47 protein-coding genes (2 of these 47 cut by a window edge) are annotated in these 57,671 nt (G+C 73.8%); 27 read left to right on the top strand and 20 right to left on the bottom strand.

The annotated features are described in order from the left end of the window. Nucleotides 1-1,134, bottom strand: partial view of a DUF697 domain-containing protein gene (locus HKK73_RS17190; protein WP_253705690.1) — the 5' portion only. 99 nt of this gene lie to the left of the window's left edge; 1,134 of the gene's 1,233 nt are visible here — the first part of the coding sequence; its start codon is at nt 1,132-1,134; its stop codon lies beyond the left edge, outside the window. Nucleotides 1,135-1,417: 283 nt separating this feature from the next. Continuing rightward, nucleotides 1,418-1,819 (bottom strand): hypothetical protein, encoded by a 402-nt coding sequence (locus tag HKK73_RS17185; RefSeq protein ID WP_171468481.1) that lies wholly within the window; start codon nt 1,817-1,819, stop codon nt 1,418-1,420. Nucleotides 1,820-1,997: 178 nt separating this feature from the next. Between HKK73_RS17185 and HKK73_RS17180 the strand changes: the two genes are divergently transcribed. After that, on the top strand, nt 1,998-8,468 hold the full coding sequence (locus tag HKK73_RS17180) for a DEAD/DEAH box helicase (protein WP_171468480.1): 6,471 nt from the start codon (nt 1,998-2,000) through the stop codon (nt 8,466-8,468). Then, nucleotides 8,468-10,738 carry a 3'-5' exonuclease gene (locus HKK73_RS17175; protein WP_171468479.1) on the top strand — a complete coding sequence of 757 codons (2,271 nt, stop codon included), beginning with the start codon at nt 8,468-8,470 and terminating at the stop codon, nt 10,736-10,738. The genes HKK73_RS17180 and HKK73_RS17175 overlap by 1 nt, the downstream gene beginning before the upstream one ends. A gap of 180 nt (nt 10,739-10,918) precedes the next feature. On the opposite strand, the gene HKK73_RS17170 is transcribed toward HKK73_RS17175, so the two are convergent. Further along, complete coding sequence (locus tag HKK73_RS17170) at nt 10,919-11,572, bottom strand: response regulator transcription factor (RefSeq protein ID WP_198526301.1); 654 nt, start codon at nt 11,570-11,572, stop codon at nt 10,919-10,921. A gap of 119 nt (nt 11,573-11,691) precedes the next feature. Next, on the bottom strand, nt 11,692-12,429 hold the full coding sequence (locus tag HKK73_RS17165; RefSeq protein ID WP_171468478.1) for a FadR/GntR family transcriptional regulator: 738 nt from the start codon (nt 12,427-12,429) through the stop codon (nt 11,692-11,694). A gap of 234 nt (nt 12,430-12,663) precedes the next feature. On the opposite strand from HKK73_RS17165, the gene HKK73_RS17160 reads away from it, so the two are divergent. The 8 genes from HKK73_RS17160 (at nt 12,664) to HKK73_RS17125 (ending at nt 21,551) form a co-directional block, all read left to right on the top strand. After that, a complete protein-coding gene (locus tag HKK73_RS17160; protein WP_171468477.1) occupies nt 12,664-13,662 on the top strand; it encodes a zinc-binding dehydrogenase in 999 nt (332 codons plus the stop codon). Beyond that, a complete protein-coding gene (locus HKK73_RS17155; RefSeq protein ID WP_074803496.1) occupies nt 13,659-14,243 on the top strand; it encodes a TRAP transporter small permease in 585 nt (194 codons plus the stop codon). Before HKK73_RS17160 ends, HKK73_RS17155 begins: the two co-directional genes overlap by 4 nt. Nucleotides 14,244-14,246: 3 nt before the next feature. Beyond that, nucleotides 14,247-15,503, top strand: coding sequence for a TRAP transporter large permease (locus HKK73_RS17150; protein WP_074803495.1), 1,257 nt, complete (start codon nt 14,247-14,249; stop codon nt 15,501-15,503). Nucleotides 15,504-15,598: 95 nt separating this feature from the next. Next, nucleotides 15,599-16,606, top strand: coding sequence for a TRAP transporter substrate-binding protein (locus tag HKK73_RS17145; RefSeq protein WP_021482372.1), 1,008 nt, complete (start codon nt 15,599-15,601; stop codon nt 16,604-16,606). An 86-nt stretch (nt 16,607-16,692) separates the two neighbouring features. Next, nucleotides 16,693-17,943: a 3-oxo-tetronate kinase gene (otnK, locus tag HKK73_RS17140; protein WP_171468476.1), complete on the top strand. Its 1,251-nt coding sequence runs from the start codon at nt 16,693-16,695 to the stop codon at nt 17,941-17,943. Then, complete coding sequence (locus HKK73_RS17135) at nt 17,940-18,593, top strand: class II aldolase/adducin family protein (protein ID WP_171468475.1); 654 nt, start codon at nt 17,940-17,942, stop codon at nt 18,591-18,593. The genes otnK and HKK73_RS17135 overlap by 4 nt, the downstream gene beginning before the upstream one ends. A 21-nt stretch (nt 18,594-18,614) precedes the next feature. After that, nucleotides 18,615-19,196, top strand: coding sequence for a G/U mismatch-specific DNA glycosylase (gene mug / locus HKK73_RS17130; protein WP_171468474.1), 582 nt, complete (start codon nt 18,615-18,617; stop codon nt 19,194-19,196). Between the two features lie 174 nt (nt 19,197-19,370). After that, nucleotides 19,371-21,551: a family 43 glycosylhydrolase gene (locus HKK73_RS17125; RefSeq protein WP_171468473.1), complete on the top strand. Its 2,181-nt coding sequence runs from the start codon at nt 19,371-19,373 to the stop codon at nt 21,549-21,551. Between the two features lie 131 nt (nt 21,552-21,682). On the opposite strand, the gene HKK73_RS17120 is transcribed toward HKK73_RS17125, so the two are convergent. Further along, nucleotides 21,683-23,155 (bottom strand): sensor histidine kinase, encoded by a 1,473-nt coding sequence (locus HKK73_RS17120; RefSeq protein WP_171468472.1) that lies wholly within the window; start codon nt 23,153-23,155, stop codon nt 21,683-21,685. A gap of 177 nt (nt 23,156-23,332) precedes the next feature. Between HKK73_RS17120 and HKK73_RS17115 the strand changes: the two genes are divergently transcribed. Then, nucleotides 23,333-24,205 carry a DUF4352 domain-containing protein gene (locus HKK73_RS17115; RefSeq protein ID WP_171468471.1) on the top strand — a complete coding sequence of 291 codons (873 nt, stop codon included), beginning with the start codon at nt 23,333-23,335 and terminating at the stop codon, nt 24,203-24,205. Nucleotides 24,206-24,333: 128 nt separating this feature from the next. Here the strand turns inward: HKK73_RS17115 and HKK73_RS17110 are convergent, their stop codons facing one another. Both HKK73_RS17110 and HKK73_RS17105 read right to left on the bottom strand, forming a co-directional pair. Then, complete coding sequence (locus tag HKK73_RS17110) at nt 24,334-24,900, bottom strand: hypothetical protein (protein WP_171468470.1); 567 nt, start codon at nt 24,898-24,900, stop codon at nt 24,334-24,336. Between the two features lie 332 nt (nt 24,901-25,232). After that, nucleotides 25,233-25,790 carry a DUF6318 family protein gene (locus HKK73_RS17105; RefSeq protein ID WP_256380377.1) on the bottom strand — a complete coding sequence of 186 codons (558 nt, stop codon included), beginning with the start codon at nt 25,788-25,790 and terminating at the stop codon, nt 25,233-25,235. Nucleotides 25,791-26,402: 612 nt separating this feature from the next. Between HKK73_RS17105 and HKK73_RS17100 the strand changes: the two genes are divergently transcribed. The 4 genes from HKK73_RS17100 to HKK73_RS17085 all read left to right on the top strand — a co-directional run bounded on the left by HKK73_RS17100 (nt 26,403) and on the right by HKK73_RS17085 (nt 30,476). Next, on the top strand, nt 26,403-27,302 hold the full coding sequence (locus HKK73_RS17100; RefSeq protein WP_171468821.1) for a carbohydrate ABC transporter permease: 900 nt from the start codon (nt 26,403-26,405) through the stop codon (nt 27,300-27,302). Next, entirely contained in the window at nt 27,299-28,207 is a 909-nt protein-coding gene (locus tag HKK73_RS17095) for a carbohydrate ABC transporter permease (RefSeq protein ID WP_171468468.1), read from the top strand. The genes HKK73_RS17100 and HKK73_RS17095 overlap by 4 nt, the downstream gene beginning before the upstream one ends. 98 nt (nt 28,208-28,305) lie before the next feature. Then, a complete protein-coding gene (locus HKK73_RS17090; RefSeq protein ID WP_171468467.1) occupies nt 28,306-29,694 on the top strand; it encodes an ABC transporter substrate-binding protein in 1,389 nt (462 codons plus the stop codon). Next, nucleotides 29,691-30,476 (top strand): glycerophosphodiester phosphodiesterase family protein, encoded by a 786-nt coding sequence (locus tag HKK73_RS17085; protein ID WP_253705689.1) that lies wholly within the window; start codon nt 29,691-29,693, stop codon nt 30,474-30,476. The genes HKK73_RS17090 and HKK73_RS17085 overlap by 4 nt, the downstream gene beginning before the upstream one ends. A 93-nt stretch (nt 30,477-30,569) precedes the next feature. On the opposite strand, the gene HKK73_RS17080 is transcribed toward HKK73_RS17085, so the two are convergent. Next, nucleotides 30,570-31,241, bottom strand: a complete 672-nt coding sequence (locus HKK73_RS17080) for a hypothetical protein (RefSeq protein WP_171468466.1) — start codon at nt 31,239-31,241, stop codon at nt 30,570-30,572. Between the two features lie 115 nt (nt 31,242-31,356). Between HKK73_RS17080 and HKK73_RS17075 the strand changes: the two genes are divergently transcribed. After that, entirely contained in the window at nt 31,357-31,782 is a 426-nt protein-coding gene (locus HKK73_RS17075) for a ChaB family protein (RefSeq protein WP_171468465.1), read from the top strand. Between the two features lie 176 nt (nt 31,783-31,958). Here HKK73_RS17075 and HKK73_RS17070 read toward each other — a convergent pair whose 3' ends face one another. Then, complete coding sequence (locus HKK73_RS17070; RefSeq protein ID WP_171468464.1) at nt 31,959-32,900, bottom strand: ribonuclease Z; 942 nt, start codon at nt 32,898-32,900, stop codon at nt 31,959-31,961. Nucleotides 32,901-32,979: 79 nt separating this feature from the next. Here HKK73_RS17070 and HKK73_RS17065 point away from each other — a divergent pair, with 79 nt between their 5' ends. The 7 genes from HKK73_RS17065 to HKK73_RS17030 all read left to right on the top strand — a co-directional run bounded on the left by HKK73_RS17065 (nt 32,980) and on the right by HKK73_RS17030 (nt 42,504). After that, the gene (locus HKK73_RS17065; RefSeq protein WP_171468463.1) at nt 32,980-33,669 is read left to right on the top strand and encodes a histidine phosphatase family protein; all 690 of its coding nucleotides are present in this window, start codon (nt 32,980-32,982) and stop codon (nt 33,667-33,669) included. Nucleotides 33,670-33,773: 104 nt separating this feature from the next. Next, nucleotides 33,774-34,643: a tryptophan 2,3-dioxygenase gene (locus tag HKK73_RS17060; protein WP_171468462.1), complete on the top strand. Its 870-nt coding sequence runs from the start codon at nt 33,774-33,776 to the stop codon at nt 34,641-34,643. Further along, nucleotides 34,640-35,713, top strand: coding sequence for an amidohydrolase (locus HKK73_RS18980; protein ID WP_216608008.1), 1,074 nt, complete (start codon nt 34,640-34,642; stop codon nt 35,711-35,713). The genes HKK73_RS17060 and HKK73_RS18980 overlap by 4 nt, the downstream gene beginning before the upstream one ends. Further along, on the top strand, nt 35,710-37,008 hold the full coding sequence (gene kynU / locus HKK73_RS17050) for a kynureninase (protein ID WP_171468461.1): 1,299 nt from the start codon (nt 35,710-35,712) through the stop codon (nt 37,006-37,008). Before HKK73_RS18980 ends, kynU begins: the two co-directional genes overlap by 4 nt. After that, nucleotides 37,005-38,201 carry a PaaX family transcriptional regulator C-terminal domain-containing protein gene (locus HKK73_RS17045; protein WP_085387196.1) on the top strand — a complete coding sequence of 399 codons (1,197 nt, stop codon included), beginning with the start codon at nt 37,005-37,007 and terminating at the stop codon, nt 38,199-38,201. The genes kynU and HKK73_RS17045 overlap by 4 nt, the downstream gene beginning before the upstream one ends. 245 nt (nt 38,202-38,446) lie before the next feature. Beyond that, nucleotides 38,447-40,117 (top strand): collagen-binding domain-containing protein, encoded by a 1,671-nt coding sequence (locus HKK73_RS17035; RefSeq protein WP_171468460.1) that lies wholly within the window; start codon nt 38,447-38,449, stop codon nt 40,115-40,117. A gap of 236 nt (nt 40,118-40,353) precedes the next feature. Then, nucleotides 40,354-42,504, top strand: a complete 2,151-nt coding sequence (locus tag HKK73_RS17030; protein ID WP_171468459.1) for a metallophosphoesterase family protein — start codon at nt 40,354-40,356, stop codon at nt 42,502-42,504. Between the two features lie 39 nt (nt 42,505-42,543). Here HKK73_RS17030 and HKK73_RS17025 read toward each other — a convergent pair whose 3' ends face one another. Beyond that, nucleotides 42,544-43,914, bottom strand: a complete 1,371-nt coding sequence (locus HKK73_RS17025) for an ADP-ribosylglycohydrolase family protein (RefSeq protein WP_253705688.1) — start codon at nt 43,912-43,914, stop codon at nt 42,544-42,546. Between the two features lie 25 nt (nt 43,915-43,939). On the opposite strand from HKK73_RS17025, the gene HKK73_RS17020 reads away from it, so the two are divergent. Then, nucleotides 43,940-44,437: a heme-degrading domain-containing protein gene (locus HKK73_RS17020; RefSeq protein WP_074803454.1), complete on the top strand. Its 498-nt coding sequence runs from the start codon at nt 43,940-43,942 to the stop codon at nt 44,435-44,437. Between the two features lie 4 nt (nt 44,438-44,441). Here HKK73_RS17020 and HKK73_RS17015 read toward each other — a convergent pair whose 3' ends face one another. From HKK73_RS17015 to HKK73_RS16995, 5 genes are all read right to left on the bottom strand, one after another. Next, on the bottom strand, nt 44,442-45,173 hold the full coding sequence (locus tag HKK73_RS17015) for an excalibur calcium-binding domain-containing protein (protein WP_253705687.1): 732 nt from the start codon (nt 45,171-45,173) through the stop codon (nt 44,442-44,444). A gap of 127 nt (nt 45,174-45,300) precedes the next feature. Then, complete coding sequence (locus HKK73_RS17010; protein ID WP_061267846.1) at nt 45,301-46,434, bottom strand: OmpA family protein; 1,134 nt, start codon at nt 46,432-46,434, stop codon at nt 45,301-45,303. Beyond that, complete coding sequence (locus HKK73_RS17005; RefSeq protein ID WP_171468457.1) at nt 46,431-47,015, bottom strand: hypothetical protein; 585 nt, start codon at nt 47,013-47,015, stop codon at nt 46,431-46,433. The genes HKK73_RS17010 and HKK73_RS17005 overlap by 4 nt, the downstream gene beginning before the upstream one ends. Nucleotides 47,016-47,199: 184 nt before the next feature. Next, the gene (locus HKK73_RS17000; RefSeq protein WP_137280845.1) at nt 47,200-47,727 is read right to left on the bottom strand and encodes an Hsp20/alpha crystallin family protein; all 528 of its coding nucleotides are present in this window, start codon (nt 47,725-47,727) and stop codon (nt 47,200-47,202) included. Nucleotides 47,728-47,829: 102 nt separating this feature from the next. After that, the gene (locus HKK73_RS16995; protein ID WP_170982142.1) at nt 47,830-48,795 is read right to left on the bottom strand and encodes a hypothetical protein; all 966 of its coding nucleotides are present in this window, start codon (nt 48,793-48,795) and stop codon (nt 47,830-47,832) included. Nucleotides 48,796-48,931: 136 nt separating this feature from the next. Here HKK73_RS16995 and HKK73_RS16990 point away from each other — a divergent pair, with 136 nt between their 5' ends. Then, on the top strand, nt 48,932-49,378 hold the full coding sequence (locus HKK73_RS16990) for a PASTA domain-containing protein (protein ID WP_137280844.1): 447 nt from the start codon (nt 48,932-48,934) through the stop codon (nt 49,376-49,378). Nucleotides 49,379-49,405: 27 nt separating this feature from the next. Here HKK73_RS16990 and HKK73_RS16985 read toward each other — a convergent pair whose 3' ends face one another. Continuing rightward, on the bottom strand, nt 49,406-50,725 hold the full coding sequence (locus HKK73_RS16985) for an exonuclease domain-containing protein (RefSeq protein WP_171468456.1): 1,320 nt from the start codon (nt 50,723-50,725) through the stop codon (nt 49,406-49,408). Nucleotides 50,726-50,947: 222 nt separating this feature from the next. On the opposite strand from HKK73_RS16985, the gene HKK73_RS16980 reads away from it, so the two are divergent. Then, a complete protein-coding gene (locus tag HKK73_RS16980; RefSeq protein ID WP_171468455.1) occupies nt 50,948-52,738 on the top strand; it encodes a M28 family peptidase in 1,791 nt (596 codons plus the stop codon). Between the two features lie 110 nt (nt 52,739-52,848). Continuing rightward, a complete protein-coding gene (locus tag HKK73_RS16975; protein ID WP_171468454.1) occupies nt 52,849-53,931 on the top strand; it encodes a hypothetical protein in 1,083 nt (360 codons plus the stop codon). A gap of 3 nt (nt 53,932-53,934) precedes the next feature. Here HKK73_RS16975 and HKK73_RS16970 read toward each other — a convergent pair whose 3' ends face one another. The 4 genes from HKK73_RS16970 to HKK73_RS16955 all read right to left on the bottom strand — a co-directional run. Continuing rightward, the gene (locus HKK73_RS16970; RefSeq protein WP_171468453.1) at nt 53,935-54,618 is read right to left on the bottom strand and encodes an SDR family oxidoreductase; all 684 of its coding nucleotides are present in this window, start codon (nt 54,616-54,618) and stop codon (nt 53,935-53,937) included. A 111-nt stretch (nt 54,619-54,729) separates the two neighbouring features. After that, a complete protein-coding gene (locus HKK73_RS16965) occupies nt 54,730-55,302 on the bottom strand; it encodes a PASTA domain-containing protein (protein ID WP_114553395.1) in 573 nt (190 codons plus the stop codon). 105 nt (nt 55,303-55,407) lie between these two features. After that, entirely contained in the window at nt 55,408-56,724 is a 1,317-nt protein-coding gene (locus tag HKK73_RS16960; protein WP_228485103.1) for an NAD(P)/FAD-dependent oxidoreductase, read from the bottom strand. A gap of 260 nt (nt 56,725-56,984) precedes the next feature. After that, a protein-coding gene (locus tag HKK73_RS16955) for an AMP-binding protein (RefSeq protein ID WP_171468452.1) crosses the window boundary here: on the bottom strand, nt 56,985-57,671 show its 3' portion. 1,161 nt of this gene lie beyond the right edge of the window; only the last 687 of its 1,848 coding nucleotides appear in the window; its start codon lies beyond the right edge, outside the window; the stop codon is at nt 56,985-56,987.

Raw genomic sequence — 57,671 nt, 5'->3', positions numbered from 1 at the left:
CTGGATGGCGCCCGTGTGGATCGCCTCGCACAGGCGCATCCAGGCCTCGCCGGACGCCGCGGTCAGCGCACCTGCGACCGAGGCGTTGATGACCGAGCCGATCCCCGGGATGACCTTGAGCGCACTTCTGACCAAAGCTCTTCCGGCGAACTGGGTCGCGAGCTGCGCGAGCGCTTGCGCGGAGAACACGACCTTGAGATCAATGCCGTACACCGTCGAGATCTTGCCCATCATGCCGAGCTGGATCGGTGCCAGGACGACGGCGTCGGCGAAAGGGATCGGCACCATCGCAGCCGTGACGGAGCTGGCCACTGCGGTCTTGATCGCCCGTCGCGCGAGCTCGCGCTTCATCGGGAGAGAGAGTTGTTGCGCCACTCTGAAAGCGTCCTGCGCGCTGTCCCGGGACAGGTCGAGCGTCGTGGTCAGAAGCTCAGCGAGCCCGTGCTGCGGTCCGCCGAACTTGCCCTGGTCGACGGCCGCCGTGAGGACGGTCGCCGCCACGGGAAGGTCGAGAGGCTCGCCTCGTCCGTCCGCTCCCTCCGGGTCGGCGAGGAACGCGAGCATCTTCGCCGCGTCGTCGGACACCATCCACTTGTTGGTCAGGTGGTTCTTGACGCGCGCCACCTTGGTCAGCACCACGATGACGTGCAGGCCGTCCGCGGCGAACGCCCGGATCATGTCGATGTCGGGCTGCGTGAGCCTGCTTGACGTCGACAGCACGCAGTACCAGACGACCGCGATCTGCTGCTCGGGCGGTCCAGCCGCGATGGTCTGCAGGTTCTGCCGGATGCGCTGCGCCGGGTCGACCTGCGAGCCGATCTCGAATCCCTCGAAGTCCCAGATGCCCAGGGCATGCGCTTCGTCGACGTGATAGGTGATCCCCTTGGTGACCGGCATGCCAACGCCCGTCTCCGCGCGGTCCTCGCCGAAGATCGCATTCAGCAGGGAGGACTTCCCGACGCCGGTCCCACCGACGATCGCGAGGTTGAAGCGGCCGATCCGCTCCCGTTCCGCCCTCGCCGCGTCGAGCAGGGGCGTGGGATCCATCGCGGGGTCCTCAGCCACCTCATTCTTCCGGCGACCCTTCGTGCCGGAATGCGTCGCTTCCTGGTCTTGGTCCTTGCCAGATCTCACACCGACTCCTTCGAAGTTGAGCGTGGCCACACTAGCCGCGGACTTCGAGGCCGATCGTCGAATGCGGGGCTGAGCACGACAAGGCAACAGGTATTTCACCCGGACTCGTCCCCCGTCGCTACGTCGACGGCGCGGGCTTTCGCCGCAGCAACGCACGGCCGCCACTGGGACTGCAGCTACTCGAGGGCACAGCGAGTACGCGAAAAGCGCCAAGATGCCTGCCGCGTGGGCTGTGATCATGAGGCCAGGCGAGTTGGCGGTCGGTGACTACCTTCGGACCTGATCAGCCCCCGTTGAGGTGTGCCTCGTACTCGAGTGCCGACTCCATGATCTCGTCCTCGGTCACGAAGTCGTCCCACTCCCGAAGGTAGGGGCGTACCGACTCGACACCGTTGCTGCACACGACGTCGTCGTGCCAGTCGTCGTTGTAGGTCACGGAGAAGCCGCAAGACCAGCGAGGATCCGGGTCGACGACGGCCTCGCCCCACGGGGCGTCGCCCTCGGTGTCGCCGTAGCAGTGCTCAGGGACGTTCTCGCCGGTGGCGCAGGGGTCCTCGGGACCCGTGTAGGGCTCGACGTGCTCGACCTCGGGGCGGGTGTTGTCGCCGATGTCGTAGCCGGTTGAGCAACTGCTCATCGCCGCCGCCAGCGCCGCCACGAGGACAACGGTGTTGAGCTTCCTCACGACGTACTACCACCTGTCTGATGCGATAGGCCTCCGCGTGAGCGCGATCGGCGCGGTCAGGGTACCGACAGAACTACTTGCGTGACGCCCGCCTGCGGGGTGAATCTCGCCCTACGGTCGAGGGAGCCTGGTGAGCCGACCCGCCGCGGCGAGTGCGTCGTCTGCCACGATGTCCCCTGTGAGCGAGCTCCTCCCCGTGTCTCAGGCCGCGTCGTTGCGGTCCAGCCTCGTCGAGTACCTCGGGACGACGTTCTCGCTCGCGGACCCGGACACGCGGGACGTCCTCGAGGAGTTCCTCACAGCGCCGAGCACGGGCATGTTCCGTGGCCCGTTCGTCCGGCTCCGCCTGCCGTTCCGCGCGGCCGACGACGGCTGGCGCGACAGTCTCGAGTGGCACGAGGGCTTCCCGCCCTACGGGCACCAGGCAGCGGCGTTCCGCCGCCTCAGCAGCCTCGACCTGGGCCCGGGCCACCGCGGCCCGGAACCGACGATCGTGACGACGGGCACCGGCTCCGGCAAGACGGAGGCGTTCCTCTACCCGATCCTCGACCACGTGCTGCGCGCGAAGCGCGCGGGCGTCGGTGGGACCAAGGCGATCATCCTCTACCCGATGAACGCCCTCGCCAACGACCAGGCGAAGCGCCTCGCAGGGCTCATCACTCGCTACCCGGCGCTCGGAGGTGTGACCGCGGCGCTCTTCACGGGGCAGGACGGACCCGAGCGCAGCATGGTGAACGACGAGGGCTTGATCACCTCCCGCGATGCCATCCGCGACACCGCGCCGGACGTCCTGCTCACCAACTACAAGATGCTCGACCAGATGCTCCTGCGGGAGAAGGACGCGAAGATCTGGCAGCAGAGTGCGCGCAGTCTCCAGTACCTCGTGCTCGACGAGTTCCACACCTACGACGGCGCGCAGGGAACCGACGTCGCGATGCTCCTGCGACGCCTCGGCCTTGCCCTCAAGAGCCACTGGTCCGACGACGAGCCCTTCACCGCGGAAGAACGTGAGCGTCCGCTCGGCCGTGTCACTCCCGTCGCGACGTCGGCCACGCTCGGTGACAAGGGCGACCCGGGAGCGATGCTCTCCTTCGCAGAGACGGTCTTCGGCGTCCCCTTCGGGCCCGACGCCGTGGTCACGGAATCCCGGCTCGCGCTCGACGAGTGGGTCGGGGAAGCTGCAGAGATCGTCCGCCTGCGTGACCTGCGTCCGATCGCCGTCGACCACGTGGTCGCGCGGCAGGTCGTCGAAGCGCTCGACGACGAGGCGGTTGGAGCCGTGGATCCTGACCACCTCACCAGGGAGGTCCTCAGGCGCCTGTACCGGGTGCCGCCAGCGGGGGCGTACGACACCGACGTCGTGCTGCCCGACTGGCACCTTCCCGACCTCGGCGAGGCCGACGGCGCGTTGCTCCTCGACCTCGCAAAGGCGCACCCGCTCGTCCAGCGCCTGGCCGACGCCGCTCGGGACGCCGTCCCACTCTCCGACCTCGCGCGCGAGGTGCTCGATCGTGGTGTCGGCGTGGAGGGAGACGACGACGGCGAGCCGTTCCTCTCCGCGGTCTTGTCCGCACTCAGCCACCTGCGGGTCGTGAACGGTCGACGCGCCCTGTCGTTAGACGTCCACCTGTGGGTCCGCGAGCTGACGCGGATCGACCGCACGGCATCGAACACGGCGAGCTTTCGCTGGGGCGACGACGGCGTCGTGCTCGACGCCGGCGCCGAGGGCGACGACGCCGCGACGCCGACGTTCCCCGCGATCTACTGCCGCCACTGCGGCCGGTCCGGCTGGGGCGTCGCTCTCGCGCCGACGGGCGCCGACCTCGACACCGAGGACAGCGGGATCCGCGAGCGGCACCTGCGCCGCGACGAGCGGTTCCGCCCGCTTGTGCACGCGCTCGAGGAGGACCAGCGCGCTGCGGACGGCGAGCAGGTCGACGACCTTGCGTGGCTCGTCGTCCAGGAGCGGCGGCTCGTGCACCAGCGTCCGGACGACGTCAGCATGGAGCAGGGCGGCGTCGTTCCCGTCCTCACGCACCGCGGCGAGGACGCCGGCAAAGCCTCCGCCGACGATGTCTGCCCGTCGTGCCAGCAGCCCGACGGCATCCGGTTCCTCGGGTCGGCCATCGCGACCCTTCTCTCCGTGACGCTCTCCGGCCTCTTCGGCACCGAAGGGCTGAGCCCGACCGAGAAGAAGGCGCTCGTCTTCACCGACAGCGTGCAGGACGCGGCGCACCGCGCAGGCTTCGTCCAGGCGCGATCCCACGCCCTGACGCTCCGCGCTGTGCTGCGCGAGGCGATCGGGCACGGACGCACCGACCTCGACAGCCTCGCGCGCACCGTCGTCGAGCTCGCCGGGGACGAGCAGGACAAGCGCTACCGCATCCTCGCGCCGGCGCTCGCCGATCGGGAGAAGTTCGCGCCGTTCTGGCAGAAGGCCACGCTTCCCCCGGCCAACTCCGCCGTGCGCAAGCGTGTCACCAAGCGGCTGCTGCTCGACATCGAGCTCGAGCTCGGTCTCCGCTCCGGCGTCGGGCGCACGCTCGAGCTCACCGGCAGCGTCGTCGCCGAGGTCGAGGTCGCCCCGGAGATCCTGCTCCAGGCGGCCAGGGACGTGCTTGCCGAGGGGAACGTGCAGGACGTGCTCGAGGCGTTCGCTCCCACGGACCGCGAGCTCGTCGCCTGGGCGCGCGGAGTGGTCGAGCGCATGCGGACGCGAGGCGCGATCGACCACGGATGGTTCACGAGGTTCCGGCAGGAGGACGGCAACCGCTGGTCGATCACCGGCGGGCGGTTGCGCGCCGAGGGCATGCCGGGCTTCGGCCGCGGCAGCAGCGCGCCCGGCTTCCCCCGGATCGGGGGCGGGCCGGCGGCCAAGGACTCGGACCTCGACCCGATCGGCGCGGCGCAGGGCTGGTACGCGCGGTGGGCCACCAAGTGCCTCGGGGTCGAGCGTGCCGACGCGCCGACGCTCGCGCGCCTGCTCTTCCAGAAGCTGGCGAGCCGTGACGTCGTCGGTACGTTGATCTCGTCCTCGGGTGCGACGACGTACCACCTCGCACCGACCTCGGTCGTCGTCGAGCCCGCCGAGCTCGCCGACCTGCAGACTGGCCGGCTGCGGCTCGCGTGCGACGTGTGCCGGTCCGAGACCCCGGGAACCGTCCAGGTGGTCGACCAGCTCGAGGGCTGTCCGTGCCTCGTGGCGAGGTGCACCGGGCGGCTGCGGCGTCGCGCCGTGGAGGACAACTTCTACCGGCGGATGTACGAGGCGAGCGACATCCGGCGCGTCGTCGCACGTGAGCACACCAGCCTGTTGCCGGACGACGTCCGGCTGCACTACGAGCAGCAGTTCAAGGCGAGCGAGCCGGCTGCGGACGCCCCCAACGTCCTCGTCGCCACGCCCACGTTGGAGATGGGCATCGACATCGGTGACCTCTCGGCCGTCATGCTGGCGTCCCTGCCGCGCAGCGTGTCGTCGTACCTGCAGCGCGTGGGACGAGCAGGGCGCCTGACGGGCAACGCCCTCGCTCTCGCATTCGTCACCGGTCGCGGCGACCAGCTGCCGCGCTTCGCGGAGCCGCTGAGCATCGTCAACGGCCAGGTGCGCCCACCCGCGACGTACTTGGACGCCGAGGAGATCCTGCAGCGCCAGTACCTCGCCTCGGTGGCCGACGTCCTCGCACGTCGCCCGGAGGGCCCGCACCCGAAGACTGCCGCAGAGGCGCTGGGCACGACGGAGCCGGGATCGTACCTCGGCGAGATCATCGCCGAGGCGGAAGAGAGCTCCGGCGCCCACCTGGCCGCGTTCCTCGGCGCGTTCCCGAACCTGCGAGCGCAGGTCGCCGAGCGCTTGCGCGCTTGGGCGACGCGCGACGGCGACCTGCCGGGGACGAGCTGGCTCGCGCGACGCTGCCACGCGGCGTCGGCGACGTGGCTCGGCCGGGTCGAGTCGCTGAACCACCGGGTGGCGGACATCCAGAAGGTGATGCCGGAGCTCGAGCAGAAGGCCCGCTCGACCGCCGCGACCAAGGACGACGAGCGGGAGCACCGCACTGCCCGGGCGGCACTGGGCCTCGCACGTCGTCAGCTCTCCGACCTGCGCGGGGAGTACTGGGTGAGCGTGCTGGAGGAGTTCGGGCTGTTCCCCAACTACACCCTGCTCGACGACTCGGTGTCCCTCGAGGTCGCCCTGTCGTGGGTGGACCCGGACACGCAGGAGTTCCACAACGAGCCGCTCGTCATCGAGCGCGGCTCGTCCCTCGCGCTGCGCGACTTCGCCCCCGGTGCCACGTTCTACGCGCGGGGGTACGCGATCGAGATCGACGCCGTCGAGCTGGGGCGCGACGACGAGGCTGTGCGGACCTGGGCCTGCTGCCCCGACTGCGGCTACGTGCTCGACGTCGGCGAGACCGGCGTTCAAGCCGCCGCGGTGCCCCCGTGCCCCCGGTGCGGGAGCATCGCCATCACGGACGTGGACCAGCGCCTCGAGGTCGTCGAGCTGCGGGCCGTGTCGTCCATGCTGCGCCGCGAGGAGGCCGCGATCGACGACCGGCGCGACGAGCGCAACCGCGAGCGCTTCACCGTCCTCACGCTCGCCGACATCGATCCGACCCGGGTGACGCGACAGTGGTTCGTCGACGGCTACGGGTTCGGAGCCAAGCACCTGCGCGACGTCTCGATCCGGTGGCTCAACCTCGGCCGCGCCGCGGCGCGGGGGAGCACCCACGTGATCGGCGGCGAGGCGGTCGACGCCCCGCTGTTCCGCGTGTGCGCCGTCTGCGGCAAGCTCGACACCGCGACGGGGGCGAACCGAGCGAGTGAGCACCGCCCCTGGTGCCCGCAGCGCAAGGCCGACACCGAGCGCACGACGAGCATCGCGCTGTCACGGACGCTGCGGACAGAGGGCCTCGTGATGCGCCTGCCCACCTCCGTGACGCTCGGTGACGACTTCGCGCTGCCGAGCCTCAGCGCCGCGCTGCTGCTCGCGCTCCGGGAGCGGATCGGCGGGGCGCCGGACCACCTCGACGTCACGACCGTCGTCGACCCCACTCTCAGCGACGGCGGCGACAACCACTACGCCCTCCTGCTCCACGACCGGGTCCCAGGCGGTACCGGCTACCTCACCGAGCTCGCAGACCCGACGATCGTGTGGCACATGCTGCGGCGCGCGTGGGAGCTCCTGCGAGACTGCTCGTGCCAGCAGGAGAACAAGCTCGCGTGCGACCGTTGCCTGCTGCCGTTCGCATCGGGGCACCTGGTGCAGCGGACCTCACGGGCCGCAGCGGAGCGGCACCTGAGGACGATCCTCCTCAGCGGTGACAGCGGGAATCATGGCGCGGGAGGAGCGGTCGATCCGCGCCAGGTGAGCATCCCCGACGACGTCGCCTGGTCCGTCACCACCGACGAGCCACCTGCGCCCGATCCGGAGTCTCAGCTGGAGCAGAGGTTTCGCGAGGTGCTGCGTGAGCGCCTGAAGACGATGGGCGCAACCGTCGTCGAGCAGCCGACGCACCTTGGAAGCGCGTGGCGTATCACCCTGGGCGGTGGTGCACGTTGGCGCCTCGAACCGCAGCAGTACGTCGCCGGGGCGAAGCCAGACTTCGTCCTGACGAGCGAGCGCCCGGACGTGCCGGACACAGCGATCTTCCTCGACGGCTGGCTCTACCACGCGAGCCCCGCCGTCAACCGCATCGCCGACGACGCGCAGAAGCGGCGGAACCTGCGCGACCACGGGTTGCAGGTGCTCGCGCTCACGTGGACCGACCTCGACGCCGCGGACTCGTCGCAGGCGTCGCCGTCGAGGCCACCATGGCTCATGCCCGGGGCACGCGAGATGGTGCTGGCACAGGCCAAGGACCAGCTCTCGCCAGCCGCGCTCGCCTTCGTCGAGACAGGTCCGCTCGAGATGCTGCTCGACTGGCTCCAGGATCCGCAGCCGACCGCGCGGGAGAGGCTCGGCAAGTGGCTGCCGATGCTTGTGCTTCCCTCCGCGCAGCATCGTCCGGTCCCGGCAACCGGACAGCTCTCCCTGGCGGCGCGCGACGTCCTGGACGGCCTGCCCTCGCCATCCACGACGGCCGTCGGTGGTGTCTGGCGTTCCGGTGCCGTGGCGTTGGCTGTCCGCATGGTCGAGCTGGCCACGTCGACGTTCGAGGTCGCCGTCGTCCTGGACGACTCGGAGGACGCTGTCGCCGACGAGAGCCACAAGGCCGCTTGGCGCGAGTGGCTCCGCCTGTCGAACCTCCTAGGACCCCGTCTCGACGCGACGGTCATCACGTCGCGCACCGCGCTCGTCGAGGGCCGCCCTGAGCCCTCTCCGACGGACGTTGTCGTGCCGGTCGCCGACCTGCATGCCGCGGTGCCCTCCGGGCACCCGTGGCACGAGGTCTACGTCGAGGCGCTCGACCACGAGAGAGAGCTGCTCGCCGCTCTCGCCGACCTGGCCGGCGACGGGGTCGGCACACCGTCGCTCGGGCACGAGACCGCTGACGGCGTCCCGCTGTCCCTGGCCTGGCCAGAGCTGCACGTCACCGCCATGCACGATGATCTGACCGACGGCGATGTCGCCGACATCGAGACCGAGGGGTGGGTCGTCGTCGCAGCCGACGCCGGCGCGCTCCGCACCGCACTGACGAGGGGTAACGACTGATGCCGCAGATCGTCTTCGGACCGCAGCCGCAGGCCAAGCTCGACGGGGCAGCGCAGAAGGCGGCCTACGCCTTCCTCGCCAAGCTTCAGCAGGACGACACCGTCCCGGGCCTGCACATCGAGCCGATCAACGGCACCAAGGACTCGCGCGTCCGTACCGGGCGGGTCAGCGACTTCTGGCGTGCCGTCCTCGTCAAGGTCCAGGGACAGCAGAGCGAGGCGCACTATGTCTACCTCGGTACGTACCCGCACGACGACGCGATCACCTTCGCCAAGAAGGTCACCCTGGAGATCAACCCACGGAACGGCATCGCCGAGCTGATCCTCGCGGACGAGCAGTCGGCGCCTCCGGCCGTCGAGACCGAGCTGGTGTCGGCGTCGGTGGAGAAGGCTGTCGACGAGACACCGGCAGAGCGGTTCCCGTTGCTCTCCGCCTGGGACATCACGGCAGAGACGCTCGAGTCCCTCGGCATCGAGCCGCGGATCGCCCGTCGTGCTGTCACCGCACGCACCGAGGACGAGGTGATGGCGCTCGTCGAGCACGCGCCCGCGGAGTGGCAAGGACTCGCGCTGCTCGACCTCGCCACCGGCACGCCGCTCGACGAGGTGCGGGCGAAGCTGGGGATCGGTGCCACCACCGAGACCAGCGGCGAGGACGACGACGATCTGCTCACGGCGCTCCAGCATCCCGCAGCACGCCTCGAGTTCGCCTTCATCGAGGACGACGCTGACCTGCGAGCCGCCATCGAGAGCACCGACTTCGGCAGGTGGCGGGTCTTCCTTCACCCCGAGCAGCGGCGCTACGCCGTCGGTGACTGGAACGGCCCGTACCGGCTCTCCGGTGGTGCCGGGACCGGCAAGACGGTCGTGCTGCTCCACCGAGCGCGTCATCTCGCGAAGCAGGACCCGACGTCCCGCATCGTCCTCACCACGTTCAACAAGACTCTTGCTGCTTCCCTCGAGGAGAACCTTCGACTGCTCGATCCTGAGCTGACGATCGCGCAGAAGCTCGGTGAGCCCGGGATCGTCGTCGCCAACGTCGACGCTCTCGCGCGCCGCGTGCTGGCTTCCGCCGAGAGCCGCATCGGCAGCTCGGAGCACGGCCCGGGCGCCGTGGCGAAGGTGCTCGGCGAGCGTAGTCCGCACGTCCTCGAACCGACAGCGAAGGCGGCGTGGGACACAGCGGCGGGAGCGGCCCAGAGCGCTCTGCCCGCAGAGCTGCGCACCGAGGCGTTCCTCGCGACCGAGTACGAGACGGTGATCCTCCCCAACCGCGTGACGACCCGCGAGGCATACCTGCGAGTCCGTCGGCCGGGACGCGGCGTCGCGCTCGACCGCGCACGCCGCAACGCGATTTGGGACGTCGTCGAGGCCTTCCGCTCGGCCGCTGCCGCGGCCGGAACGACGCACTTCGACGAGAAGGCGATGATCGCAGCGACGTACCTCGACGAACGCGCTGACTCCGGCGAAGGTCGGCTCGCAGACCACGTCCTGGTCGACGAGGGCCAGGACCTCGGTCCGACGCGCCTGAAGTTCCTCCGAGCGCTCGTCGCTCCGGGCAGGAACGATGTGTTCCTCGCCGAAGACTCCCAGCAACGGATCTACGGGCAGCGGATCGTCCTCAGCAAGTACGACATCAACGTGCGCGGACGGTCTCGCCGCTTGACCCTCAACTACCGCACCACTGCGCAGGTGCTGCAGTTCGCTGTCGGGGTGCTGCAGAACGCCGAGTTCGTGGACATGGACGCCGAGGCCGCGACGAGCGCGGGCTATCGGTCCGCGCGCAGCGGGCCAGTCCCTGTCGCCGTAGAGGCGTCCTCCCTGGTCGACGAGTACGAGAAGGCGGCGCAGATCGTCAGGGGTTGGACGACAGACGACGCCGCGCCCGAGACGACCGGCATACTCGTCTACACCAAGTGGGACGCCGAGAAGCTGCAGCGGGCACTCCTCGAGCGCGGCGTCGAGACGCGGTTCGTCGCGAACGACTCGCCGGCCGAGAAGGGCAAGCCGGTCATCATGACGATGCACCGGTCGAAGGGCATGGAGTTCAAGCGTGTCCTGCTCTTCGGCCTGAGCGCCGACTCGGTCCCAGGGATGCACCACCTCGAGAAGTTGCCGGAGGCGGAGAAGCAGGACGCACTCCTGCGGGAGCGGTCGTTGCTCTACGTGGCATCGACGCGTGCCAGGGACGAATTGGCGGTGCTGTGGAGCGGGGAACGCAGCGAGCTCCTCCCCACGATGCAGGACGGGAGAAGTGAGGAGCAAGGCTGAGGCTCCCATGGAGTTTCGGTCTAGAACGAGCGCGTCATCACACTCGAACCGATCGGCAGAAAACAGGGTGGTGACCTGATTCCCTTCCAGAAAAACGCAACCTAGATGGCGTGGAGTTCGCGCGTGGGAATGCACTCGTCGAGTGTGCGCGGGTCCTTCGTGCGAAGCGGTGCAAGGCCGTCACGCTCCGCTAGGGAGCGACCGCGTAACGATGACCGCTAACTGAACCCTGTTGCTGACCCCGAGCTTCGCGCTCGCCGCGGAGAGATGGGTCTTGACCGTCGCTTCGCTGACGTACAGCCGCTGCGCGATCTCGGGGTTGGACAGGCCCTGCGCGACGAGTCGCGCGACGTCGAGCTCGCGCTCGGTGAGGGTCGCGACCTGCTGGGCGGCCTCCCTGCGCCCCGCCGCACCGGGCGCGGCGGTGACCTGCGCCATGACGACGCGTGCCGCACGGGGCGACAGCGCGCCGTCGCCGGCTGCGACGGCGCGGACGGCGGAGACGATCTCGTCGGGTGACGCGTCCTTGGCGAGGAACCCGGACGCCCCGGCGTGGACGGCGTCGAGGATGCTGGACTCGGTGTCGAACGATGTCATGGCGATGACGCCGGGCGGGTCGGGGAGCGCCCGCACGGCGCGTGTCGCCGTCACGCCGTCGACGCGGGGCATGCGCAGGTCCAGGAGCACGACGTCGGGGTGGTGTGCTTGGACGGCCGGCACGACCTGGTCGCCGTCGGCGGCCTCGGCGACGACCTCGATGTCGTCGGGCCGCAGGATGGTCCGCAGCAGCCGTCGCACCATCGGGTCGTCGTCGACCACGAGCACCTTGATCACGCCCCGACCCTAGCGGCGCGCGCCCACGGCGCGTCCGCGGTGACCGCCGTCCTCGGCGCCGGGCGCAACGGCCGTGCCGCCCGTCGCGACCGCCGCACCGCCCGTCGCCGCGACCGCCGTCAGGCCGGCGCGCCGTCCTGATGGCGCACCCACGTCTCGCGGACCTCGGTGAGGTGGTCGAGCATCGCGGCGCGGGCGTCGTCGGCGCGGTGTGCGTCGAGGTTGTCGACGATCGCGCGGTGCGCGCGCGTGACGACGTCGATGCGGCGCGGGTCGTAGGAGAACGTCGCGACGCGTGTCTCCATGAGCCCTTCGCCGAGCACGTCGTAGAGCATGACGAAGAAGTCGTTGCCGGTCGCGACGGCGAGCCCGCGGTGGAAGGCGTAGTCGTTCTTGGACGCGGCGACGATGTCGTCGGCGTGCCCGGGGAGCTGGTCGACGAGGTCGGCGAGGCCGGTGAGCGCGGCGTCGTCGATGCGTTCGGCGGCGATGCCGGCGACGGCGACCTCGAGCGTCGCGCGGACCTCGTGGAGCTGGAGATAGGGCACGTTCGGGCCGTGGTGGAGGAACATCTGGAGCATCTGGCCGACGTCGTCGATGCTGGTGCGCCCGACGCTCAGGCCGGAGCCGGGCGTGGCGGTGACGATGCCCTTGGCGGTGAGGGCGCGGACGGCCTCGCGCACGACGGTGCGGGAGACGCCGTAGGACTCGCAGAGCTCGCGCTCGGAGGGCAGCCGGTCGCCGGGCTGGAGCTCGCGCGCGAGGATGTCGTCGCGGATCGCGTCGGCGACCTGGTCGGACAGTCGGCGCTGTCGCACGATGCCGCTCGTCGGCAGCGTCGCATCGGGCTCGGGCACCGTTCCTCCTCGGGGTGACGACCGCGCCATTCTGCCTCACGGGGGCCGCCACCTGCCCGGACGCGGTCCCGCTCACGGTCGTGAGACGGAGTTGGCTCAACTGGTATGACAGGATACAGTCACTCAACCTGCTGAGCCGAGCGTCCGACGTCGGGCACCCGTGCCGGCAGGTCTCCCCTCACCCGCACGCAGAGCAACGCGGCTTCCCAGTCGCGGGGAAAGAGCTGTTCCACGATGCGCGCCATCAGATTCGAGACGTCCGGGACCGCCCACGTGGTCGACATCCCGCGCCCGGTCCCCGGCCCCGGCGAGGTCCTCCTCGCCGTCACCTCCACGGGGGTGTGCGGCTCCGACCTGGCCGCCCTCCGCGGCACCCACCCGTTCCGCGTCCCGCCGTTGATCTCCGGCCACGAGGCCGGTGGCCGCGTCGTCGAGGTCGGCCCGGACGTCGACGACGTGGCCGTCGGCGACCGCGTCGTCGTCGACCCGCAGCGCCCCTGCGGCACGTGCGACCTGTGCACGACGGGCGGCTACCACCTGTGCGCGAGCAAGCAGATGCTCGGCGTCGCCGAGTGGGACGGCTCGTTCGCCGAGCACGTCGTCGTGCCCGCCTACACGCTGGTCCCCGCGCCCGACGGCGTCGCGGACGAGCACCTCGCGCTCGCCGAGCCGGTCGCGGTCGCGGCCCACGCCGTCGCGCAGCTGGGGGAGCGGCGCCGCGAGCGCGCGCTCGTGCTGGGCGGCGGCACGATCGGCGCGCTCGTCGCACGCGTCCTCGCGGACGGCGGCAGCACCGTGGTCGACGTCGTCGAGCCGCGGGAGCACGTCCACGAGGTGCTGCGCGCGGTCGGTGCGACGGGCGTCCACCTGCCCGACGCCGCGCTCGAGCCCGGCTCGTACGACGCCGTCTTCGTCGCCGCAGGCGTCCCCGCGCTCGTCGAGCGCGCGTTCGAGGCCGTCGCGCCCGGTGGGGCGATCGTCCAGGTCGCAGTGTTCAACCAGCCCGTGCCGGTCCCGGTGGGGCAGCTCCAGGTGCGCGAGATCGCCCTGCTCGGCACGGCCATGTACACGAAGGACGACTTCCGCACCGCGCTCGACGTCCTCGCGCGCCACCCCGGGCTCGCCGACGTGCTCGTGTCCCGCACGACCTCCCTGGAGGAGGGCGCCGCGATCACGACGACCATGGCCGCCGAGGGGCCGGGCGACATCGTCAAGCTGGTGATGGTCCCGTGAGCGCGGCCCGCGCCGTCCGCGGCGTCCTGTCCGGCGCCGAGCGCGCCCTGTTTGTGGTCTCGGGCGTCGCGATCACGCTCGTGAGCGCCGTCCTCGTGCTCCAGGTCTTCATGCGGTACGTGCTCAACAGCCCGACCGTGTGGTCCGAGGAGTTCGCGACGCTCGCGTTCGTCTGGTGCGTCATGACGGCGATCCCCGTCGCGGTGCGCCGCAGCGAGCACATCGCGGTGACGCTGCTCCTCGACCGCCTGCGCGGGAAGGTGCGCCGCGCGTTCGTCGCGCTCGGCTACGCGCTCTCCGCGGGCCTGTTCGGCCTCGTCGCCGTCTACGCCGCGATGATGCTCCCGACGGGCGCGCGCCAGCTCATGACCGGCCTGACCATCGCGACGGGCACGGACATCACGCTGCTCGCCATGTACGTCGTCGTGCCGATCGGCATGGGCTTCTCCTGCGTCTACGCGGTCGAGAAGCTCGTCGAGGCGCTGCGCGGCGACTTCGACACCCCCGACGACGCCGTGGAGGCGAACATCGCCGAGGCGGAGCAGCTCGTCGCGCCCACCTCCCAGGACAAGGACGTCTGACCCATGCCCCTCATCCTCGGAGGGCTCCTCCTCCTCATCCTCGTCATCGGCGCCCCGGTGGGCGTCGCCGTCGGCCTCGCCTCGTTCGCGAGCCTCGCCGCCGAGGGCGTGCCGCCCGAGGTCGGCGCCCAGCGGTTCGTCGCCGGGATGCGCTCCTTCCCGCTCCTCGCGATCCCGCTCTTCGTGCTCGCCGGGTCGCTCATGAACGCGGGCGGCGTGACCCAGCGCCTCATCGACTTCGCCTATGCGATCGTCGGCCGCATCCGCGGCGGGCTCTCGGCCGTCAACGTCCTCACCAACATCACGTTCGGCGGCATGTCCGGCTCGGCGGTCGCGGACGCGTCGTCGGTCGGCCGCCTCCTCATCCCGCAGATGCTGCGCCGCGGCTACGCGCCCGGCGACGCGGCGTCGGTCACTGCGACGGCGTCGATCGTCGCGCTCGTGCTCCCGCCGAGCATCACGATGATCATCTACGGCGTCGCCGCCGAGGTCTCGATCAGCGCGCTGTTCTTCCACGGCCTCTACATCGGCCTCGGGTTCGGCCTCGTCTACCTGGTCACGGGCTGGCTCGTCGCCCGCAAGAAGGGCTACCCGGCCGAGCGGGGCGTGGGCGCGCGCGAGCTCGTGCGCACCGCCGCCAAGGCACTCCCGGCGCTGCTCATCCCGGTCGTCGTGCTGGGCGGCATCCGGCTCGGCGTCTTCACCGCGACGGAGGGCGGCGCGGTCGCGGTCCTCATCGCCGTGATCCTCGGGGTCGTCGTCTACCGCGAGCTGTCCTGGCAGCGCGTCGTCAAGGCGATGCGCGAGACGACGATGCTCGTCGCCGCGATCATGCTCATCATCGCGATGGCGCAGGCCTACTCGTGGGCGCTCGTGACCGGCGGCACGCCGCAGATCGTGGCCGACGCCGTGCTCGGGCTCACGGACAACGTGCTGCTCATCCTCTTCGTCGCCAACGTGATCCTGCTGCTCATCGGCACGGTCGTCGAGGGCAACGCGGCGATCATCATCTTCACGCCGATCCTCCTGCCGATCGTCACGGCCGCGGGCGTCGACCCGGTCCACTTCGGGCTGATCGTCGTCATCAACCTCGCGATCGGGCTCATCACGCCGCCCGTCGGGATCAACCTGCTCATCACGAGCCGGATCGCCGGGATCTCGGCGGAACGGGCGCTGCGCGACATGCTCCCGTGGCTCGGGGTCTCGATCGCCCTGCTGTTCCTCGTCACGTACGTCCCCGTCCTCACCGGCATGTACTAGCCGGCGCGACGGTCGACACCCGCCACCGGCACCAGCACCCCGGCGGGCGAGGGCGTCCCGCGCCCTCGCCCGCCCCGCACACGAAGGAGCTTCCCGTGGGGAAGAGAACCACCGCGCCGCACCGTCGCGTCGCCGCCCTGGTCGTCGCGAGCGCGCTCGCCCTCGGCGGCTGCACGGCCACGACGACCGACCCCGAGCCCGACCTGCTGCTCCGCCTCGGCCACTCGTACGGCGCCGGGAGCCTGCAGGACCGCGCCGCGAACCGGCTGTCCGAGCAGGTCGCCGACGCCTCCGACGGCCGCGTGACGATCGAGGTCTACCCCGCCTCCCAGCTCGGGAGCTGGGAGGACATGCAGGAGGGTCTGGAGTTCGGGGCCGTGGACATCGTCGTCGAGTCCGTCGGCTCGCTCGAGCGCTACACCGACCTCGCCGCGATCGAGGGCGTGCCGTTCCTCTACGAGGACGAGGACCAGTTCCTCGAGGTCTGGGACGGCCCGCTCGGCGACGAGATCATCGAGGCCATCCGGGAGGACTCCGGGTTCCTGCTGCTCGGCCAGATGTACCGCGGCGGGCGCGTGCTCAACACGCAGCGTCCCGTCACCGAGCTCGCCGACGCGCGCGGCCTCAAGCTGCGCGTCCCGACCCAGCAGACCTACCTCGACACGTGGCACGCGCTCGGCGCGAGCCCCATGCCGCTCGCGCTCAGCGAGGTCTTCCCCGCGATCGAGCAGGGCGCGGTCGAGGGCCAGGAGAACCCGATCGACGTCGTGCGGTTCAACTCGTTCTACGAGGTCGCGCCGCACGTCACGCTCACGGAGCACGTGTTCGGCAACTTCCACTTCCAGGTCTGGGCCGACGCCTACGAGGGCTGGCCCGACGACCTCCGCGCGATCGTCGACGCCGAGATCGACGACGTCTCCTCCTGGTACCGCGAGACGTCGATCGCCGAGCGGCAGGAGAACGTCGACTTCCTGGTCGAGCGCGGCGTCGAGCTGCACGAGATCGACCGCGCCGAGTGGGCCGAGGCCTCGTCCGAGGTGCTCGACCACGTCGACCCCCAGGTCGTGGAGTGGGCCGAGCGCATCCGCTCGGGCGACGCGTGACGCCGTACCGCGGCCCCGAGCCGCGCCGGCGCGTCGACCGCGCCGCCCGCGACGACCGACGACCCGACCCACGAGAGGAGACACCGATGCGCGGCGCGATCGCCGACGACTTCACCGGGGCCACCGACCTCGCCGGCAACTGGAGGGCCCGTGGTCTGCGGACCGCCGTCGTGCTGGGCGTCCCGGGCCCCGACGACCTCGCGGACCTCGCCGACCACGACGCCGTCGTGGTCGCGCTGAAGATCCGCTCCGTGCCCGCCCCCCAGGCCGTGGAGCAGGCGCGCGCGGCCTACCGTGCGCTCGCCGCGCTCGGCGTCACGCAGGTCTACGACAAGTACTGCTCGACGTTCGACTCCACGCCCGAGGGCAACATCGGGCCCGTCGCGGACGCGCTGCTGGAGGAGACCGGCGCGCGCAGCGCCGTCGTCGTCCCGGGGTTCCCGGACGCGGGCCGCACCGTGTTCCGCGGCCACCTGTTCGTGGGGGACGACCCGCTCGACCGCAGCCCCATGAAGGACCACCCGCTCAACCCCATGTGGGACTCGCGCGTCGCGAACCTCCTCGCGGCGCAGACCGCGCACCCGGTCGCCGAGGTGCCGGTCGGCGTCGTGCGGGCCGGCGAGCAGGCGCTGCGGGGCGCGATCGTCGCGGCCGAGGCGGAGGGTGCGCGGTACGTCGTCGTCGACAGCATCGACAACGACGACCTCGCCGTCGTCGCCCGCGCGACGTCCGACGCCCCGCTCGTCACGGGCGGCTCCGGGCTCGCGCTCGGCCTGGACCCGACGGGCGCGACGCTCGGCGACATCGCCGCCGTCCCGGGCCGACGCGCGGTGCTCGCGGGCAGCGCGTCGCGGGCCACCCAGGCGCAGGTCCGGGCGGCCCTGCCGCACCTGCCGCACCAGAAGGTCGACGTCGCGGCGGCGCTCGCGGACCCGGGCGCGGAGGTCGAGCGGCTCCTCGCGTGGGCGCGCGAGCGCTGGGCGGAGCAGCCCGACCGGCCGGTGCTCGTGTACTCCGTGGGTGAGCCGGACGACGTCGCGCGCGGCCGTGCGGTGACCGCCGACGCTCCTGCCGTGGTCGAGCGGCTGTTCTCCGCGCTCGCGCCGCGGCTCGCGGAGGCGGGCGCGACCCAGCTCGTCGTCGCGGGCGGCGAGACGTCGGGGAGCGTCGTCCAGGGGCTCGGGGTGCACGTGCTCGAGGTCGGGCAGCTCCTGAGCCCGGGCGTGTCCTGGCTGCGCGGTCGCCGCCGTGGGGCCGACGACGTCAACCTCGTCCTCAAGTCGGGCAACTTCGGCACCGAGGACCTCTTCGTCACCGCGTGGGAGGAGCTCGCATGAGCGACCTGGTCGAGGAGCTGCTCGCCGCCGGGCGCGGTCTCGCCGCGAGCGGGATGTCGCCCGGGACGTCGGGCAACGTGTCCGTGCGCGTCGGCGACGAGGTGCGCATGAGCGCGAGCGGCACGTCCCTCGCGACCCTCACCGCCGAGCAGATGGCCCGCACCGCGCTCGACGGCACTCCCGTCACCGAGGGCGACGGCCCGACGCCGCGCCCCACCAAGGAGTGGCCGCTGCACCTCGCGATGTACGCGCGCGACCCGGAGTACCGCTGCGTCGTGCACCTCCACTCGCCGAGCGCCGTCGCGGCGTCGTGCCTCGCTCCGTGGCGCGAGCACACGGCGTTCGCGCCGGTCACGCCGTACGTCGTCATGCGCGTGGGCAACGTGCCCCTCGTGCGGTACGCCGCGCCGGGCGACCCGGCGCAGGCCGAGCGCGTCCGGGGCAGCGCGCTGCGCTTCCACGGCGCCCTGCTCCAGAACCACGGGTCGATCGCTGCCGGGCGCACGGTCGCGGAGGCCGTCGACCGCGCGGTCGAGATCGAGGAGGCGGCGCGCGTCCGGCTGCTGCTCGGGGACCGGCTCGACGCGCGGCTCCTCACCGACGACGAGGTGCGCGAGCTCGTCGAGGCGTACGGGCAGCCCTGGGGCTGACGTCCGGGCGAGGATGGTCCGGTGCCGACCGACCCGCCGTACGCGCGCCCGACCGCCGACGACCTCGCCGCCGCGCGCGGCCGCGAGATCGAGGACTGGCTGCGGCCTGACCTCGACGTGCTGTTCTGCGGGATCAACCCCGGGCTGTACTCGGCGGCGGTCGGGCTGCCCTTCGCGAACCCGGGCACGCGGTACTGGAAGGCGATGCACGAGGCGGGCTTCACCGACCGGGTGCTCGGGCCGTGGGAGCGCGACGCGTTCCTCGACGCCGGCCTGGGGATGACGAACGTCGTGCGCCGGGCCACGGCCCGCGCCGACGAGCTGACGCCGGAGGAGATCGTCGGGGGCGGACGCCGCCTCGTCGAGACGGCGGAGACGTACCGGCCGCGGTGGGTCGCGGTGCTCGGCCTGGGCGCGTACCGCACGGCCTTCGCGGACCGTCGCGCCACGACCGGCCCGCTGGAACGGCGCGTCGGCCCCGCGCGGGCGTGGCTGCTCCCGAACCCGAGCGGCCTCAACGCGCACCACACGGTCGCGACGCTCGGCGCGGCGTACGCAGAGCTGCGCGTCGCTGCGGGGCTGCCGGACCGGCGTCGGACCTGAGCGCCGCGCGGGGAGAGCCGGGCTGTCGCCGCCCGCGCGCGCGTCGGCCGTGACATCTTGCTTGTTGACTCTTGCGAGAAGTTGTTGACTTGTGTGAATCGGCCCGGGAGACTCGAGGTCCCGAGGTCGACGCCGTCCCGGGTTCTTGCCCCCTCACCGTCGAGGAGACACCCCATGAAGCTCTCCCTGTCCCGGGCGCGCACGCGTGCCACCGCTGTCACGGGTGCGCTCGTCGCGCTCGGGCTGGTGGTCTCGGGCGCCGCCGTCGCGACCGCCGCCCCGTCGGCGCCCGCTGCGCCCACCGCAGCCTCGACCGCCGTCGCCCCGACGATCGCCCCGGTCGTCGACGCCAACTTCCCCGACCCGGACGTCCTGCTCGTCGACGGCGTCTACCACGCCTACGCGACGAACGACCAGGGCCGGAACGTGCAGCACCGCACCTCGACGGACCTCGTCACGTGGAGCGCCCCGACCGACGTCGCGCCCGACCTCGGCGCGTGGGTCAGCGAGACGTGCACGTTCTCGCCGGGCGGCGCGACCGACCGCTGCGTCTGGGCGCCCGAGGTCGCCGCGGTCGAGGGCGGGTACGCCCTCTACTACACGGCGCGCGACGCGACGTCGCCGCGCCAGTGCATCGGCCTCTCGCTCTCCGACTCGCCCGAGGGGCCGTTCGAGCCCGTCGGCGACGACCCGTTCGTCTGCCCCAACGGCGAGGACGGCACCGAGGACCTCGGGGGAGCGATCGACGCCGGGACGTTCGTCGACGGCGACCAGCTCTACCTGCTGTGGAAGGCCGACGGGAACTGCTGCACCGGCAAGACGGCGATCATCTTCGCCCAGCCGCTGTCGCCCGACGGCACCACCCTCACCGGGCCGGCCACCGAGCTGATCCGCGTCGACACGGCGTACGAGGGCCGCGTCGTCGAGGCGCCGACCGTCGTCGAGCGCGACGGCACCTACTACCTCTTCTACTCCGCGAACGACTTCTACGGCGGTGCCTACCGCACGTCGTACGCGACGGCGCCGAGCCTCGACGGCCCGTGGACCAAGGCGACGACGGAGCTCATGACGAGCGACCGCTTCCAGGGCGACGTGCGCGGGCCGGGCGGGCAGGACGTCGTCACCGCACCCGACGGCTCGGACGCGATCGTCTTCCACGGCTGGAACGCGGCGTTCACGTACCGCGCCATGTACGTCGCGGACCTCGAGTGGTCGGCCGACGGCGTCCCGTCCGTCCCGCAGGCGTCCGACCGCTACCAGGCCGAGGACGGCGTCGTGACCAACGCGCGCGTCGTGGCCGACGGCGGGGCGTCGGGCGGGGCGAAGGTCGGCGGCCTGGACTTCGCCGACTCCTCCGTGACGGTCGAGGTGCACGCCGACGCGGCCGGTCCGGCGCTGCTCGGCATCCGGTTCGCGAACGGCTCGCAGGACGGCGCGGCGCGCGTCCCGTCCACCGGGACGCTGGCCGTGAACGGCACGGTGACGGAGACCGTCGTCTTCCCGCACACCACGTGGGGCAACTGGCAGACGTCCGAGCACCTCGTCGACCTCGTCGCCGGGGCCAACACGATCACGCTGACGCGCGCGACGTTCTACACCGAGCTCGACGCGTTCGACGTCTACCCCGCGACGCGCGACCCGCGCCCGTCGGCGCCGCCGGTCATCCCGTCGGACGCGACGCGGTACGAGTTCGAGGACGGCGTCATCACGCGCGGCTCCGTCGGGAGCGCCGCCGGGGCGTCGGGCGGGCAGAAGGTCGGCGGGCTCGACTTCCTCGACAGCTCCGTCGCCCTCCAGGTCCACGCCGACGAGGCCGGGCCCTACACGCTCGGCGTGCGGTTCGCGAACGGCTCCGAGCGCGGCGGCTACACGCTGCCGTCGTCGAGCACCGTCACGGTGAACGGCGCCGACGCCGGGGTCGTCACCTTCCCGCACACCACGTGGGGCAACTGGCAGTCCGTCACGCACCAGGTCGAGCTCCAGCAGGGGTGGAACACCGTCACCCTGACCAAGCTCACCTGGTACACCGAGCTCGACGCGCTCGACGTCTTCCCGGCCGAGGCGCCGCCCGTCGACCCGCAGGTCACCGTCACCGCGCAGCCCCGCTGCCTCGGCGGTACGCCCTACCTCGCCGTCCGCGCGACGAACGACGGCGACGAGACCGTCGCCGTCGCCCTCACCACCCCGCACGGCGAGCGGGCGTTCGCCCAGGTGGACCCGGGCAAGAGCGCGTACCAGTCGTTCAAGGTGCGCGGCGGGGCGCTCGAGGCGGGCGAGGCGCTCGTCGCGGTCACCGACGTCGCCGGCACGACGACGGAGGTGACGGCCGCGTACGACGCGCTCACCTGCGCGTAGCCGCCTCCTGACCCGCAGACCGCGGTGCCGCCCGGCCGATGGGCGGCACCGCGGTCGTGCGTCCGGGCCGGAGCGACAGGTCCGTGCGCCCAGGGCTGCGCCACAGGCCGAGGCGGGGGATCGTGCGGCGGTCAGGCGCGGGGGCGGTCCCACGGCAGGTGGGCCCGGACGACGAACCGGCCGTCCTCGACGCCCGCCGAGAACGTCCCGGCGAGCGCCTCGCAGCGCTCGCGCATCCCGACGATCCCGGTGCCGCTGCCGGGGACGCCCAGGGCGTCCGCGGTGAGCGCGTTGCGGACCGTGAGGTCGACGCCGTCGCCGGGCCGGGCGCGCACGTCGACGTCCGCGCGGGCGCCCGGGGCGTGCTTCATCACGTTCGTCAGCGCCTCCTGCACCACCCGGTACACCGCGCGCGTGAGCGCCGGCGGCGCGGAGTCCGCGTCCGTGACGAACACCGTCGCGGCGAGGTCGACGCCCGACGAGCGCGCCTCGTCGAGCAGCGCGGCGAGGTCGCCGAGCGCCGGGGCGGAGCCCGTGTACTGCTCCGCGCCGTCGCGCAGCGACGTGATGAGCGCCCGCATCTCCTCGAGCGCGCGGTGGGCGGACGAGCGCATGGTCCGGGCGGCGTCGGCCACCTCCGGGTCCTCGGTCGTCACCTCGAGCGCCGACGCCTGCAACGACATGACCGACAGGTTGTGCGCGACGGTGTCGTGCATCTCGCGCGCGATGAGCTCGCGCTCGTCCTGCCGCGACAGCTCGGTGCGCAGGTGGTCGGTCTGGCTGCGCAGGTCCTCCGCGTGCGTGCGCAACGTCTCGGCGCGACGGGTCTCCACGGCGGCGGTCTGCTGGGCGACGTGCGCCCGGCCGGCGTAGCGGCGGACCAGTCCCGCACCCACCGAGAGTGCGACGAGCAACACCCCGATGACGACGTAGCCGGCCGGGGGAAGGTACGTGGTCTCCCCGCCGGTGGCGGGCGTGAAGGAGAAGATCACCGAGTCGCCAGGTCGTGCGCCGTCGCGCCAGAACGACGCGGCCACGGCCGCCGCGGTGGCCGCCACCGATCCGAGGAGCACCGGACGCCGGTCCTCCCGCGCGAGGACGAACGGCAGCGCGAGGAGCGGGGCGAGCGCGCCGACGGGCGTGAGGATGCCCGCCGCGGCGGTCCCGAGACAGACGGCGACGGGGTGGCGGATGCGCCAGATCACCGCGGCGGACACGCACGCGGCCAGGACGAGCCACAGGATCGAGAGCCCGAGCTGGCCCCCGCTGATCTCCTGACCGTGGCGTGCCGAGTCGAACGACAGGCCGACGATGCCGACGAAGAACGTCGCGGCGACCGCCACCGTGGTTCCTGCCCCGGACCAGAACCGCCGCGCCCGCCCGGGGGCGGGGGCCGCCGTCGGGCGCGCGCCGCCGACGGGGTGCGGCGGCAGGTGGCCGATGGGGGTGCCCGCGGCGGCCGGTCCGGTCGGCGCCGGCGGCCAGGTGGGCCCGGGATACCCGGGTGGCGGGGCACCCGGGTGGCCGGGCGCCGGGTAGCCCGGTGGAGGCGCGGCGCCCGACGGCACCGCGGGGCCGCCCGGCTGCTGCGGCGGGGGGTACATGCGGCGAGCATACGCACGGGCGCCGACGCCCGGCCTCCGCCGACCGGCTCGCGCGACCGGCCCGGATCTCCTCCGGTCGGCCGGCCCGGACGAGCCGGTCGGGCGATCCGCCCGACGGTGCCGCGCGGCCACGATCGTCCTCGAACGCAGCGACCACGACGCACCGAGGAGACCACGATGTCCGCACCCCACGAGGGCCAGCGCCCCGACCAGCCGGGCGCGTACCCGGCCCAGCCCGGCCCGACGCCGACCCCGGGCCAGCCCTACTCGTCGCCCCTCGGGCCGGGCGCCCCCGGAGCAGCCGGTCCGACGCCGTACGCCGCCCACCCCGGTCAGGCGGGCTGGGCCGGTCAGCCGGGTCAGCCGGGCATCCCGGGGCAGCCGGGATTCGCGGGGCAGCCAGGTCAGCCGGGTGCGGCCGCGTTCGCGGGGCAGGCGCCGGGCGTCCCGCCGCGCAAGAGCTGGTTCGCGCGGCACAAGATCCTCACGGGCCTCGGGGTGGTCGTGATCCTCGCCGTGATCGGGGCCGCGCTCGGCGGCGGAGGAGGGGACGAGCCCGAGGCACCGGCACCGGTCGCGGGGTCGAGCGCCCCCCAGGATCCCGCCGAGCCCGCCCCCGAGGCGCCGGACGAGGAGCCCGCTCCGGAACCCGCGGCGGCCGCGGTCGGCACGCCGGTGCGCGACGGCAAGTTCGAGTTCACCGTGACGTCCGTGGAGACGGGGGTCCCCACCGTCGGGGACGAGTTCCTCAACGCGCAGGCGCAGGGACAGTTCGTGCTCGTGCACGTGACGGTGACGAACATCGGCGACCAGGCGCAGATGTTCGACGGCAGCAGCCAGAAGCTCGTCGACACCGCCGGGCGCGAGCACTCCGCCGACACCAGCGCGGCGATCTACCTCGGCGACGCGAACTCGTTCCTCACCGACATCAACCCGGGCAACAGCGTCGAGGGCACCGTGGTGTTCGACGTCCCCGCCGACGCCGTCCCCGCGAGCGTGACGCTGCACGACTCCTTCTTCTCCGGTGGGGTCGAGGTGTCGCTCGGCTGACCGCCGGGGCGTGTCTTCCCGGGCCGTCGCGACGTGCCGGAGCCACGGACGGACACGGTCCCGCGCTCGCTGCACCGCCGCGCACCCCGCACCCCGACGCCGGGGGCAGGGGTGCGCGGCGGTGCGCGTCAACCGCCCGGGAGGTCGTCGGTGACCAGGCGCGACCTGGCCTCGTAGACCTGGAGCGGGTCGGCTGCGCTCGTCGTCGTCGCGGTGCCCGTGACGTCGGTCCAGCTCGGCGTGCCGGTGATCCGGAACTGCCCGGACCACGTCGTGGTCAGCGTGATCGTCACCCGGTCCGCCGGCTGGCCGTACGTGTGCGCGACGGTGTGGTGCGGGTACGCGGCGCCCGGGTCGGTCGTCGTCACCGGACCGCTCCCGTCGCCGTAGTCCCAGGTGAACGACTGCGGGGTCGCCCGGATCTGGACCGGGATACCGAGCAGCGTCGTGTCGAGCACCTGCTCGTCGGGCTCGGTGTAGGTGATCGTCGGCACGTTGACCACGGTCCAGCCGTCCGGCGGCTGCACGACGACGGGCGACGGCGCGATGGTGAGCTGGCGGAACGCCGCCTCGGCCTCGGCAGTCAGGTCCGCCGCGCCGACGCACGACCCGTCGTCGACGAACTCCCACCCCGACACCGCGGTGCGCGACCCGTCCGGGGCGTTCGTCCACGTCTGGCGGAAGAGCGGGTCCATCGCGAACTCCTCCGGCGCACACTCCTGGGAGTGGTCGACCGGGGTCTGTCCGCCCGGGCATGCCTGCACCAGCCCCGGAAACGTCGTCGCGGTGTCGCCGTCGAAGCAGCGGTAGGCAGGACCTCGCCGAAAGGCCTCCGATGCGGGACCGCCGTTTGCCGCTTGCGGGACGTGTTCGGTGCCGCCATGCGGTGTCTGCTGCGCATGGACGATCGCTTGATCGTCTTGGAACTCGGATGAGAAGATCCCGCCGTCGTCCGCGGAGTAAGCGGCGCCTTGCCCGATGGCAAGGAGCGTGGTGGCTGTTCGAGTGAGGAGAGCGACGCGGCGCACTAGTCCGATCCTCCGACTGCGAGCACCAACCAGTTTCCGTCCTTTTCAAGCATGTCGATCTGGAGCTGTCCCGATTCGCCGTCGTCGTCAGAAACTACGTTTCCATCAGGCGCGACTCTGCGATGCGGAGACTGGTCGAAGTCAAAGAGGATCGGGTAACCGCCGATGAGATCGTCGAATGCACCGACGTTGGCGTTCGACAGAGTGATCTCTGCTCCGCTGAACGCGTCTCCCTTGTCTCGGATGCTTCTCGCCTCGCTGCTTACGGAGGTGCAGAAGTCACACGTTTCGGCCCACGTCATGGCGTCCCACTCGGCCGTGTCGCCGGTGCTCATCACATACGGGTAGAGCTCGAGGAAGTACTCCGCCGCCGCAGCAGCACCCTCGGCGTCGTCGCGATCCATGGCCGCGGGTCGTTCGGGCTTCGGGGGCCCGGTCGTGGTCGGCTCGGGTTCGGGTGCCTCCGTGACGGACGGCTCGGCCGATGTCTCGACCGGAGGTGACGGTGCGGGTTCACCCCCGCCGGTGCACCCGGCGACCAGGCACCCGGCCGTCACGACGACGCCCAGGCCGAGCGCTCGCCGTCGGGCGCTGCTCCTCGACGGGAGTGCTCGGGCGCTCCCCACCGTTCCTGCCGGTCGTCCTCCGACCGGCGCATGACGCGTACGACTCACCAGACCCCCTGCCCGCGAACCGGGCGGCGCGGCCCGGACCGGGCGGCACCGCGCGAACGCCACGAACCTAGCGAAACGCCGTGCGACGCGGAACCGCCCGTCCCGCCCTGTGGACGACGCCTCACGAGGTGTCCACCACGTGACCGCTCCACAGGTGCGGGTGGCGCGGCGGGCACGGCTCGGTGAACGTTGCCCGACGCCCGCCCCCGCACCCGCCCATTCCCGGACAAAACCGGCGCGATTGCTTCCTATGCTCCGAGTGGCCGCCCACCCGCAGGACGGGTGCCGCGCCGGCCGTGACCTGCACCCTCGGACGAGCGGACCTGTGCTGTGACCACCGTTCTCACCCCGGAGTCTCCGGGCTCCCCGGGCGCGCCCCGCGGCGCCGCGCCGGGCCCCGCCTCCCCGGCCACCGGCCCGGGCGCGACCCGTCCCGGCGCGCCGGGATCGCCTGCCGGCCCGACGTCGTCGGGCACCGACCGCGAGGTCCAGACGCTGCACCGCAGCCGCCTGGACGCGCGCCGCCGTCGGCGGAACCTGCTGTGGGCGCTCCTGCTCGCGGGCCCGAACGTCCTGCTGCTGCTGGTGTTCGTCTACCGGCCGCTGCTCCAGAGCTTCTACCTCTCGACGCTCCAGTGGAACCTCGGGTCGCCGGTCGCGCGGCCGGTCGGGCTGGGCAACTACGTCGAGTGGTTCACCGCCCCGACGACGGGTCGCATCGTCACGACGACGCTCGTCTTCACGCTCGCGACCGTCGGCGGCGCGATGGTCCTCGGCCTGGGCCTGGCGCTGCTGCTCAACCGCCGCCTCAGGGGCCGCGGCGTCGCCCGGACCGTCGCGTTCGCGCCCTATGTGCTGTCGGGCTTCGCGGTCGGGATCCTGTGGCTGTTCATGTTCGACCCGCGCTACGGGCTGGTCCAGGAGCTGCTCGGCTGGGTCGGCGTCGCGTCGCCGCAGTGGTACACGCAGCGCCCGTGGCCGCTCGTGATGATCGTCGTGGTCTACCTGTGGAAGAACCTCGGGTACGTCGCCCTCATCTACCTGGCGGGCCTCCAGTCCGTGCCGCAGGACCTCAAGGACGCGGCCGCGCTCGACGGCGCGTCGTCGGCCCGGACGCTGCGCTCGATCGTCCTGCCGCTCCTCACCCCGACGACGTTCTTCCTCGTCGTGACGATGCTCCTCGCGTCGCTCCAGTCCTTCGACATCATCAAGGCGATGACGCAGGGCGGCCCGCTCGGCTCGACGACGACGCTCATGTACTCGATCTACGAGGAGAGCTTCGTCAACGGGCGCGCCGGGTACGCGTCGGCGGTCGCCACGGTCCTGTTCCTCGGGCTGCTCGCGGTGACCGCGGTGCAGATGCGGTTCGTCCAGCGGAAGGTCCACTACGCATGAGCGCCGTCGCGCCCGCCCGTCCCGAGACGGCGCCCGCCACGCCGGCCGTCCTCGCGCCCCGCCCGTCGGGCGCACCCCGTGCCCGACGCCGGGCCCTCCAGCCGGGCGGGTACCTCGCCCTGGTCCTCGCGACCGTCGTGCTCGGCGCGCCGCTGGCGTGGATGGTGCTCGCGAGCATGAAGACGCCCGCCGAGCTGTACACGGTCCCGCTGCAGTGGCTCCCGGGCAGCGTGAACCTCGACAACTACGCGCAGGCCGCGGACTCGATCCCGCTGGGGCGCCTGCTGCTCAACAGCGTCGGGATCACGGTCGTGGGCTCGGGCCTCAAGGTCGCGCTGGGCCTCACGTGCGCGTACGCGCTGGTGTTCCTCGACTTCCCGTTCAAGAAGGTCGTGTTCGGGCTCGTCATCGCGACGCTCATGATCCCGCCGCAGATCACGATCATCCCCAACTACACGCTCGTCGCGAGCCTCGGGTGGCTCAACACCTACCAGGGCATCCTCGTGCCGGGCCTCGCGAGCGCGTTCGGGACGTTCCTGTTCCGCCAGCACTTCCTCACGCTGCCGCGCTCGATCCTCGAGGCCGCCGAGCTCGACGGCGCGGGGCACTGGCGCAAGCTGTGGCGGTTCGTCGTGCCGATGAGCACGCCGACGCTCGCGGCCGTCGCGCTCGTGTCGGTCGTGACGGAGTGGAACGACTACCTGTGGCCGTTCCTCGTCATCGACCGGCCCGACAAGATGACCCTCCCCGTCGGCCTCACGCTGCTGCAGAACACCGACGGCATGACGAACTGGGGCGTCCTGCTCGCCGCGACCGTGGTCGTGACGCTGCCGATCCTCGTCGTCTTCCTCGTCCTGCAGCGCCGCCTCGTCGCGGGCCTCACCGCGGGCGCCGTCACCGGCTGACGCGCACGCGTCCGACCACCGGACTCCCCGGCCCGCCCGCAGCGGTCCGGGTTCCCCGAAGCGCACCGAGACCCGGTGCACGACCTGAAGGAGCACCTGTGTCCCACCGCACCGCACCCGGCCGGCCCGCGCGCCGCCGTCGGGCCCGCGCCGCCGCCACCGCCCTCACGGCGGTCACCGCCCTCGCGCTCACCGCGTGCGCCGGCCCGAGCGTGGCCGGGGCCGACGGCGCCGGTACCGCGGGCGACGACGCGGCGGCCGAGGCCGTCGACTGGTCGGCCGTCGAGCCCGCGTCCGAGATCACGTGGTGGAGCAACCACCCCGGCACGTCGCAGGAGATCGAGCAGGAGCTCATCGACCGGTTCGAGGAGGAGTCCGGCATCACGGTCGACCTCGTGACCGCGGGCGCCAACTACGACGAGGTGGCCCAGCGCTTCCAGGCCGCCTCGCAGACCGACGAGCTGCCGGACGTCGTCATCGCGTCCGACGTGTGGTGGTTCCGCTACCACCTCAACGACCAGATCCTGCCGCTCGACGACGTGCTCGAGTTCGTCGACGCCGACGCGGACGACTTCCAGCCCGCGCTCTACGCGGACTACGAGTACGACGACCAGCACTGGGCCGTGCCGTACGCGCGCTCGACGCCGCTCTTCTACTACAACAAGGACCTGTGGGCGGCGGCCGGCCTGCCCGACCGCGGGCCGGAGACGTGGGCGGAGCTCGAGGAGTGGGACGCGTCGCTCAAGCCGCTCGTCCCGTCGGGCGGCTCGACGCTCGGCCTGTCCACCGGGCCGTCGTGGGGCGCGTGGTGGTTCGAGAACATGATCTGGGGCCAGGGCGGCGCGTACTCCGACGGGTTCGACCTCACGCTCGACTCGGAGGAGTCGGTCGCGGGCGGCCAGTTCCTGCACGACCTCTTCCACGAGAAGGGCGTCGCGACGCTCTCCGCGGACGACGCGATGGTCGACTTCTCGTCGGGTCTCATCGCCTCGACCATCGGCTCGACGGGCTCGCTCAAGGGCGCGCTCGACGCGGCGTCGTTCGAGGTCGGCACGGCGTACCTGCCCGACGGGCCGGACGGCGGCGGCACCCCGACCGGCGGCACCGGGCTCGCCATCCCGGCGTCGAAGTCGCCCGAGCAGCAGCTCGCCGCGGCGATGTTCCTCGCGTTCCTCACGGACACCGAGAACACCGCGTACTTCTCGCAGAACACGGGCTACATGCCGGTGCGCACGTCGGCCGTCGAGTCCGACACCATGAAGGCCATCTACGAGGCGACGCCGCAGTTCCGCACGGCCGTCGACCAGCTCGCCGACAAGGCGCGCCCGCAGGACGACGCGCGCGTCTTCATCCCGGGCGCCGACGCGCTGCTCAACGAGGCGATCGAGCAGATCGTCATCGAGGGCGCGGACCCGGCGGCCGCGTTCGAGTCCGTCGCGCCGCGCATCGAGACGGCGTACAGCGAGAACGTGGAGCCGTACCTGTGACGGCGACCGCCCTCGCGCCCACGGGTGCGGTGCCGGAGCGGGCCGCGCGCCCGCGCGTGATCGCGCACCGCGGCAACAGCTCCGTCGCCCCGCAGAACACGCTCGCCGCGTTCGAGGCGGCGTGGCGGGCGGGCGCGCACAGCATCGAGATCGACGTGCAGCTCACGGCCGACGGCGAGCCCGTCGTCATCCACGACGACACCGTGGACGCGACGACGTCCGGCAGCGGCACGGTCGCACGGCTCGACCGCGCGGCGATCCGGGCGCTCGACGCCGGGTCGTGGTTCTCCCCGGCGTTCGGCGGCCAGCGCGTGCCGACGTTCGGCGAGGTCGTCGACCTCCTCGTGCGGCGGCCGGGCACCGACCTGCTGCTCGAGCTCAAGGGGTCGTGGACGGTCGAGCAGGTGCGGCGCGTCACCGGGCCGATCCGCTTCGCGGGCATCGCCGACCGGGTCGTGGCGCAGAGCTTCTGGCCCGAGACGGTCGCCGCGTTGCGCGAGGCCGACCCGGGCCTGCGCCGCGGGCTGCTCGTCGTGGCGCTCGACGACGACGTGCTCGCGCGGTGCGCGGAGCTCGACGTCGTGACGTGCAACCCGATGGGCGCACTCCTCCTGGAGGACCCCGGCCTGGTGCAGCGCCTGCACGACGCCGGTCTCGAGGTCGCGGTCTGGACGCTCAACGAGCCCGCGCACTGGGCCGCCGCCGTCGACCTCGGGGTGGACGCGATCATCACCGACCGTCCCGACCGGCTCGCGGGCTGGCTCGCGGCCCGCGGGGTCTGAGGCCCGGACCGGTCCCACCGGGGTCGCGCGCCGGACGCTCGTCGTCCGGCGCGCGGCCCCGGTCTCGCGTCCCGCCGCGGACGCCTCCCGGGGTCAGCGCACGACGATGGTCGTGACGACGTCGGTCACGCTCGGCCGGGGCGGCGTCGACCCGAAGCCGAACCGGACCGGTGGGACGACGTCGCGCAGGTCGCCCAACGACGTCCCGTCCCAGCACGTCTGCGCGGCGACGAGCGCGCGGACGTCGGTCGCGCCGTAGTGCTCGGTGCGCCCCGGCCCCGCGCTGCCCCGCGTCCGGACCCCGCGCAGCAGCACGCGCGCGACGGGGTCGGTGAGCACGGTCGCGTGCCGCGACGTCGCGACGCGGCGCGGCACCACGCGCAGCACGTGACCCAGGACGGTGCGCGGCCCGACGGCGAGCCGCGCCTCGAGCGGCCCGGCCACCACGTGCCAGCCCGGCAGACGGCCGCGGCCCGGGCGCGCACGCGCCGCGTGGCCGCCCGCGGCAGCGGGCACGGCGTGGGCCGGCTCGTCCGTGACGACGACCGGCACCAGGACGACCCGGTCGAAGCGGTAGGTCGACGCGACGAGCTCCGCGACGGGGCGCGACGGCGCGAGGAGGAGGCGCTCGCCGTCGGGCCGCTCGACCATGACGTCGGCGAACGCGCCGAACGGCGACGCGTCCCAGCGCCCGACGACGACCCGCGTCCCGGACGCCGTGCCCCAGCCCGCGATGCGGCCGCGGAACCGCAGGACGCTCGACATCCCGGCAGCGTAGGCCGCGCCTGGCGGGCACGCCCCCGTTCGGCGCGCGAGCCGTCGCGCGGGGCGGGACGCTCGGGGGAGGCGGCGACCGCCGTCGGGCAGCAGGAGGTGACCCGTGCCGAAGACGACGCGCGACGGCGACGCGAAGCAGTCCGAGATCCCCAGCACGCTGCAGCGCTCGGACGAGAAGGCGCAGCGCACGTTCGCGAAGGCCTACGACGCCGCGATGGAGCAGTACGGCTCCGAGGAGCGCGCGCGGCGCGTGGCGTTCGCGGCGCTCAAGCACACGCACGAGAAGATCGGCGACCACTGGGAGCCGAAGGACGTGCCCGGCCCGTCCGACGAGCGCGCCGAGGAGGGCGGGCTCGACTCGACCACGGACACCGCCGGGGGCGTCGACGCGAACGCGACGATGGAGCACCTGCTCGACGTCGCCCGCAGGCTCGACGTCGACGGCCGGTCGACCATGACCAAGGACGAGCTCGTCGAGGCGATCCAGCGCGCCAACGACCGCGCGACCCGCCGCGCCCGCGGCGACTGACCCCCACCCCGCGACCACGCCTCGACCTCGCGCGACCACGCCTCTACCTCGCCGAGGTAGAGCCCCGGTTCCGCGAGGTAGAGCTCCGGTTCGCGAGGTAGAGCTCCGGTCCCGCGAGGTAGAGCTCCGGTCCCGCGAGGTAGAGCCGTGGTCCTCGGGCGGTCGGCTCGTCGGCGTCAGGCGGGCCGACGGCGGTGGGGGACCCGCACGCGGTCGAGGTCCTGCGCGACGGTGAGCTCGCCGTCGAACACCTCGCGGGCCTCGCGCCAGAACTCCGTCGGGTCGGGGTAGCGCTGGGAGAAGTGCGTGAGGACGAGCGACCGGACGCCCGCCTCGGCCGCGACCGTCGCCGCCTGCCGGGCCGTGAGGTGGCCCCAGCGCTCGGCCTGCTCATGGTCGCGGTCGAGGAACGTCGACTCGATGACGAGCAGGTCGACGCCGTCCGCGAGCCGGTGCACGGCGTCGCACAAGCGTGTGTCCATGACGAACGCGAACGACTGGCCGGGCCGGGGGCCGCTCACGTCGTCGAGGGTCACGGTCCGGCCGTCGGGCGTCGTGACGCGGCCCGCGCGCTGCAGCTCGCCCACGACGGGCCCCGCGAGCCCGTGGCGGGCGAGGAGCGCGGGGTCGAGCGAGCGGCCGCCGGGCTCGTCGAGGCGGTAGCCCACGGCCTCGATCGTGTGGTCGAGGCGCTCGGCGCGGAGCGTGAAGCCCGGCGCGGGGCGGCCGGGGACGGGCGGGACCACGCCGTCGGTCGTGACCGGCTGGAGCTCCAGGTGGCCGCGGCGGTAGTGGGCGCTCGCGTCGAGCAGGTGGTTCACCCACCGCTGGCCCGACGCCGGGTAGGTCACCCCGATCGTGTGCCGCACCCCGTCGCCGCTGATGCGCTGGGAGACGCCCGCGAGCCCGAGGCTGTGGTCGCCGTGCAGGTGCGTGATCGCGATGCGGGTGAGGTCGGTCGCCGACACGCCGGCGAACGTCATCTGCCGCTGGGTGCCCTCACCGGGGTCGAAGAGGATCGCCTCGTCGTCCCAGAGCAGGACGTACCCGTTGTGGTTACGCGTGCGGGTCGGGACCATGCTGGCCGTCCCCAGGACGACGAGCTCGCGGCGGGACATGGGCCCAGCGTGCCACGCCGCGCTCGCTGCCGGGCTCGTAGGGTGGCAGGAGACCCCCGCACCCGAGAACCGGAGAACCATGCGCCTGCTCCTCGTCCGTCACGGACAGACCCCGTCCAACGTCGCCGGCCTGCTCGACACCGCCCTGCCCGGGCCGGGCCTCACCGCCCTCGGGGCGCGCCAGGCGGCGGCGATCCCGGACGCGCTCTCGGGCCGCGTGGTCGACGGCGTCGCGGTGTCCACGCTCGTGCGCACGCACCTCACGGCGGCGCCGCTCGTCGAGCACCACGGTCTGGAGCCGCTCGAGCTGGACGGCCTGCGCGAGGTCGACGCGGGCGACCTGGAGATGTCCGCCGACCACGACGACCACGCTCTCTACCTGGAGACGGTCTTCGCCTGGGGCCGTGGCGAGCCCGACCGGCGGGTGCCCGGCGGCCCCGACGGCACCGAGTTCCTCGACCGGTACGACGACGCCCTCGCCGCCGTCGCGCGGACCGGGTGGGAGACCGCCGTCGTCGTGTCGCACGGTGCGGCGATCCGCGCGTGGGCGTGCGCGCGCGCCGCGGGCGTCGACGTCGACCGGCTCGCGTGGACCCCGCTCGCGAACACCGGGCTCGTCGAGGTCGAGGGGGACCCGGCGTCGGGCTGGCGGTTCGTCGGGCTGAGCGACGGGCCGCTGGGCGGCGCGTTCCTCGACGACCTCGTCGCGGAGGACCCGACGGGCGAGTCCGTCGACGAGGAGGAGCGCCGCGCCGCGGCGGACGACTGACCCCTACCACTCGGTCGGAATGACGCAATGATCAGATCATTGCGTCATTTCCTATGCATCGCACGGACCTGGCGGTCGTCACGTTCGTGACATACGCTCGACGGATGGCCGACGCACCGCTGCCCGCGCCGAACGAGCGCGCGCTCGAGTCCGACATCGTCACGGACCTGCGCGAGCAGATGACGTACGGGTCGTACCTGCACCTCGACACGCTGCTCGCCGCGCAGGCGCCCGTGAGCGACCCGGAGCACCACGACGAGATGCTGTTCATCGTGCAGCACCAGACGACGGAGCTCTGGCTCAAGCTCGTGCTGCACGAGCTCCTGTCCGCGCGCGACCTGCTCGCCGCCGACGAGCTGGGCGCCGCGCTCAAGCGCGTCGCGCGCGTCAAGCACGTGCAGCGCACGCTCACCGAGCAGTGGTCCGTGCTCGCGACCCTCACGCCGAGCGAGTACGCGCAGTTCCGCGGGTTCCTCGGGCACGCGTCGGGCTTCCAGTCGTGGCAGTACCGCGCGGTCGAGTTCCTGCTGGGGAACAAGAACGCGCGCATGCTCGACGTGTTCGACGCCGAGCCGGACGCGCGTGCCGAGCTCGCCCGCCTGCTCGCCGAGCCGAGCGTCTACGACGAGTTCCTGCGCCACCTCGCGCGGCACGGCCACGACGTCCCGCAGCGCGTCCTGGACCGCGACGTCACGGTCGCGCACACGCTCGACGACGACCTCGTCGAGGTCTTCCGGCGCATCTACGACGACCCGGAGACGTACTGGTCGGCGTACGAGACGTGCGAGGAGCTCGTCGACCTGGAGGACAACTTCCAGCTCTGGCGGTTCCGCCACATGAAGACGGTGCTGCGCATCATCGGCACCAAGCGCGGAACGGGCGGGTCGAGCGGCGTCGGCTTCCTCCAGCGCGCCCTCGACCTCACGTTCTTCCCCGAGCTGTTCGCCGTCCGCACCGAGATCGGGCGGTCGTGAGCCTCGGCCGGGCGGGCGACGGCGGCACCTGGCTCCCGCCGCTCGCGGACGCGCACGTGCACCTCGGCCTCGTCGACCCGGTCGCGGTGCGGCGCGGCGGGATCGCCGTCGTGCACGACCTCGGGTGGGTGCCCGACGTCGCGCGCACCTGGTCCGGACGCCCCGGCTTCCCGGTCGTCGCGTTCGCGGGCGCGTTCCTCACCGCCCCCGGCGGCTACCCGTCGGACCGGTCGTGGGCGCCCGCCGGGTCGGTCGAGGAGGTCGGCTCGCCCGAGGCGGCCGTCGCCGCCGTCGACCGCCAGGTTGCCGCGGGGGCCTCGTTCGTCAAGGTCGCCCTGCACTCCGGCGCCGGTCCGGTGCCCGACGACGTCACCCTCGCCGCGCTCGTCGGTCACGCCCACGCGCGGGGCAGGGACGTCGTCGCGCACGTGGAGGGGCGCGGCATGGCGGCCCGTGCGTTCGAGGCGGGCGTCGACCGGCTGGCGCACGCCCCGTTCAGCGAGCGCCTGCCCGACGACCTCCTGGCGGCGATGGCCGGCCCCCGCCCCGCCGACCACGCCGTTCCACCCGGTCGAGCACGGGGTTACGGGCGAGATGAGCCGGATGGCGACCGTAACCCCGTGCTCGGCGGGGCGGGGAGTGGCCGGGTGGGTTCGGTGGGTCCGGTCGGGCGGGTGAGCTGGGTGAGCACGCTCGACGTGCACGGGTGGGGGAGCCCGACGGCCGAGCAGGACGTCGCGATCGACAACGTGCGGCGGTTCGTCGCGCTCGGCGGGACGGTCGTCTACGGCACCGACCTCGGCAACGGCCCGCTCCCGCCCGGTGTGAACGCCCGCGAGCTGCGGGCGCTCGCGGAGGCCGGCCTCGACGCGCACGCCCTCCTGGGCGCGATCGCGCACGACGGCGCCGCGCCCGACCCCGACGGCGCCGCGACCTGGGTCCCCGGCGACCCGCCCGATCTCGACGACCCCGACGACGTGGCCGCGTGGTTCGCGCGCGCCGTCGTCGTGGCGCGACCCGAGCCCCACGGTGCGCCGCGCGCACCCCGCACCCCGGAGGACCGGCGATGACCGACCGCACCGATGCCACGACCACCGACCACGCCACGCGGTCGGCCGCGCTGGACGCGGCGGACCCGCTCGCGCGGTTCCGCGACGCGTTCGTCGGCTCCGACGAAGTCACCGCCTACCTCGACGGGAACTCGCTCGGCCGACCGACGCGCGCGTCGGCCGAGCGGCTCGCGCGGTTCGCGACCGACGTCTGGGGCGCACGGCTCATCCGGGGCTGGGACGAGGAGTGGTACGAGCTCCCGCTGACGCTGGGCGACCGGATCGGCGCGGTGACGCTCGGCGCGGCGGCGGGCCAGACGTTCGTCGGGGACTCGACGACGGTGATCCTCTACAAGCTCGTGCGCGCCGCGCTCTCGGCGCCGCAGGTCGCGGGCCGCGACGAGATCGTGCTCGACGCCGGGAACTTCCCGACGGACCGGTACGTGCTGGAGGGCGTCGCGCGCGAGCACGGCGCGACGCTGCGGTGGATCACGCCCGACCACGACGGCGGCGTGACCCCGGAGCAGGTGGCGGAGGTCCTCTCCGACCGCACCGCGCTCGTGCTGCTCAGCCACGTGGCGTACCGGTCGGGGTACGTGAGCGACGCCGCCGCGATCACGACGCTCGCGCACGACGCCGGGGCGCTCGTCCTGTGGGACCTGTGCCACTCCGCGGGCGCGGTCCCGGTCGAGCTCGACGCGTGGGGCGTCGACCTCGCGGCGGGCTGCACGTACAAGTACCTCAACGGGGGTCCCGGCGCGCCCGCGTTCGGCTACGTGCGCGCCGACCTCCAGGGCGCGCTCACGCAGCCGATCCAGGGCTGGATGGGGAGCGCGGCGCCGTTCGAGATGGGTCCGGCGTACGCGCCGCACGACGGCGTCCGGCGCTTCCTCTCGGGGACGCCCACGATCGTCGGGATGCTCGCGATGCAGGACATGCTCGACCTCGTCGACGCGGCCGGGATGGCGGCGGTCCGCGCCAAGTCCGTCGCGCTCACCGAGCACGCGACCGCCCTCGTGGACGACCTGCTGCTCCCGCTCGGCGTCCGGTACGCGTCGCCGCGCGACCCCGAGCGCCGGGGGAGCCACGTGACCGTCGACCACGACGCGTTCGAGGCCACGCTCCCGCTGCTCTGGGAGCGCGGCGTGATCCCCGACTTCCGCCGCCCGAACGGACTGCGCCTCGGCCTGTCCCCACTCTCGACGAGCTTCGACGAGGTGCGCGTCGGCGTCGAGGCGGTGCGCGACGCCCTGGCCGAGGTCCTCGGCGGCCGGCCGAGCGGGCCGACGGTGCCGGGCGCGGCCGGGCCCGCGTGATCCTCGACGACCTCGACTCCCGGCCCGGGAGCACGACGTCGTTGCTGCGCACCGTCGTCGGGCTGTACGTCCGGGACCTGGGCGGTGCGGTCGCGGTGGCGGACCTGGTCGACCTGCTCGGCGCGCTCGGCGTGCCGCCCGCGGGGGCGCGCAGCGCGGTCTCGCGCGTCAAGGCCAAGGGCCTGCTCGTGCCCGAGACGCTCGACGACGGCCGCGCCGGGTACCGGCTCGCGCCCGACGCCGGGCCGATGCTCGCGCGCGGCGACCGGCGCATCTTCGGGTACCGGCAGCAGGGCGACGACGACCCGTGGTGCCTCGTGTCGTACTCGTTGCCGGAGGAACGGCGCGACGCGCGGCACCAGCTGCGCCGGCACCTCGCGTGGATCGGTGCGGGGAGCGTCGCGGACGGGCTGTGGATCACGCCCGGTCACCTCGTGGACGAGGTCGAGGAGATCCTCGTGGCGCTGGAGGTCCGGGACGCCGCGACGGTGTTCCTCGCGGGGGCGCCGCGCGTCGCGGGGTCGTTCGCGGACGCGGCGGCGCGCTGGTGGGACCTCGACCGGGTCGCGGCGCTGCACCGCACCTTCCTCGCCCGGCACGACAACGCGGGGGCCGACGGCGCCCCGTCCGCTCGAGCGGACGAGCCGCGCGACGCGTTCGCGCGCTGGGTGCGGGCCGTGGACGACTGGCGGCCGATCCCGTACGCCGACCCCGGGCTGCCGTCGGTCGCGCTGCCCGCCGACTGGCCCGGGACGGCGAGCGTCGCGCTCTTCGGCCGGCTCGGGCACGGGCTCGCGGACGCCGCGTCGCACCACGTCCGGGTCGTCGTCGGGCACCGAGGGGAGCACAGTGAGGGGATGAGCGACGTGACGCACGACCTTCCGGCCGCGGTGCGGACCCTCGTCGAGGCGACGAACGCAGGCGACACCGCCCGGTTCCTGACCGCGTTCACCGAGGACGCCATCCTCGACGACTGGGGCCGCCGCTTCCGCGGCCGCACCGAGCTCGCGAGCTGGGACCGGACGGACAACATCGGCAAGCGCTCGCACTTCGAGGTCTCCGGGCTGCGGCCGGGGGCGACACCCGACGAGGTGCTGCTCGACCTCACGGTCTCGGGGGACGGGTACAACGGGCCGGGCACGTTCACCGTCCGCCTGCGCGACGGGCTGATCGCGAGCCTCGTCATCTCCTGACCTGGGGCCCCGCGCACGCGCAGCCTCTCGCGGATGGTCGGCAGCCCGACATGACCGACAGGTCCGGCCGCTCGTGCGCACGGGTGAGGTGGGGTCGATCACACCGGAGCGACTTCACCCGCCACGCGTTCTGGACGCCCGTCCAGTCCGGCCTACGGTGAGAGGGACGGGCCGGTCCCGGTCCGTCGGGACCGACCCCTACCCCACCCGATGGAGCTGTCCGCTCGATGCTGCCCTCACGTCTGTTGCCGCAGTCAACCACTCGTTCCGGCCGGCGCCGCACCGCTGCCGCAGCCGTCGTCGCGCTGGCCGGCGCCGCGCTCGTGCTGCCCGCGTCGGGCGCCGTCGCCGCCGACGCACCGGTGAACCCGTTCGACCTGGCCGGGGGGTTCAGCGTCTACGCCCGCGAGGACGCCCACCTCGGCAACCACGAGACGGAGGGCTCGGTCGCGGTCGGCGGCGAGCTGTCCGTCCGTGCCGACGGGGGCATGTACGCGATCCTCCACCAGGCGGCCGGGACTGCCGACTACACGATCCCCACCGTCGACGGCGACCCCACCCGTCTCCTCGTGGGCGGCTACGCACCGACGTCGGGGACGGTCCAGATCACGAACGGCGGTGCGCCCGCGGACCGGGGTGCAGCGCTCCAGGGCTACCTCAAGGTCGTGGGTGACGACCCGGCGTTCGGCACGTACCAGCGCGCCGACTGGGTGCGGTACCGCACGTCGCTCGACGACTCGCCCGCCGTCGACGCCACGAACCAGAAGTGGCCCGACGGCGCCGCGACGGTGGCGACGGAGCGCGGCTCCGTGGCGGCGTACGTCGAGACGGGTGCCACGGGGGCCGCCGAGGTCCGCCGGTGCCTCGCCGACCTCGTGCCGAGCGGCGCAGCGCACGTGCTCTCCGTGACGGAGGACGTCGGCGACCGCGTCGTCCTCTCCGCGCTCGAGGCCGGGCGGCCGAACGTCGTCGACTACGCGGCGATCGCGGACGCGTACACCGTGCAGTTCGCCGACGGCGTGCTCCCGTCGGCCGACGCCCCGCTGATCGTCTCCGTCCCGGCCGGGACGACCGACCTCCAGGGCTCCGTGTTCGGCGAAGCCGGCAAGGCGGCCTCGTTCGTCATGTGGGACCTGTCGCGGCTCGACGGCCCGATCACGCTCGGTGCCGGCGGGGCGCGCCTGGACGGGTCGGTGTACGCGCCGACCGCCGACCTCACCGTCGAGGCGTCCCCGCTCGACGGGCAGGTCGTGGCGCGCGACCTCACGCTGCTCGGCGGGGAGGCGCACGCCTACCTGTTCGCCGGGTCGATCCCGTGCGGCACCGTGCCCGCCGAGAGCGGCAGCCTCACCGTGACCAAGCGGGTGGTGGGCGACGCCGCGTCGGTCGTCCCCGCGGGCACCGCGTTCACCGTCGCGTACGCCATCGACGGGGCTGCCGGCGAGCTGACGGTCCCGGTGGGCGGATCGGCGACGCTCGACGACCTTCCCGTCGGGGCGGAGGTCGTGCTCGGGGAGCCCGGCTTCCCGGCGGTCGAGGGTGTGGAGTGGGGCGAGCCGACCTGGCAGGTCGACGGCGGCGCGGTCGAGCCGGGCGACGACGGGACGGTGCGGCTGGAGGTCGCCGTGGCCGCGGACGTCGCCGTGACGCTGACCAACACCGCCGACCGGCCGCTCGAGCCCACGCCCGCGCCGACTCCGACGACTCCGACGACCCCGACCGTGCCCACGGACCCGACCGTGCCCACGACGCCCGACGTGCCGGGCACGCCCGACGGGCCGGGAGCACCGGCCGACGGTGGCACGGGTGGTCTCGCGACGACCGGCGTGCAGGCCGCCGGTGTCGCGATCGCCGCGCTCCTGCTCGTCGCGCTCGGCACGGGCGTCCTCGTCCTCCGGCGGCGCCGGGGCGCCTGAGCCGCCTTCCCCTCGTCGCAGGCCTCGACGCCGCGTCCCTTCCGGGGGGCGCGGCGTCGTGCGTCTCCCGGGCCGGGCGGAGGACGGCCATCTGGCCGCCGCCGCGCGTTCACCGCGACGACGCGTGGGAGCCATCCCCGCTCCCTACTGTGACAGCGCTTCCCACCACGGGTCCGACGCCGCCACGGTGGTCCGACGGTCGTCGCCGCGCGGACCCCTGACCTGCGAAGGAACCCATGAACCCGCACGCCTCCCGGCTGCCCGGCGCGCTCGCGCGCGCGGCGGCGTCGGCGCTCGCCGTCTCGCTCGTCGGCACGGCGCTCGTCGCCGCGACCGCGACCTCGACGGCCGCCGCCGACGAGTCCCTGCTCTCGACGTCCGGCACGACCTGGCGCTACCTCGACGACAACACGAACCCGGCGGGATCCGCCGCGGACCAGCGCGTGTGGACGACCACCGCCTTCGACGACTCCGCGTGGAAGTCCGCGACGGGCGCGTTCGGCGCGAAGCGCGGCGCAGCGACGGGTATCGGCGCCGCCTTCCCGATCACGACGCTCCTCACCCAGTACATCGAGGGCACGACGACGGACGTCCCCACGTTCTTCTTCCGCACCGACGTGGAGCTCACCGCGGCCGACCTCGACGGCGTCCCGGCGTTCGAGGGCGAGATCGTCTACGACGACGCCGCGATCGTCTACGTGAACGGCGAGGAGGTCGTGCGCCTCGGCGACGACGACCGGAAGATCACCGAGAACCTCCAGTACCACGGCAACGGCCGCACGGACCCGGTGACGGGCACGTTCGTCGTCCCGGCCGACGCGTTCGAGCCCGGCGAGAACACGATCTCCGTCGCGCTCTACCAGGACGCGCCGACGAGCTCGGACATCTACCTCGACGTCCGCTCGCTCGTCCCGACGCACGGCGAGGTCCGCGACGTCGCCCTGAACGTCGGCGCGGACGAGACGCAGGCCAACGTCGCGTGGTTCTCGACGCTGCCCGGCGCGGGCGAAGTGCAGTGGACCCGGGCCGACGAGACGGGCAGCGAGGTCGACTGGCGGACGGCGGCGACGTCGTCGTCCCGGAACGGCGCGGCCGCGGACGGCGCGACGTACCACCACGCCACGATCACCGGGCTCGTGGAGGACGCGGCGTACGCGTACCGCGTGGGCAGCGCGGCGACCGGCTGGTCCGCGCCGTCGACCTTCACGACGGGGACGTTCGGGGACGAGTTCTCCGCGCTGTTCGTCGGCGACGCGCAGATCGGTGCGAGCGGCAACGCCGCGAACGACGCGGCACGCTGGGCCGCCAACCTCGACACCATGACCGAGCGACACCCGGACACGGCGTTCCTCATCTCCGCGGGCGACCAGGTGGAGAACGCGGGCAGCAGCCAGCAGTACGCGGGCTTCCTCGCGCCGCGCCAGATGCGCGAGCTGCGCTTCGCCGTCCAGGACGGCAACCACGACACCGCGTCGGCGCTCTACGACCAGCACTACGCGATGCCGAACCTCTCGGCCGAGCAGCGCCGCGACTACTGGTACGCGTACAACAACGTGCTCGTCGTCGCGATCGACTCGAACGACTCGTCCGCGACGCAGATCGCGGGGCACCAGGCGTTCCTGCGCGACGTGGTCGGCACGCACGGCGACGAGTACGACTGGGTCGTCGTGACGTTCCACCACTCGCTCTACAGCCAGGCGTTCCACTCGCGCGACACGGACGTGGTGCGCATGCGCGAGGCGCTCTCGCCCGTCTTCAGCGACCTCGGCGTCGACCTCGTCCTCGCGGGCCACGACCACATCTACACCCGCTCGTACCTCATGGAGGGCGCGACGCCGGTCGTCCCGGCCGCGGCGCCGGCCGAGGGCGACGTGCTCACCCCGGAGGAGGACCAGGTCCTCTACCTCACGGGCAACTCGTCGTCGGGCTCGAAGTTCTACGACTTCGACGGCGCCAAGCCGTGGACGGCGCGCTGGGAGCAGTCGCGCGAGGCCAGCTACTCCGACCTCGACGTCACGCCCACGTCGCTCACCGTCACCACGTACGCGACCGGGTCGCAGCGCGTGGTCGACCGGGTGACGCTCCAGCGCGAGGACGAGGCGGGCCCCGCGCTCGCCGTCGAGACCAGCGCCCGCTGCCTCGCGGGCACGGCGTACGTCGCGGTCCGCGCGACGAACACCGGTGACATCCCGGCCGACGTCACCCTCGCGACGCCGTTCGGCACGCGCACGGTCGCGGCGGTCGCGCCCGGCAAGGCCGCGTACCAGTCGTTCTCGACGCGGGCGGTCGCGGCCGACGCCGGGTCCGTCACCGTCACGGGCACCCTGCCCGACGGCGGCGCCTCCTCCGCCCAGGACGTCGCCTTCCCGGCGGTCTCCTGCGGCTGAGGCCGCTCGTCCTTCCGGTGGCGCGAACGCGCTGCCGGCTCAGGCGGGGTCGTCGAGCGGCTGCACGACGACCCCGCCGAACCGCGCCTCCTGCGCGCGGAGCGCGACGCCGTCGATCCAGACCCGCCCCGCGAGCACGTCGGCCGACGCGGGCGATCCGTCCGGGCGCTGCGCGGTGTACCCGCCCGTGAGGCTCGCGTTCGCCAGCACGACGGGACGGCCCGTCTCGTCGGTGACGTCCTGCCCGCACCACCCGCACACGTGGCGCGGGTAGCGGGGGTTCTCGCGGAGCAGCGTCCCGCACAGCGGGCAGTGCTGCACGGGGCGCGCGTCGCCGTCGGGCAGGACGAGCGCCTCGGAGCGCACGAGGCCGCCCTGGGCGGTGCGGCGCGCCAGCGCCGTGAGCACGCGGCGGCCGATCCCCGGCCAGCCGTGGACGGCCGCGGACCACTCCTCGGGCACCGCGCGGGCGCCGTACCGCGCGCCCAGCAGGGCGCCCGCGATCGCCGCGACGGTGTCGGTGTCGCCGCCGACGGCCACCGCGGCCTGGAGCGCCGCCACCAGGTGGTCCCGGCCCGCGAACCGTGAGCGCTCGGGCGGGGACGTCGTCGCGATCGCACGCCACGCCGCCTGGAGCGCGGTCACCGTGAAGCCGTTCTGCCGGAGGTCGGCCTCGGGCCGGGCGGACTCCGCGTCCGCGACCCACGCCGACCAGCGCGCCGCGGCCTCCGCGTCGAGCAGGTCGAGGCCGGCCCGCACGTCGAGCCGCTGCTCGGTCACCGCGACGCGCACGGCCTCCGACCACAGCACGCACGACTCGGCGGCGAGCGGGTCGGTGTGCGTGATCTCCGCGACGGCGCGCGCCACGCGGGCGGTCGCGTCCCGGTCGCCGAGCGCGACGAGCCCGACGACCCCCGTCCGCATGAGCGCGCCGTTCCCGGCCGTGCGACCGGTCGCCGCGTGCAGCGCCGCGGACGCCTCGCGCAGGCGCGTCGCGGCGGGACCACGGCGGGCGGCGGCGTCGCGCAGCACGGCGGCGGTCTGCGTCCCGACGTCGGACGCGCCGCCCGTGCGCCACGCCTCGAACGCGGCGGCAACCTCGTCCAGCGGGGTCGCCCCGAACGCGTCCGGGACGGGGGAGAGGACGTCGTGCGCGGCCGTCACGCGCGCGACGCACACCGACATCTGGGTGTCGTCGCTCCACTCGCCGGGCGCGTACGGGCCGAGCCCGCCCCCGCGCATGACCGCGACCTCGTCGCGGTGCCCGGGTCCGGGCGGCTGCGCGAACTCGTACGGCACGCCGAGCGCGTCGCCCGCCGCCTGCGCGAGCAGCACCCCCGACGCGCGGTCGAGCAGTCCGTGGTCGAGCGGGTCGAGGGCTGCCGGGCGGGGAACGGGCGTCGTCGTCACGACGTGATCGTGCCACGATGACCGCATGACGACGCCCGACGACCTCGCCGCCCTCGTCGCCTCCGTCGAGGCCGACGAGCGCGACCTCGTGCTCCGCACCTTCACGCACGACGACGCGTGGCGGCTCGGCTGCCTGCTCGTCGAGCTCGCCGACGAGCGCGACCTGCCCGTGACGATCGACGTCCGCAAGGGGCCGCAGCAGGTGTTCCACGCCGCGCGCGCAGGCACGACACCCGACAACGACACCTGGGTCGAGCGCAAGGTGCGGGTCGTCGAGCGGTTCGGGGCGTCGTCGTACCTCGTGGGCCTGCGGGCCCGGGCGACGGGGACGTCGTTCAACGAGAAGCACGACCTCCCGCTCCAGGAGTACGCCGCGCACGGCGGCGCGTTCCCCGTCCGCGTGGAGGGCGTCGGGATCGTCGGCGTCGTCACCGTGTCCGGGCTCGCCCAGGGTGACGACCACGCGCTCGTCACCGAGGCCCTGCGGTCGTTCCTCGGCCGCGCGGGCGCGGCCGAGGGCTGACCACCTACTCGCAGGCCACGCCGTCGCCGTCGCGGTCGAGCTTGGGGGCGTAGCCCGGCTCGCCGCGGAGCAGCGGGGCCGCGCCGGCGGCCCGCACCGCGTCGCAGTTCTGGTAGTACGTCGACGTGCTGCCCCCGGTGTCCGCGACCCCGGCCGGGGCGCTGGGCCGGGACTGCTGGGTCGAGCGGGCCGCGGCGGCGGCCGCCTCCGCCTGGGCGACGGCCGCCTCGCGGCCCTCGACGTCGGACACCCGGGTCGCCAGGTCGGCCTCGACGGTCGCGACCGCACCCTCGCGCGCCGCGACGTCGGCCTCCGACGACTGGAGCGCCGTCGCCCGCTCGTCCAGCTCGGTCTGGGCCGCCTGCGCGGCGGCCGTCTGCTCCTCGAGCGCGGTCCGCTCGGCGTCCAGCTCGGCGCGCTCGCCCTCGACCTCGTCCTGCTCGTCGGCCGCCTGCGCGACGAGGGTCCTCGCCTCGTCCAGCGCCCGGCCGGAGCTGCCCTGCCCGACCAGGAGCCCGACGACGAACAGGGCGACGCCCGCCGCGGTCAGCAGGGCTGCCCGGCGCCCGCGTCGAGGCCGCGTGGCCCCGGCCGGCGGCGCGGCGGTCTCCTCGACCCAGAACGTCCATCCCTCCGGCGCGGACGGCCAGGCAGGGTCCGGGGCCCAGCCCGGCTCGGGGCGCCAGTCTCCGGGGGCCACGGGCCAGCCGGGAGGGGCGTTGAATCTCTGGGCCATGCGTCGTCCTCGTCTCGCGGTCACCGCGTCGACGTCGACGGGCACGACCGAAGCCCCGGGGGGCGTGACGTGAACGCTAACGTGGTGTCAGCCGCCTCGGGGAGGGCCTGACGGGGTGAAAGGGACGTCAGTCCCAGCGGATCGGGACGTCCTCGAACGTCGGCCACGTCGGGACGACGTTCACGTACAGCGACTCGAGCGACGCGTCGAGCGGGCGCGGCAGGTACACCTCGTAGCCCACCGTGCGTCCGACGCTCGTACGCGCGAACAGCGGCTCGGTCTCGAGCTCGCGTGCCCCGCTGCCGCGGACCGGTGCGTACGAGACCAGCGCGCGGGGGTCGACGGCCGACGGGTGCAGCTCTCCTGCACCCGTCATGGCGTACACGCTGATGCGTTCCTCGTCACCGTCCACAGGGCCGAGCGGCGTGAGCTGGAGGCGCAGGCGCATGAGAGATCCGCGGACCACGATCGGCTCGATGCCGACGCGGACCTCCTCCTGGCGGCCGTCCTCGTTCGGGACGACGACCGTCTTCTCGACGACGGGCTCGGTGTCCGTCACGGGCTCCACGCGCGGGCGGTCGCCCGGCACGAGCTCCGCGGTGACGGGATCGAGCTCGTGCTCCTCGACCTCGAGGCCGCGCTCGCCCGGGGTCGTCCCGGAGTAGCGGAGCTCGACACGGCGGTTCTGGGCACGGTCGTCCGCGACGTCGTCACCGCCCTCCTCGACCTTGAGGCGCGTCTCCCCGTACCCCTGCGCCTCGAACGTGACGTCGGGTCGTACCGTCGCGGCAGCGTCGACGACGGCCTGCGCGCGCCGCTGCGAGAGGTCCATGTTGTCCGCCTCCTCGCCCACCGAGTCGGTGTGCCCGGCGACGCTCGCCGTCACACCGTCGGGCAGCTCGGCGGCGATCTCCTGCACGCGCTCGACGGCGGCCTGGGAGAGCTCGGCCGAGCCGACGTCGAACAGGACGTCGGTCTCGAGCGTGACGACGACCTCGTCCGCCTCGACCTCGACGTACTCGAGCGACGTGACGGCACCGGCGAGCTCGAACGTCGTCGCGACCCCCGGGTCGAACCGGGTCGTCGCACGGTCGAGGTCCTCCCGGGCGGGCGCGCCGCCGAGGTCGTCGAGGGTGAGCGGGTCGACGCCCGGGTCGAAGCCCTGCTCGTCCTCGCTCGCCGCGGCCGGGGTGCCGGACAGCGGACCCAGCACGAGCGCGACCGCCAGGGCACCGGCCGCCGTCGCGTGACGGCGCCTCACTCCTCGCTCTCCCAGGTCACGGGCACGTCCTCGAAGGCGGGCCAGGCGTCGTGGAGACGGACGTCCACGGTGCGGGGCTCTCCCTCCGGGCGGGGGAACCATACCTGGTAGAGCAGCGGCCTGCCGTTGACGGTGTCCGCGGTGACGGGGTCCGTCGAGAGCTTCTGCCCGGACGCGGAGACGACGTCGTACTGCGTCAGCGCACCGACGTCGACGATCCGCGGGTTGTGGTCCTTGCCGAGCATGTCGTACACCGAGTACGTCTCGGCGGAGTCGTCGCCCGCGAAGTGCGGGGTCATGAGGACGCGGAGCTCCACCGTCGAGCCGTCCGCGACGAGGGACACGAGGCCGAGCGTGACCTCGTCCTCCGCCGACCCCGGGACCGGCAGGCGCGTCTCGAGGATCGGCTCGTACTCGGCGGCACCCACCACGACAGGAGTCGGCCCGTCCTCGGCCTCTCCCGTGCACGCGCCCAGGCTGAGGGCGGCGGTGAGGCCGAGGGCGCCGACGAGGGCGCGGCGTCGCAGCGTCGACCACCGCGTGCGAGGCAGGGTCGAGCGCGGTCTCCGGAGGCTCGTCATGGCACGGAGGTTAGCCGAACACGCGGCTCCCGTCGGCCACCGGACAGGGGGAGAGGTCCCCATCCGGAGGTCGGACGGGGCCGGCACCACGAGGGTGCCGGCCCCGCCGTCCGACCGCGCAGGGGCGTGCGCGGCCGGGTCGGAGGGCCGGCGCGACGTCGGGCGTCGCGCCGGCGGTGCGGCGTCAGGCCGCGCGCGTGACCTCGATGCGCTGGGGAGCGCGGCCGGCGAACACGCCGGCGACGGTCACGGTGAGCACGCCCGCGTCGTAGGACGCGCGGACGGCGTCGGCCTCCGCCGTCTTCGGCAGGGTGACGGTGCGGCGGAACTCGCCGAACCGGACCTCGCGGACACGGCGCCCGGCCAGGGTGGTCTCGGCCGCCTCGTCGGTGCCCGCCGCGGGCTGCTCGCCCTCGGCCTGCTCGGCGTCGTCGGACGCCTCGTCGGCCGGAGCCTCGACGACGCGCTGGTCACGACGCTCGCCACGGACGACGAGCCGGCGACCCTCGAGCTCGACGGTGACGTCACGCTCCGGGTCGACGCCCGGCAGGTCGAACCGGGCGACGAGGTCGTCGCCCTCGCGGTAGACGTCGGCGGCGGGCGCGAAGCCCGTCGGGGCGACGCCCGCGCCGGACGGGCGCGTCCAGAGCTGGCGCACGAGCCGCTCGGTGGGGAGCGGACGGAACGGCGCCACGGTGTAGGTGCTGATCATGGTGGTCCTCCAGGTCGGTCGTGCCACGGGGGCCGTGGCGTCTGACCTGTGCAACCTTGAGCGTGCCCCGCTCAGTCCCGAGTTCGCGCACGACGAACGGCCTCAGCGGCGGCGCGCCGCCCGGCGGGCCTTGCGCGCGGCCGCGGCGCGCTCCTCGGCGGCGTCGAGCCGCTCGTCGACCGCGTCGAGCGCCTCCCGCGCGGCGGACTCCGCGTCCCGCGCGTCGCTCAGGCGGGCGCGCAGCGCCTCGCGCTCGTCGGCGAGCCGCGCGAGCTCGTCCTCGACGCGGGCGAGCTCGTCCTCCACCTGCCCGACGGCGTCCCCCGCCTCGCGCGCGCGGGCGTCGGCGTCGTCGCGCTCGGCCTCCAGCCGGTCGACCTCGGCCGCGCTCTCCTCGACCTCGCGCTCGGCCGCCGCCTCGGCGTCCTCCTCGGCGCCGGCCGAGGGCTCCTCGTCGCCGTCGGCCGTCCCGCCGCTGTCCGCGTGCGCGCCCGTGCGCGCGCGCAGCTCGACGACGTCGGCCGGCTCGCCGCCCTCGTCGACGATCCCGAACCCGACGTGCTGGAGCGCCTGCGACAACCGGCCCGCCCGGACGAGCGCGCCCGCGTCCGGGTCCATGACCGCTGCCGTGAGGGTCTCCGCGAGCCGGTCGACCGCCGTCCCGGACACCGCCCGGCCCGCGATCTCGCCCGCGTCGCGCACCTCCCCGACGACGCGCTCCACCCGCTCGCGCCGCAGCCGGTCGAGCGTGCGCAGGCGGGTGCGGTCGCGGTCGGCCGTCGCGTCGCGCAGCTCGTCCCCGAGGCTCACGAGCGCGGCGACGTCGTCCGGCCGCTCGCGCGCCACCTGGTTCACGACCCACGCCGCCACCGTCGGCTTCGTGAGCCGGCCGACGCGCTCCGCACCGACCGCGTCGCCCGACGCCTTGACCCGCTTGGCGGCGGCCGTGCGCGCGACGACGAACTGCTCGAGCGGCAGGGCGAAGAGGTCGTCGACGAGCGCGTCGACGTCGGCCGCCTCGTCGCCGGGCTCCTCGGCCGTGGCGCCCGTCATGCTGCGCGTGCTCATGACGCTCAGAGTCGCACCCCGGGGGCCGCCTCGCTCCGGCCACGTCGGGGGGCCGAGCACCAATTCACCCGCGCGGCCCCTGCCCGCGGTGGCGAAGGCTTGCGACTCTGGAGGTCAGGCTTGCAAAGGGGGAATGATGAAACGACGATTCTGGGGTCTTGTCGGGGTGGCGACGGTGTTGCTCGCGGCCTGCACAGGAAGCCCGGCGGAACCCGCGACGGTGACGGTGACGGAGACGGCCGAGGCGGACACGCAGAGCGCGGAACCAGAGCCCACCCCGAACGAGGACAGCGTTTCGGAGCAGCCCACGGCGGCTGATACGGGCTCTGGTGCGACCGACGCCGCTGAGGAGACCTTCACCATGCCGGCGGTGGTCGGCCAGAATCTCCAGGATGCCCAGGATCTGCTGCAGACCATGGACTCGTACCTGATGGATCAGCAGGACGCGACGGGTCTTGAGCGTCTGGCGATCGATGACTCGAACTGGACGGTCTGCGCTCAGGACCCTGCGCCGGGTGCGGTAGTGCCTATCTCGACGGTCGTGACGCTCGCGGCGGTCAAGCTCGACGAGACGTGCCCGTGAGACCGGCCGCGGGCGACCGGTCGGAGATCATGCTGCCTGTGCACCCGAAACGGCGAGCAGGCGCGCGAACGCCGCCTCGGTGACGACCGGGACGCCGTAGCGGCGCGCGGTGCGGGCCTTCGTCGAGAGGGAGTCGGGGTCGGCGGCGACGAGGAGCCGCGTGCGGCGCGTGACGTACGGCCAGGGGGAAAGGCCCGCGGCGCGGACGTCGCGCTCCCAGGCCTCGCGCGTCCGCGACATCGAGCCGGTCAGCACGACCTCGTCGCCCGCGGCCAGCACGAACGCGGGACGGAGCGGGACCGCTCCATCAGCGCCCGCGACCGTCTCGACCAGGCGCGTCCCGAGCGCCGCCTCGACGGCGCCCACGACGTCGTCGGCGTCGAGGCCGAGCTGTCCGGCGACCTCGTGCAGCGCCGGGTCGTCGCGCAGCGCGGCGCCCTCGTCCCGGTCGCCCGTGGCGGTCGTCCCGTCGAGCGCGTCGAGCTCGGCCCGGGCCAGCGCGGCCAGGTAGTCGCGGTGCAGGGTCTCGACCGTCGCGCGGTCGAGCCCGGCGTGCCGGGCCTCCGCGAGCAGCGCTGCCCGCTCGGCGTGCGAGACGTAGCGGTCGAGGAGCGCGTCGTCGAGCAGGCGCAGGTACGTGCTCACGTCGCGCCGCGCCTCCGCTCCCGGGGCGCCGGGCGGGGACGGGTCCGGAAGGGCGGGACGGTCCGCGAGCGCCGCGAGCCAGTGCCCGCGGGCGCGGCTCGCGCCGCGCAGCACCGGCTCCGCGCCGGGCAGGGCGGCGGGCAGCGACCAGCGGACGCCGTCCGCCGCGGCGCGCGCGACGGCCCAGCACTCGTCGTCGGCCGCGACGTCGAGGTAGTACCCGAGCAGCCCCGCGGTCGCGCGCGCGTCGCCCAGGGCCGAGTGGACGCCGTCGTGCACGACGCCCACGGCCGCGCAGCACGCGGCCAGCGCCCGCGAGCCCGTGAGGTAGCGGCTCGCGAGCTGCTGCGTGCACAGGCACGCGACGGGGTCGATGGCCGCGGCGATCCCGGCGCGCCCGATCTCGGCGCGCAGGAAGCGCGTGTCGAACGCCGCGTTGTGGGCGACGAGCACGCGCCCGGAGAGCAGGCGCAGGAGCGCGGGCGCGACGCGGTCGAACGTCGGGGCGAGCGCGACGTCCGCCGCGGCGATCCCGTGCACGTGCTGCGGCCCGAGGTCCCGCTCGGGGTTGACCAGGGTGGACCACTCGTCCTCGACGCGACCGGTGTCGTCCACGAGGACGACCGCGACCTCGGCGACGCGGTCGCCGAGGCGGGGGGAGAACCCCGTGGTCTCGAGGTCGACGACGGCGAATCCGGGCACGGGCACAGTCTGCCCGACGTCGCCCACGGCCTGCCCCGGCGCCACGGCCGTTACGGTCGTGTGAACTCCTGACGCTCGTGCCGCCCGGGGGTTCCGCGCACGGCCCGGGAGGCATACGCTCGCGAGCACACGAGCCTCCGCAGCGTCGCGTCTCGTGTGCGACTCGGCCGCACCCCGACACGACCGGGGGTGGTCCGCGGGGGCCACTGTCGAGGAGGATGCGTGAGACCACGAACGATCGTCCCGTCCGCAGCGGTAGCGGGCCTCGTGCTCGCGGCGCTGACCGCAGTTCCCGTCGGCGCCGAGCCTCTCGGCGCCGCGTCCGGCACGGCCGCCGGCAGCCTGCGGGCCGCCGCGGCCCCGCCCCCGCTCGAGGACCTCGTCACCGGCGACGCGGTCATGCAGAGGCTCCAGGACCTCCAGGACATCGCGGACGCCAACGGCGGCAACCGCGCGCTGGAGACGCCCGGCTACGAGGCGAGCGCCGTCTACGTCGAGGACGCCCTGCGGGCCGCGGGCTACGAGCCCGAGCGCCAGTACTTCACGTTCGAGGACCTGGAGACCGACGAGCTGTCCCTCACGGCGGCCGGCGTCGAGGTGACGTCGGACGTCTACCCGGCCGAGTTCGCGCCCGACACCCCGGACGACGGCGTCACGGGCCCGATCGTGCAGCCCGCCGACGCGCTCGTCCAGGGCTGCACCCCGGACACGTGGGACGGGGTCGCCGTGAGCGGCGCGGTCGCGCTGATCAGCCGCGGCTCGTGCCCGTTCGCCGACAAGGCGCTGTACGCGGCGCAGGCCGGTGCGGCGGCCGTGATCCTGTACAACAACACCGACGGCGCGCTGAGCCCGACCCTCGGTGCCGAGAACGACGCCTGGGTCCCGACGGTGGGCATCACGCAGGCCGCGGGCCAGCAGATCCTCGCCGCGATCGCGGGCGGCGCGGAGCCGGTCGCGACCTACGACCTGCAGACCCACGTCGAGGAGTTCGAGACGTTCAACGTGCTCGCCCAGACCCCGGGCGGACGTGACCACAACGTCGTCATGGTCGGCGCGCACCTCGACGGCGTCGAGGACGGCCCGGGCATCAACGACAACGGCTCCGGCTCCGCCGCGATCCTCGAGGTCGCGGTCCAGCTCGCGGCCGCGACCGACGGTGGCCAGGACGTCGAGAACGCGGTCCGGTTCGCGTGGTGGGGCGCCGAGGAGGTCGGCCTGCGCGGCTCGACCCACTACGTGAGCGACCTCGCCGCGAACGACCCGGCGGCGCTCGACGACATCGCGACGTACCTCAACTTCGACATGGTCGGCTCGCCGAACTACATCATCGGGGTGTACGACGCGAACGAGTCGACCTACCCGGCCCCGGTCGAGGTCCCGCCGGGCTCGGCCGAGACGGAGGCGGTGTTCACCGACTACTTCGACGGCATCGACCAGCCGTGGGTCGACACCGAGTTCTCGGGCCGCTCCGACTACCAGGCGTTCATCGAGAACGGGGTCCCGGCGTCGGGCCTGTTCACCGGCGCGGACGGCTCGAAGACGGCCGAGGAGGTCGCGATGTTCGGCGGCACCGAGGGCATCTTCTACGACCCGAACTACCACTCGCCGGCGGACACGATCGACAACGTCGACGCGACCGCGCTCGACATCATGTCGCGGGCGATCGGGCACGCCGTCGCCGCGCTGTCCGAGGACACGTTCGCGATCAACGGCGTGGGCAACCCGCGCATCGACACCGTCGAGGCGGAGGCGCGGTGCCTCAACGGCACGGCGTACGTCGCCGTGCGCGGCGCCAACGGCGAGGACGCCCCCGCGGACGTCCGGCTCGTCACGCCGTTCGGCGAGAAGAAGTTCAGCGCCCTCGCGCCGGACAAGAACGCGTACCAGTCGTTCAGCACGCGTGCGTCGTCGGTCGCGGCGGGCACCGCGACGGTCGCGGCCTACCAGTGGCGCGGCGGCGACCCGGTGTACCAGCGGTACGACGTGTCGTACGACGCGATCGACTGCGGCTGACGCCTCCGCGTCGACCCGACGGGCGGGGCCGTCCTCCACGGGAGGGCGGCCCCGCCCGGTCTACGCTGGCTCGCGGTGCGCCGTCGGGAGGCGCGACGGACGGGGGGCACGTGGCGAAGGAACCGTTCCTGACGACGACAGACGACGAGCCGGGACAGGGCCCCGACCTGCCCGGCACGACGTCGGGCGACGGGCGCAGCACGCTCGCGCGGCTGCTCGGCGAGAGACGTCTCCTGCGCGTCCCCGCCCTGCGGGCGCTGCCGCGACCCACGCTCCCGCGGCCCTCGTTCTCGCTCCCCGGTGCGCTCCCCGGCCGTCGTGCGCGGCGCGACGACGGCGACCCGGCGCCCGAGGCGGTCCCCGGACCTGATCTCGACTCCGCGCTGGAGGACGCGCTCGTCGAGGCGCTCGCGGACGACGCTGACGTGGCCGACGGCGCCGACGGTGGCCCGCCCGACGCCGCCGCGGGCGACGGCGGGTTCGACGACGTCGTCGCGGAGTGGGTGCGCCGCGTGATCGCCGCCTACCCGCGCCCGACGTACCCGCTCGAACGCGAGTGGGACGTGTCGGTCCAGGGGGTCGTGCGGCTCGTCCCGTACGTGCCGCGGTTCGCGACGGCACCGCTCGCGCTGCTCGACCGGTTCGGCGCCGTGACGATCGGCCCTCAGCGGGTCGGCCTGGACGGCAAGGACGTCGACTGGGACCGCGTGGTCGAGGTCCGCACGGCGCCCGCGTGGACGTGCCTGTCGGCCGAGGCGCTGGAGGTGAACCTCGCGCAGTACGTCGTGGCGCTGCCCCCGCTGCCCGGCCGGGCGTGGGTGCTGGGCAAGATCAGCGAGCTCCTGCTCTCGCTCTACCTCGCCGTGCTGCCGCCGGACGCGGACGGTGACGGTGACGACGTCCTCGCTGACGCGCCACCGGACCGGATGTTCGACCGCGTGGTCACCGAGGTCGTCTACCGGCGGCGGTTCGGGACGGGCGAGGCGCAGGCGAGCACGACGTCGGTCCTGCTCCAGCTCGCGCTGCGCGGCGCGACGGACACGCTCGTCCGGACGGCCGCGGAGCGCGGGGTCGACGTCGTGCACGTGAAGGCCGAGGAGACGAGCATCGGGTCAGTCGTGGCGCGTGCGGCGACGTGGCGCCGCACGGCGCTCGACCTGCGCGAGCGGGTGGACCGGCGCCTCCGGCGCTGACGGCTATCGATCGAGCGCCTCGAGGACCGGGGTGTCGCCCGCGGTGAAGCGGATGAACCGGCCCACGGTCGAGGGCGTGCGCAGCGCCTGGGCGACCACCATCGCGACGTCCGCGCGCGAGACGCGGGAGGCCGCGCCGTCGGGCACGTCGTCCGCGCCGTCGAGGCCGTCCGGGCCGTCGCCGACGACGCGGATCGCCCCGGTCGGGTCGTCGTCGGTGAGCGTGCCCGGCCCGAGGACGGTCCAGTCGAGGTCGGTGCCGCGCAGGTGGTCGTCGGCGGCGAGCTTGGCGTCGGTGTAGGCGAAGAAGCTCGAGTCGGGGTCGACGCCGTGGTCGGGCACCGACCCGATCCACGACACCATGACGTAGCGCGGCACCCCGGCCGCGACGGCGGCGTCCATGGTGCGGCCGGCGGCGTCGCGGTCGACGGCGTACGTCCGTTCGGGGTCCCCGCCGCCGGCGCCGGCCGACCACACGACGGCGTCGAACCCGTCGAGCGCTGCGGCGATCTCCTCGGTCGAGGCGTGCTCGACGTCGAGCAGGAGCGGCTCGCCGCCCAGGCGGCGGACGAGCGGGAGCTGTTCCTCGGCGCGCACGATCCCCGTCACGGTCGCGTCGTGGTCGACGAGGATCGGGACGAGCAGCCGGCCCACCTTGCCGTGGGCACCGACGAGGGCGATCTTCATGCGGCGGACTCCTGTCTGTGGAGGGTGAGAGTCCACCGTCCTCCGCCGTCGTCCGCGCCGCCACCCGGGGCGGCCCGGGCCCGGGTGCGCCGGGTCCCGGTCAGGGGCGCGTCACGGGCACTGCTTCGCGTTCGGGGCGGCGTCGAGCGTCACGGTCTGCGACGCGCGCACGAGGTCCCCGCCCTCCGGGTCCTGCGCGCACACCGTCCAGCCGTTGGCCGCGCCGGGCAGGGCGCCGGACCGCGCGTCGCGCGCGTCCACGACGACGACCGTCACCGCCCCGCGCTTCTCCAGGTCGGCACGCGCCTGCTTGAGCCGTGTCTCGATGAGGTTGGGCATGGAGAACGCCGGCTCGATCTCGACCGAGACCTCGACCCCGTCCGAGCTGCCCGGCTCACCGGGGCCGCCGGTCGGCTCCCCGGTCGGGTCCGGCGTCGGCTCGACGGTCGGCTCGGAGGTGGGGGTCGTCGTCGGCTGCGACGTGGGCGACGGCGACGGGCTCCCCGGGCCGCCCGGCAGCCCGTCCACGCGGCACCCGGCGAGCGCGGTCACGGCCACGACGGCGAGCACGACCGCACGTGCGCGTCGTGGTGCTCCCACGACTCGCGGCCGCGCGGCGTCGCGCGGCCCGTCGTCGTGCTTGCTGGTGCTCGTCCGGTCCGTCATCGCCGACGGGTCCGTCATACGTCCTGCCACTGCACCGCCCCCGGTTGCCCCCTGAAACTGCTTGCGTGATCGAGGGTACGCGACGGGTGCCCGGTTGGCCCGCGCGCGGGCTGCCGTCGGGCGTCAGGGGCGCCCGGTGCCGGTGCGCTTCGGCGGCCGGACGGTCGGCACGTCGCCGACGATCGGGATGGGCCGACGGTGGAACGGGAAGCCGTAGCGCGTGACCAGGCCGGCGAGCGTCGTGAGGCGGTTGCGCGGCCCGATGAGCCCCATGATGTGGACGAACAGCCACGCGAGCCACGCGACGCCGCGCGTGAGCCGCAGCCTCCCGACGACCTCGGCGATGGCCGCGCGCCGGCCGATGACCGCCATGGTGCCCTTGTCGAAGTACCGCAGGGACGTCGTCGGGCGCCCGGCGAGGAGCGCCTCGATGTTCCGCGCGACCTGCTCGCCCGACTGGATCGCGGGCTGCGCGAGCTGCGGCAGCCCGGCGGGCGAGATCGCGATGTCACCCGCCGCGAACACGCCCGGCAGGCCCTCGACCTGGAGGTCGTCGCCGACGACGACGCGCCCGCCCTCGCCGCGCGGCAGGCCCCAGTCGTCGACCTCCTCGTGGGGGTGGACCCCCGCCGACCACACCGTGAGGTCGGAGCGGATGCGCGTGCCGTCGGTGAGGACGACGGCGTCGGGCAGCACCTCCGCGACCCCGGCACCCAGGTGCAGGCCGACGCCGCGACGGCGCAGCTCCTCCGCCGCGTACCGGCGCAGCTTCGGGTGGAACGACTTGAGCACCTCGCCGCCGCGCTGGACGATCTTCACCTCGAACGCGTCGCCGTGGATCTCCGGGTAGGCGGGCCGCAGCCCCGCGGTGCGGAGCTCCGCGAGCGCCCCCGCGACCTCGACGCCCGTCGCGCCGCCGCCGACGACGACGACCCGCAGCCCCTCGTCCTTGCCGGGGTTCGCCGCGGCCTTCTCGAGGCGGATGAAGAGCGTGTCCCGGATCTTCATGGCCTGGGACCGCGAGTACATGGGGAACGAGTTCTCCTTGGCGCCCGGGGTGCCGAAGAAGTTGGCCGTGACGCCGTTCGCGACGACGAGGTAGTCGTAGTCGACCCACTCGTCGTTGAGGAGGCGGATGCGGCGCGCCTCGTGGTCGATGCCGACGAGGTGCTCGTGCACGACCCGCACGTTCTTCTGCTTGAGCCGCAGCCCGCGCAGGAAGTAGGTGACGTCGCCGGGGTTCAGGCCGCCCGTCGCGACCTGGTAGAGCAGCGGCTGGAACGTGTTGTAGACGCGGCGGTCCACGAGCGTCACGCGCACGGGCGCCTTGGCGAGCCCCTTGACGACGGCGAGCCCGGCGAACCCGGCGCCGACCACCACGACGTGCGGCAGGGGGGCGGCGGCTGCCGGTGCGGGGGCAGCGGTGACGGGCTCGGGCACGTGGCCTCCTCGGGGCGACGGGGTGGGAGAGCGCCGGTGCCCGCCCGACTGCGTCGCGGACGTCGCCGACGACGTGTGCCAGGTTACGGCGAACCCCGCCCCCACGCCGAACAGGCGCCCGGCCCCCGAGGGAGAGCCCCGGTCCCGCGAGGTAGACCCCTGGTCGCGCGAGGTAGAGGCGTGGTCGTGACCACGCCTCTACCTCGGCGGACCGGGGCTCTACCTCGGCGCGTTCGGAGTGGGGTGGGTGCGGTCCGCGGTCAGGAGCGGTGGTGCTCGACGTCGTCGCGGCCCAGGAGGTCCTCGCGGACGACGCGGCGCAGCACCTTGCCGATCTGCGAGCGCGGCAGCTCCGGCACGACGGCGAACGTGCGGGGCAGGGCATAGCGCGCGAGGCGCTTCTCGCCCCACTCGCGCACGGCGGCGAGGTCGACGCGCGGGGGTGAGGCGGCGTCGTCCGCGTCGTCGAGCACGACGACGGCGGCGACGTGCTCGTCGGAGCCGGAGCCCGGCACGCCCACGACGGCGACGTCCCGCACGCCGGGCATCCCGCGCAGGTGCTCCTCGACCTGCGACGGGTACACCTTGAACCCGCCGGTGACGATCATCTCCTTGATGCGGTCGACGAGCGTGACGAGGCCCGCGTCGGGGCCGTCGAGGGCCACGCGCACGACGTCGCCCGTGCGGAGCCACCCGTCGTCGAGCAGCTGGTGGGCGGTCTCCTCGGGACGGTTCCAGTAGCCGCGGAACACCTGCGGGCCGCGCACGAGCAGCTCGCCGCGCACGGTGCGCACGCCGTCGTCGGACGGCCCGGACGGCTCGGCGTCGCGCAGGTCGCCGGCGTCGAGCGCGTCGGCGTCGACGACGCGGATCTCGGTGCTGGGGAACGGGAGCCCGAGGGTGCCGGGGCGGCGGTCGTCGGAGCACGGGTTGCCGAGCGAGATCGG

The organism is Cellulosimicrobium sp. 72-3 (assembly GCF_013127315.1).
Taxonomy (GTDB): domain Bacteria; phylum Actinomycetota; class Actinomycetes; order Actinomycetales; family Cellulomonadaceae; genus Cellulosimicrobium; species Cellulosimicrobium funkei.
The sequence above is the reverse complement of the archived record's forward strand: the minus strand, read 5'-3'. Positions and strand labels throughout refer to the sequence as shown.

What these genes read in the sequence shown, in the direction of transcription:
- HKK73_RS17030 (WP_171468459.1), top strand. Translation starts at nt 40,354, where the DNA reads ATGAACCCGCACGCCTCCCGGCTGCCCGGCGCGCTCGCGCGCGCGGCG.
- HKK73_RS17115 (WP_171468471.1), top strand. Translation starts at nt 23,333, where the DNA reads ATGTCCGCACCCCACGAGGGCCAGCGCCCCGACCAGCCGGGCGCGTAC.
- HKK73_RS17070 (WP_171468464.1), bottom strand. Translation starts at nt 32,900, where the DNA reads ATGTCCCGCCGCGAGCTCGTCGTCCTGGGGACGGCCAGCATGGTCCCG.
- otnK (WP_171468476.1), top strand. Translation starts at nt 16,693, where the DNA reads ATGCGCGGCGCGATCGCCGACGACTTCACCGGGGCCACCGACCTCGCC.
- HKK73_RS17080 (WP_171468466.1), bottom strand. Translation starts at nt 31,241, where the DNA reads ATGTCGAGCGTCCTGCGGTTCCGCGGCCGCATCGCGGGCTGGGGCACG.
- HKK73_RS16965 (WP_114553395.1), bottom strand. Translation starts at nt 55,302, where the DNA reads ATGACGGACCCGTCGGCGATGACGGACCGGACGAGCACCAGCAAGCAC.
- HKK73_RS17005 (WP_171468457.1), bottom strand. Translation starts at nt 47,015, where the DNA reads ATGACGAGCCTCCGGAGACCGCGCTCGACCCTGCCTCGCACGCGGTGG.
- HKK73_RS16970 (WP_171468453.1), bottom strand. Translation starts at nt 54,618, where the DNA reads ATGAAGATCGCCCTCGTCGGTGCCCACGGCAAGGTGGGCCGGCTGCTC.
- HKK73_RS17095 (WP_171468468.1), top strand. Translation starts at nt 27,299, where the DNA reads ATGAGCGCCGTCGCGCCCGCCCGTCCCGAGACGGCGCCCGCCACGCCG.
- kynU (WP_171468461.1), top strand. Translation starts at nt 35,710, where the DNA reads ATGACCGACCGCACCGATGCCACGACCACCGACCACGCCACGCGGTCG.
- HKK73_RS16995 (WP_170982142.1), bottom strand. Translation starts at nt 48,795, where the DNA reads ATGAGCACGCGCAGCATGACGGGCGCCACGGCCGAGGAGCCCGGCGAC.
- HKK73_RS17000 (WP_137280845.1), bottom strand. Translation starts at nt 47,727, where the DNA reads ATGATCAGCACCTACACCGTGGCGCCGTTCCGTCCGCTCCCCACCGAG.
- HKK73_RS17160 (WP_171468477.1), top strand. Translation starts at nt 12,664, where the DNA reads ATGCGCGCCATCAGATTCGAGACGTCCGGGACCGCCCACGTGGTCGAC.
- HKK73_RS17060 (WP_171468462.1), top strand. Translation starts at nt 33,774, where the DNA reads ATGGCCGACGCACCGCTGCCCGCGCCGAACGAGCGCGCGCTCGAGTCC.
- HKK73_RS17015 (WP_253705687.1), bottom strand. Translation starts at nt 45,173, where the DNA reads ATGGCCCAGAGATTCAACGCCCCTCCCGGCTGGCCCGTGGCCCCCGGA.
- HKK73_RS17110 (WP_171468470.1), bottom strand. Translation starts at nt 24,900, where the DNA reads ATGGACCCGCTCTTCCGCCAGACGTGGACGAACGCCCCGGACGGGTCG.
- HKK73_RS16990 (WP_137280844.1), top strand. Translation starts at nt 48,932, where the DNA reads ATGAAACGACGATTCTGGGGTCTTGTCGGGGTGGCGACGGTGTTGCTC.
- HKK73_RS17125 (WP_171468473.1), top strand. Translation starts at nt 19,371, where the DNA reads ATGAAGCTCTCCCTGTCCCGGGCGCGCACGCGTGCCACCGCTGTCACG.
- HKK73_RS17135 (WP_171468475.1), top strand. Translation starts at nt 17,940, where the DNA reads ATGAGCGACCTGGTCGAGGAGCTGCTCGCCGCCGGGCGCGGTCTCGCC.
- HKK73_RS17120 (WP_171468472.1), bottom strand. Translation starts at nt 23,155, where the DNA reads ATGTACCCCCCGCCGCAGCAGCCGGGCGGCCCCGCGGTGCCGTCGGGC.
- HKK73_RS17020 (WP_074803454.1), top strand. Translation starts at nt 43,940, where the DNA reads ATGACGACGCCCGACGACCTCGCCGCCCTCGTCGCCTCCGTCGAGGCC.
- HKK73_RS17150 (WP_074803495.1), top strand. Translation starts at nt 14,247, where the DNA reads ATGCCCCTCATCCTCGGAGGGCTCCTCCTCCTCATCCTCGTCATCGGC.
- HKK73_RS17065 (WP_171468463.1), top strand. Translation starts at nt 32,980, where the DNA reads ATGCGCCTGCTCCTCGTCCGTCACGGACAGACCCCGTCCAACGTCGCC.
- HKK73_RS17175 (WP_171468479.1), top strand. Translation starts at nt 8,468, where the DNA reads ATGCCGCAGATCGTCTTCGGACCGCAGCCGCAGGCCAAGCTCGACGGG.